At 59.4% G+C, this 57,671-nt stretch carries 48 protein-coding genes, 1 tRNA gene and 1 other RNA gene (1 of these 50 running past the window's edge); 26 read left to right on the top strand and 24 right to left on the bottom strand.

The features are described from left to right. Window positions 1-171, bottom strand: partial view of a trigger factor gene (gene tig / locus GH659_RS11890; protein WP_153111627.1) — the beginning only. Its footprint begins 1,152 nt before the window's first position; 171 of the gene's 1,323 nt are visible here — the first part of the coding sequence; its start codon is at window positions 169-171; the stop codon falls past the left edge of the window. Between the two features lie 63 nt (window positions 172-234). Continuing rightward, window positions 235-319, bottom strand: a tRNA-Leu gene (locus GH659_RS11885). A 129-nt stretch (window positions 320-448) separates the two neighbouring features. Here GH659_RS11885 and hpnC point away from each other — a divergent pair. From hpnC to GH659_RS11870, 3 genes are read left to right on the top strand one after another with little or no spacing between them, the layout of a single operon-like run. Then, a complete protein-coding gene (gene hpnC, locus GH659_RS11880) occupies window positions 449-1,258 on the top strand; it encodes a squalene synthase HpnC (RefSeq protein ID WP_153111626.1) in 810 nt (269 codons plus the stop codon). Window positions 1,259-1,290: 32 nt separating this feature from the next. Further along, window positions 1,291-2,124, top strand: a complete 834-nt coding sequence (gene hpnD / locus GH659_RS11875; RefSeq protein ID WP_153111625.1) for a presqualene diphosphate synthase HpnD — start codon at window positions 1,291-1,293, stop codon at window positions 2,122-2,124. A gap of 9 nt (window positions 2,125-2,133) precedes the next feature. Then, window positions 2,134-2,646 (top strand): nucleoside 2-deoxyribosyltransferase, encoded by a 513-nt coding sequence (locus GH659_RS11870; protein WP_153111624.1) that lies wholly within the window; start codon window positions 2,134-2,136, stop codon window positions 2,644-2,646. Window positions 2,647-2,749: 103 nt separating this feature from the next. Here GH659_RS11870 and GH659_RS11865 read toward each other — a convergent pair whose 3' ends face one another. The 4 genes from GH659_RS11865 to GH659_RS11850 all read right to left on the bottom strand — a co-directional run bounded on the left by GH659_RS11865 (window position 2,750) and on the right by GH659_RS11850 (window position 10,366). Then, the gene (locus GH659_RS11865) at window positions 2,750-4,615 is read right to left on the bottom strand and encodes an aspartate ammonia-lyase (protein ID WP_211364223.1); all 1,866 of its coding nucleotides are present in this window, start codon (window positions 4,613-4,615) and stop codon (window positions 2,750-2,752) included. A 71-nt stretch (window positions 4,616-4,686) separates the two neighbouring features. After that, window positions 4,687-6,366, bottom strand: a complete 1,680-nt coding sequence (gene aspT, locus GH659_RS11860; protein ID WP_153111623.1) for an aspartate-alanine antiporter — start codon at window positions 6,364-6,366, stop codon at window positions 4,687-4,689. Window positions 6,367-6,472: 106 nt separating this feature from the next. Then, entirely contained in the window at window positions 6,473-8,161 is a 1,689-nt protein-coding gene (locus GH659_RS11855) for a mechanosensitive ion channel family protein (protein WP_153111622.1), read from the bottom strand. A gap of 117 nt (window positions 8,162-8,278) precedes the next feature. Then, complete coding sequence (locus GH659_RS11850) at window positions 8,279-10,366, bottom strand: AAA family ATPase (RefSeq protein WP_153111621.1); 2,088 nt, start codon at window positions 10,364-10,366, stop codon at window positions 8,279-8,281. 476 nt (window positions 10,367-10,842) lie between these two features. On the opposite strand from GH659_RS11850, the gene GH659_RS11845 reads away from it, so the two are divergent. Then, window positions 10,843-11,022, top strand: coding sequence for a hypothetical protein (locus tag GH659_RS11845; protein ID WP_153111620.1), 180 nt, complete (start codon window positions 10,843-10,845; stop codon window positions 11,020-11,022). 229 nt (window positions 11,023-11,251) lie between these two features. Here the strand turns inward: GH659_RS11845 and GH659_RS11840 are convergent, their stop codons facing one another. Further along, a complete protein-coding gene (locus GH659_RS11840) occupies window positions 11,252-11,578 on the bottom strand; it encodes a DUF3135 domain-containing protein (protein WP_153111619.1) in 327 nt (108 codons plus the stop codon). A 141-nt stretch (window positions 11,579-11,719) separates the two neighbouring features. Continuing rightward, window positions 11,720-12,040 (bottom strand): hypothetical protein, encoded by a 321-nt coding sequence (locus GH659_RS11835; RefSeq protein WP_153111618.1) that lies wholly within the window; start codon window positions 12,038-12,040, stop codon window positions 11,720-11,722. Between the two features lie 213 nt (window positions 12,041-12,253). Here GH659_RS11835 and GH659_RS11830 point away from each other — a divergent pair, with 213 nt between their 5' ends. The 4 genes from GH659_RS11830 (at window position 12,254) to GH659_RS11815 (ending at window position 14,207) form a co-directional block, all read left to right on the top strand. After that, window positions 12,254-12,532: an HU family DNA-binding protein gene (locus GH659_RS11830; protein WP_153111617.1), complete on the top strand. Its 279-nt coding sequence runs from the start codon at window positions 12,254-12,256 to the stop codon at window positions 12,530-12,532. A gap of 78 nt (window positions 12,533-12,610) precedes the next feature. Next, window positions 12,611-13,138, top strand: a complete 528-nt coding sequence (locus GH659_RS11825; RefSeq protein ID WP_153111616.1) for an alpha/beta hydrolase — start codon at window positions 12,611-12,613, stop codon at window positions 13,136-13,138. Window positions 13,139-13,218: 80 nt separating this feature from the next. Next, window positions 13,219-13,635, top strand: coding sequence for a hypothetical protein (locus GH659_RS11820; protein ID WP_153111615.1), 417 nt, complete (start codon window positions 13,219-13,221; stop codon window positions 13,633-13,635). Between the two features lie 2 nt (window positions 13,636-13,637). After that, a complete protein-coding gene (locus tag GH659_RS11815) occupies window positions 13,638-14,207 on the top strand; it encodes a recombinase family protein (RefSeq protein ID WP_153111614.1) in 570 nt (189 codons plus the stop codon). A gap of 13 nt (window positions 14,208-14,220) precedes the next feature. Here GH659_RS11815 and GH659_RS11810 read toward each other — a convergent pair whose 3' ends face one another. Both GH659_RS11810 and GH659_RS11805 read right to left on the bottom strand, forming a co-directional pair. Then, on the bottom strand, window positions 14,221-15,390 hold the full coding sequence (locus GH659_RS11810) for a MalY/PatB family protein (protein ID WP_153111613.1): 1,170 nt from the start codon (window positions 15,388-15,390) through the stop codon (window positions 14,221-14,223). Window positions 15,391-15,417: 27 nt separating this feature from the next. Beyond that, window positions 15,418-16,650, bottom strand: coding sequence for a cystathionine gamma-synthase family protein (locus tag GH659_RS11805; RefSeq protein ID WP_153111612.1), 1,233 nt, complete (start codon window positions 16,648-16,650; stop codon window positions 15,418-15,420). A gap of 274 nt (window positions 16,651-16,924) precedes the next feature. Between GH659_RS11805 and GH659_RS11800 the strand changes: the two genes are divergently transcribed. After that, entirely contained in the window at window positions 16,925-17,437 is a 513-nt protein-coding gene (locus tag GH659_RS11800; RefSeq protein WP_153111611.1) for an acyl-CoA thioesterase, read from the top strand. Between the two features lie 102 nt (window positions 17,438-17,539). On the opposite strand, the gene GH659_RS11795 is transcribed toward GH659_RS11800, so the two are convergent. Genes GH659_RS11795 through GH659_RS11785 form a run of 3 tightly spaced genes read right to left on the bottom strand, consistent with a single transcriptional unit; the run spans window position 17,540 to window position 23,185 of the window. After that, window positions 17,540-18,913, bottom strand: coding sequence for an efflux transporter outer membrane subunit (locus tag GH659_RS11795; protein WP_153111610.1), 1,374 nt, complete (start codon window positions 18,911-18,913; stop codon window positions 17,540-17,542). After that, window positions 18,913-22,071 carry an efflux RND transporter permease subunit gene (locus GH659_RS11790; RefSeq protein ID WP_153111609.1) on the bottom strand — a complete coding sequence of 1,053 codons (3,159 nt, stop codon included), beginning with the start codon at window positions 22,069-22,071 and terminating at the stop codon, window positions 18,913-18,915. The genes GH659_RS11795 and GH659_RS11790 overlap by 1 nt, the downstream gene beginning before the upstream one ends. Before the next feature lie 10 nt (window positions 22,072-22,081). After that, window positions 22,082-23,185 (bottom strand): efflux RND transporter periplasmic adaptor subunit, encoded by a 1,104-nt coding sequence (locus GH659_RS11785; protein WP_281349751.1) that lies wholly within the window; start codon window positions 23,183-23,185, stop codon window positions 22,082-22,084. A gap of 757 nt (window positions 23,186-23,942) precedes the next feature. Between GH659_RS11785 and GH659_RS11780 the strand changes: the two genes are divergently transcribed. Then, window positions 23,943-25,265 carry a 3'-5' exonuclease gene (locus tag GH659_RS11780; protein WP_153111607.1) on the top strand — a complete coding sequence of 441 codons (1,323 nt, stop codon included), beginning with the start codon at window positions 23,943-23,945 and terminating at the stop codon, window positions 25,263-25,265. A 191-nt stretch (window positions 25,266-25,456) separates the two neighbouring features. Here the strand turns inward: GH659_RS11780 and GH659_RS11775 are convergent, their stop codons facing one another. The 5 genes from GH659_RS11775 to GH659_RS11755 form a co-directional block, all read right to left on the bottom strand. Then, entirely contained in the window at window positions 25,457-25,819 is a 363-nt protein-coding gene (locus GH659_RS11775) for a sulfite exporter TauE/SafE family protein (RefSeq protein WP_153111606.1), read from the bottom strand. Window positions 25,820-25,873: 54 nt separating this feature from the next. Then, window positions 25,874-26,092: a YgaP family membrane protein gene (locus GH659_RS11770; RefSeq protein ID WP_153111605.1), complete on the bottom strand. Its 219-nt coding sequence runs from the start codon at window positions 26,090-26,092 to the stop codon at window positions 25,874-25,876. Between the two features lie 14 nt (window positions 26,093-26,106). After that, on the bottom strand, window positions 26,107-29,349 hold the full coding sequence (locus GH659_RS11765) for an efflux RND transporter permease subunit (RefSeq protein WP_153111604.1): 3,243 nt from the start codon (window positions 29,347-29,349) through the stop codon (window positions 26,107-26,109). Next, window positions 29,346-30,407, bottom strand: coding sequence for an efflux RND transporter periplasmic adaptor subunit (locus GH659_RS11760; protein WP_153111603.1), 1,062 nt, complete (start codon window positions 30,405-30,407; stop codon window positions 29,346-29,348). The genes GH659_RS11765 and GH659_RS11760 overlap by 4 nt, the downstream gene beginning before the upstream one ends. Window positions 30,408-30,483: 76 nt before the next feature. After that, window positions 30,484-32,148: an FAD-dependent oxidoreductase gene (locus GH659_RS11755; protein ID WP_153111602.1), complete on the bottom strand. Its 1,665-nt coding sequence runs from the start codon at window positions 32,146-32,148 to the stop codon at window positions 30,484-30,486. Window positions 32,149-32,270: 122 nt separating this feature from the next. On the opposite strand from GH659_RS11755, the gene GH659_RS11750 reads away from it, so the two are divergent. The 5 genes from GH659_RS11750 to GH659_RS11730 all read left to right on the top strand — a co-directional run bounded on the left by GH659_RS11750 (window position 32,271) and on the right by GH659_RS11730 (window position 35,070). Continuing rightward, window positions 32,271-32,597, top strand: coding sequence for an ArsR/SmtB family transcription factor (locus GH659_RS11750; protein WP_170285884.1), 327 nt, complete (start codon window positions 32,271-32,273; stop codon window positions 32,595-32,597). Between the two features lie 3 nt (window positions 32,598-32,600). Beyond that, complete coding sequence (locus GH659_RS11745) at window positions 32,601-33,035, top strand: YeeE/YedE family protein (RefSeq protein WP_153111601.1); 435 nt, start codon at window positions 32,601-32,603, stop codon at window positions 33,033-33,035. Window positions 33,036-33,045: 10 nt separating this feature from the next. Next, on the top strand, window positions 33,046-33,465 hold the full coding sequence (locus GH659_RS11740; protein ID WP_153111600.1) for a DUF6691 family protein: 420 nt from the start codon (window positions 33,046-33,048) through the stop codon (window positions 33,463-33,465). A 31-nt stretch (window positions 33,466-33,496) separates the two neighbouring features. Further along, window positions 33,497-33,822, top strand: a transfer-messenger RNA (tmRNA) gene (gene ssrA, locus GH659_RS11735). A gap of 168 nt (window positions 33,823-33,990) precedes the next feature. Then, the gene (locus tag GH659_RS11730) at window positions 33,991-35,070 is read left to right on the top strand and encodes an FtsZ/tubulin family protein (protein WP_153111599.1); all 1,080 of its coding nucleotides are present in this window, start codon (window positions 33,991-33,993) and stop codon (window positions 35,068-35,070) included. Window positions 35,071-35,094: 24 nt separating this feature from the next. On the opposite strand, the gene GH659_RS11725 is transcribed toward GH659_RS11730, so the two are convergent. Beyond that, a complete protein-coding gene (locus GH659_RS11725) occupies window positions 35,095-35,601 on the bottom strand; it encodes a Sir2 family NAD-dependent protein deacetylase (protein WP_153111598.1) in 507 nt (168 codons plus the stop codon). A 203-nt stretch (window positions 35,602-35,804) separates the two neighbouring features. Here GH659_RS11725 and GH659_RS11720 point away from each other — a divergent pair, with 203 nt between their 5' ends. Both GH659_RS11720 and GH659_RS11715 read left to right on the top strand, forming a co-directional pair. Then, a complete protein-coding gene (locus tag GH659_RS11720; RefSeq protein ID WP_170285883.1) occupies window positions 35,805-36,788 on the top strand; it encodes an ADP-ribosylglycohydrolase family protein in 984 nt (327 codons plus the stop codon). A 107-nt stretch (window positions 36,789-36,895) separates the two neighbouring features. Beyond that, on the top strand, window positions 36,896-37,801 hold the full coding sequence (locus tag GH659_RS11715; RefSeq protein ID WP_153111596.1) for a 5'-nucleotidase: 906 nt from the start codon (window positions 36,896-36,898) through the stop codon (window positions 37,799-37,801). A 166-nt stretch (window positions 37,802-37,967) separates the two neighbouring features. Here GH659_RS11715 and GH659_RS11710 read toward each other — a convergent pair whose 3' ends face one another. The 4 genes from GH659_RS11710 to GH659_RS14810 all read right to left on the bottom strand — a co-directional run bounded on the left by GH659_RS11710 (window position 37,968) and on the right by GH659_RS14810 (window position 40,388). Then, window positions 37,968-38,765: a hypothetical protein gene (locus GH659_RS11710; protein WP_153111595.1), complete on the bottom strand. Its 798-nt coding sequence runs from the start codon at window positions 38,763-38,765 to the stop codon at window positions 37,968-37,970. 127 nt (window positions 38,766-38,892) lie between these two features. Next, a complete protein-coding gene (locus GH659_RS11705; protein WP_153111594.1) occupies window positions 38,893-39,705 on the bottom strand; it encodes an SIR2 family NAD-dependent protein deacylase in 813 nt (270 codons plus the stop codon). Between the two features lie 26 nt (window positions 39,706-39,731). Then, complete coding sequence (locus tag GH659_RS11700; protein ID WP_170285882.1) at window positions 39,732-39,980, bottom strand: hypothetical protein; 249 nt, start codon at window positions 39,978-39,980, stop codon at window positions 39,732-39,734. 15 nt (window positions 39,981-39,995) lie between these two features. After that, the gene (locus GH659_RS14810; RefSeq protein ID WP_170285881.1) at window positions 39,996-40,388 is read right to left on the bottom strand and encodes a hypothetical protein; all 393 of its coding nucleotides are present in this window, start codon (window positions 40,386-40,388) and stop codon (window positions 39,996-39,998) included. A gap of 207 nt (window positions 40,389-40,595) precedes the next feature. Between GH659_RS14810 and GH659_RS11690 the strand changes: the two genes are divergently transcribed. The 4 genes from GH659_RS11690 to GH659_RS11675 all read left to right on the top strand — a co-directional run bounded on the left by GH659_RS11690 (window position 40,596) and on the right by GH659_RS11675 (window position 45,469). Then, window positions 40,596-42,845, top strand: a complete 2,250-nt coding sequence (locus tag GH659_RS11690) for an AAA family ATPase (RefSeq protein WP_170285880.1) — start codon at window positions 40,596-40,598, stop codon at window positions 42,843-42,845. A 17-nt stretch (window positions 42,846-42,862) separates the two neighbouring features. Beyond that, window positions 42,863-43,429: a cyclin-dependent kinase inhibitor 3 family protein gene (locus GH659_RS11685; protein WP_170285879.1), complete on the top strand. Its 567-nt coding sequence runs from the start codon at window positions 42,863-42,865 to the stop codon at window positions 43,427-43,429. A 104-nt stretch (window positions 43,430-43,533) separates the two neighbouring features. Continuing rightward, window positions 43,534-44,550 (top strand): helix-turn-helix transcriptional regulator, encoded by a 1,017-nt coding sequence (locus GH659_RS11680; RefSeq protein ID WP_170285878.1) that lies wholly within the window; start codon window positions 43,534-43,536, stop codon window positions 44,548-44,550. Window positions 44,551-44,767: 217 nt separating this feature from the next. Beyond that, window positions 44,768-45,469, top strand: coding sequence for a hypothetical protein (locus tag GH659_RS11675; protein WP_153111589.1), 702 nt, complete (start codon window positions 44,768-44,770; stop codon window positions 45,467-45,469). Window positions 45,470-45,548: 79 nt separating this feature from the next. On the opposite strand, the gene GH659_RS11670 is transcribed toward GH659_RS11675, so the two are convergent. Then, entirely contained in the window at window positions 45,549-46,073 is a 525-nt protein-coding gene (locus GH659_RS11670; RefSeq protein ID WP_153111588.1) for a hypothetical protein, read from the bottom strand. Between the two features lie 169 nt (window positions 46,074-46,242). Between GH659_RS11670 and GH659_RS11665 the strand changes: the two genes are divergently transcribed. The 5 genes from GH659_RS11665 (at window position 46,243) to GH659_RS11645 (ending at window position 57,417) form a co-directional block, all read left to right on the top strand. Continuing rightward, window positions 46,243-46,692 (top strand): hypothetical protein, encoded by a 450-nt coding sequence (locus GH659_RS11665; protein ID WP_153111587.1) that lies wholly within the window; start codon window positions 46,243-46,245, stop codon window positions 46,690-46,692. An 84-nt stretch (window positions 46,693-46,776) separates the two neighbouring features. After that, window positions 46,777-50,292, top strand: coding sequence for an exodeoxyribonuclease V subunit gamma (gene recC, locus GH659_RS11660; protein WP_211364222.1), 3,516 nt, complete (start codon window positions 46,777-46,779; stop codon window positions 50,290-50,292). 14 nt (window positions 50,293-50,306) lie between these two features. Next, entirely contained in the window at window positions 50,307-54,005 is a 3,699-nt protein-coding gene (gene recB / locus GH659_RS11655; RefSeq protein ID WP_153111585.1) for an exodeoxyribonuclease V subunit beta, read from the top strand. A gap of 20 nt (window positions 54,006-54,025) precedes the next feature. Then, complete coding sequence (recD, locus tag GH659_RS11650; protein ID WP_211364221.1) at window positions 54,026-56,074, top strand: exodeoxyribonuclease V subunit alpha; 2,049 nt, start codon at window positions 54,026-54,028, stop codon at window positions 56,072-56,074. A 431-nt stretch (window positions 56,075-56,505) separates the two neighbouring features. After that, complete coding sequence (locus GH659_RS11645; protein ID WP_153111584.1) at window positions 56,506-57,417, top strand: ParB/RepB/Spo0J family partition protein; 912 nt, start codon at window positions 56,506-56,508, stop codon at window positions 57,415-57,417. The last annotated feature ends 254 nt before the right edge of the window (window positions 57,418-57,671 follow it).

Below are 57,671 nucleotides of genomic sequence, written 5' to 3'. Positions count from 1 at the left end.
GGCCGGCACTTTCCCTTGACGGAAGCCCGGCATTTTCGCCGTTTTGCCGATGCGCTTCAGGCGCTGTTCGATTTCCTTGTCGAGTTCGGCGATGGCCACCGTGAGGTCCAGACGACGCTCAAGGGCATTGGGCTGCGGCGCAGTTTCGGTGGTTGTGGCGTTCGTTTCCATTAAATTCCTCAAAGTCTTGTAAATACTGGCTGAGAACAGGATGCTCTGATGGCCGGGAAAGTCTGGTGCGAAAGAAGGGACTCGAACCCTTACGCCTTGCGGCGCTGGAACCTAAATCCAGTGCGTCTACCAATTCCGCCACTCTCGCGCTCAATCGGGCATTCTAACCGAGATCGCCCTATACTGTCAGCCGTGAGTTTCAGAATCGCCCCCAAACGCAGCCTCGCAGGCCTTGCCCTGCTTGACCTGCCGTAAAGCCTTAATCCTCTGTTGCCCGATGCCCGTCGATCACTACGAAAACTTCCCTGTTGCTTCAATTCTACTGCCCAAACATCTGCGCGAACCGATCGAAGCCATCTACCGTTTTGCCCGTAGCGCCGATGACATTGCCGACGAGGGTGATGCCAGCGACGACGAACGCCTGAAGGAGTTGGCCGTCCACAAATCGGAACTTGATCGCATCGAACGTGGCGAACCGCCCCATGGCATCCAGTTTCGCCTACTCGCTCAGGTCATTGCGCGCTGGAAGCTGCCGATTCAACTCTTTCGCGATCTGCTCGATGCTTTCGCTCAGGATGTCGTCAAGAAGCGCTACGCCGATTACCCGGAGCTTCTTGACTACTGCCGCCGCTCCGCAAACCCGGTCGGTCGCCTGCTTCTGCATCTCTTCGATCGGGCAAGTGACGAGAATTTGCGCCGCTCCGACAGTATTTGCTCGGCACTGCAACTGATCAATTTCTGGCAGGATATCGGCATCGATTGGCAAAAGGGGCGTGTTTATCTCCCCCAGGACGAACTCGTACGCTTCGGCGTCAGCGAAAACTCGATCGAAGCACAGCGCTGCACTCCGGAATGGACAGCCTTGCTCGACTTCCAAATAGAACGCTCGCGACAACTGATGCTCGACGGCGCTCCGCTGGTGCGAGAATTGCCCGGACGTATGGGCTGGGAAATTCGCCTGACGGTTCAAGGGGGACTGCGCATCCTCGACAAAATTCAGCGGGATCGAGGAGATATTTTCCGCCATCGTCCGTTATTGCAGCCGATCGATTGGTTGCGCATGGGCAGCCGCGCGCTGTTTATGTAAGAATCGCGGCCATTCCGACCGAGAAGCAGCGCATGACCCCTGAAGAATATTGCCAGCAAAAGGCCGCCGCGAGCGGCTCCAGTTTCTATTACAGCTTTCTTTTCCTCCCTCCGAACCGGCGGCGCGCCATCACGGCGCTTTATGCGTTTTGCCGAGAAGTGGACGACGTCGTCGACGAATGCGACGACCCGCAACTCGCCGCCGCCAAGCTGGCCGGGTGGCGAGCCGAACTCGACCACATGTACGAAGGCCAGCCGGGGCACCCGGTCACGAAAGCCATTCAACCGTTGCTGGGTGAATTCAACATTCCGAAGGAGCAACTGCTCGAAATCATCGACGGCATGGAGATGGATCTTCAGCAGTCGCGCTACCTCGACTTCAAGGCGCTCTCGCTCTACTGCTACCGTGTCGCCAGTGTCGTGGGCTTGCTGGCCGCGGAAATCTTCGGGTTTACCGACCGCCAGACGTTGAAGTATGCGCACGACCTCGGCATGGCGTTCCAACTGACCAACATCATCCGTGACGTGGGTGAAGATGCACGGCGCGGACGCGTGTATCTGCCAATGGACGAGTTGAAGCGCTTCGGCGTCACCGTTTCCGACATCCTCAACGCCCGCCAAACGGACAATTTCCGGGCGCTCATGGAATTTCAGATCGCACGTGCGGAACAGTATTACGCGCAAGCCATGAGCCAGCTCCCCACGGCGGATCGAAAATCGCAACGCCCCGGACTGGTCATGGCAGCTATCTACCGCACGCTGCTCGAAGAGATCAAGCGTGACGGCTGCAAAGTCCTCACCCAACGCACTTCGTTGACGCCGCTGCGCAAGCTCTGGCTTGCCTGGATTACGTGGGTCAGAGGGTAATTCTTCGGTATGAAAGCCGTCTATCTCGCCGGCCCCGACGTTTTCCATAAGGAAGCTCCGGTACTGGCCGAAAAGCACAAGGCGCTCTGCCGATTGTATGGATTCGAGCCTCACCACCCCTTTGATCAGCCGATCCCCACGGCAGGCAACATCTTCCAAACGAACATCGACCTGATCCGACGCGCAGACGCCGTAGTCGCCAATCTCAATCCTTTTCGCGGCACGGAAGTCGATTCCGGCACCGCGTTCGAAGTCGGGTTCGCCATCGCACTCGGCAAGCCCGTCGTTGGCTACATCGGCAAGGCGGAAACCCAGATGCAGCGTATTCAGCGCCTGTACGGAGAAATCACTTATTTTGAAGGCGAAGGCCTCTGGCGCGATCGCGAGGGAAACATGGTCGAAGATCTCGGCCACCCCGTGAATCTGATGCTCGCCGAGTCCTGCACGATTGTCATTGGCGACCTGGAAGATGCCTTGGCCAAGCTGTGCGGACTTGGCCTGACTGATTCGATGATTATTTGAACCGCCCTCCTTTCCCGAGGAATCGGGGAAAAGGAACACGGAAACGGAAAGGCCAACCGCGAACGGTTGGCCAGCCAGCTGAGAGCCGGGATCCCCGATGCGACTATATTTTGCGCGGCTGAGTCATTTTCTCCGGCGTCAGGATGTCATCGAGCGCTTCCTTGCTGAGCCATCCCTTCTGCAAAACGAGGTCGTAGACACTGCCGTTCGTCGCCAAAGCCTCCTTGGCAATCGCTACCGACTTCTCGTAACCGAGGATCGGATTTAGCGCCGTCACGAGTCCAATGCTGTTCTGCACATATTCACGGCAACGCTCGGCATTGGCCTCGATGCCGGCAACGCAGCGGCTATTGAGGACGATGGCCGCGTTCTTGAGAATCATCAATCCATGCAGCAGACAGTAAGCGATGATCGGCTCGGCCATGTTCAGTTCCAGCTCGCTCGCCTCGGAGGCCATGGCAACGGTCACGTCGTAGCCGATGACGGTGAAACAGACCTGACTTACCATTTCGGGAATCACCGGATTGACCTTTCCCGGCATGATGGACGATCCGGGCTGCATCGCCGGCAACCTGATCTCGTACAGACCGCAACGCGGACCTGAAGAAAGCCAGCGCAAATCGTTACATATCTTCGAGAGCTGCACGGCCGAGCGCTTCATGTTGCCGGACATCTGAGCAAACACGCCCGAATCCTGCGTTGCCTCGACCAGGTTTTCTGCCTTGCGCAGCTTGAGGCCACTGATCGCCGAAAGTTCCTGGGTAACCAGATCGGCATATCCGGGCGGACTGTTGATGCCGGTGCCAATCGCCGTCGCACCCATGTTGATTTCGAGCAACTCGTCGGCAGCTGTCCGCATGCTCTTCATGGCGCCGGCGATCATCACAGCATAGGCGCCGAATTCCTGCCCGAGAGTCATCGGGACGGCATCCTGATTCTCCGTCCGCCCCATCTTGAGGATCTGGGCAAACTCCCGTTCCTTGGCCTCCAGCGCCGCCTTCAGCTCGCCCAGAGCTCCCAGCGTGTCCTGCAGCGAAAAATAGACGGCAAGCTTGATGGCCGTCGGATAGGCATCGTTGGTGGACTGGGAGCAGTTAACATCGTCATTGGGGTGAAGGTGCTTGTACTCCCCTTTCGCGAGCCCCATCAGCTCCAGCGCACGGTTGGCGATAACCTCGTTGGCATTCATGTTGGTCGATGTGCCGGCTCCGCCCTGAATCATGTCCACCACGAAGTGGTCGTGAAGCTTGCCGGCGAGAATTTCGTCACAGGCCGCAGCAATGGCCTCCATCTTTTCTTCCGCCAGCACACCCAGCTTGCCGTTGGCGAGGGCTGCCGCCTTTTTCACCATCGCCAGGGCATCGACAAAGTGGGCGAAATTCTTCAACGGCATGCCTGAGATGGGGAAGTTCTCCATGCCACGCAAGGTCTGGACCCCGTAATAGGCAAAAAGTGGTACATCCCGGTCGCCGAGAAGGTCGTGTTCGCGGCGCACGGCCGTGAGCAGCGCATCGGGGCTGGCCTTGCCGGCCAGCTGATCGGCGGCATACCGCAAGCGCTCGCTCTGCCGCTGGGCGCCCCGGGCGACCACACGGTAAAAGACCTCCGGCCGGCTCTTCCGAAGCTCCTCCCATACTTCACGCGAAATCTGCCAAACGCTCGCCCCGCCGCGGGTAAATGCGCTGGTCGAATGCGGCGCGTCATCCATCGCCGCGCCTTCGGAAATCATCGCGCCCTGCGCGAGCGTGGAGAGATGTGTCGCTGAACCATGCAGACCGCGCACGATGGCCACTTCGCCTTCCTCGACAAACCCGACCCAGCGGCGTGGCGTCGATTCGTGGAACAGATATTCGCCGGGCGCATAACGCTTCCGCTCGCCCTTCGCGGCAATTGCACGAAGATCATCTTCCGAGATACCCAAAGACTCGGCGGCATTGCTGATGATGGTATCGAGAACCGACATGTTCATATCCTTTCCTGATTACGCGCCAACGACAAATGTAGGAAACCGGGCTGCGCGGCCAATGCACCAAAGTCCCGTCAAGTCATAAAGGCCACGATGACCGGCCCCCATGCGGTCAACAGAATGTTTCCCACGGCATATGGAACCGTGTAACCGAGAACGGGGAGCTTGCTCTGCGATTCGTCCTGCAACGCCTTCAAACCCGCTGTCAGCGTTCCGGCCCCCGTGCACACGCCCAGCAGGATGACGGGATTCATTCGCAGGACGTAGCGCCCGACCAGCAAGCCGATGATGTGCGGCACTACCGCAACGATGATGGCAACGAATACGAGACCAATGCCCGTCTGCTTCACGCCGGCAACAAAGGTCGGCCCAGCCCCGAGACCAACGATCCCGATAAACGTACACAGCCCCACCGTATCGAAGACCCAAAGCGCCGCTTCCGGGATACGCCCGAAGGTTGGACGAATGGAACGCAACCAGCCGAACACCAAACCCATAACGAGTGCGCCACCACTGGCGGTGAGAGTAATCAGAACGCCCCCGATCGTCACCGAAAGCAAACCGACCAGCCCGCCCAGCACGATCCCCACACCGACAAAGACCATATCCGTGGCTTCGGATACAGGATCGGCATAACCGATGGCCTGCGCCGCCCGTTCGACATTGCGCCGTTCGCCGGTAATCTGGAGCAAGTCGCCCCGAAACACCTGGGTACCGGCTACAAACGGAATTTCCTGACCGGCGCGGACAAGTTTGACCAACGCCACCCCTCGCCCGTGACGCTCCGCGAGTTCGAGGAGCGTCGCTCCCACCAGCGCCTTGTTGGTAAGCACCACGTCAAGGTTGGCCAGATGGAACTCCAACAGCCCGCGATCTTCCACTTCCGGCCCGATTTTCGCCCCAACCTCAAGGATGGCATTACGACGGGCGGTCACGGCAAGGATGTCACCTTCCCGCAGCACGGTATCGGCTTCCGTATCGAGCAATTCATCACCGCGCCGGATACGCTCTACGAAGAAGCGCACCCCCGGCAAGGAAGCCTCGAACTGACCGGCGGTTTGTCCGGCGATTCCCGGCTGGGTGACTTGGAAAGCGCGCAGATCCCATTCACGGTAGGAAGAAAGAATGCCCGGCTCAAGCTCTTCCTTGCCCGACATTTCCACGCCCAGTTTTTTGCTCTCGGCGCGCAGGTCAATGCGCATCAGCCGCGGCATCAGGAACGAAAGGAACCAGACGAGGAATGTCGTGCCGACGAGATAGGTCACGGCGTAAGCAACGGGAATGTTGTTCACCAGCCGGAGTTTTTCCGCTTCGGAGATTGGCAACCGGTTGATGGCATCACCGGCGGTCCCGATTACCGTCGACTCGGTAAACGCACCGGCCAGCATCCCGGCCGCTGTTCCCGCGTCATATTTCATGATCTTGGCTGCGACGACAGCCGTGATGAGCGACGAGACGCAAATAATCACCGTCAGCAGCAGCTGAGGGAGAGCATCTTTTTTGAGTCCACGGAAGAACTGCGGTCCAACCTTGTAGCCAGTAGCAAAGAGAAAGAGATTAAAGAAAACCGTCTTGACGGTCGGCGAAACGATAATCTCCATTTGCCCGATGATCACCCCGGCCAACAACGTCCCCACAACGGTGCCGAGCGAGAAATTGCCGAATCTGAGGCGGCCGATGAAAAAACCCAGCGCCAGCGTAAGGAAAATGGCCAGCTCCGGGTATTGGCGGAATATTGCCACGAGGTTTGTCATGATGATCTCCGGCGTAATAACCACTTTCAATATAGCGAGCCGCTTTACCCTTACAACATCGCTTCTCCGCCGACCTGTTGCGCAAAGGAATGATCCACCGCGCCGTTTAGTTCTCCGGCGACCGGGCCGGAGCGGTATACCACCGCTCCGGAGGGACAACCTTCGGCTGCTCTGGATCGCCCTCGTAGGATGGAGTCATTATCTGGACGCCATACTCATTGAATAGATCGAGGATATTGCGGTGCAACTCCGTATAGAGGCGGAACATTTCCCTCGGATCGGCGCAGTAGGCATTGATCTCGTAAGTGACGTTGAACTCGCCGAGCGCAGTCTGCCGAACGAAAGGCGGCGGATCCCGAAGCAGGTCGGGCGTACGTGCGACAGCTTCCAACAGCATCGCCTCCACCTGGCGCCAGGGAGTCCCGTAGCCAATCCCCACCGTGGTATGAAGGATCAATCCCCGCGTACGAGCCAAAGTGCTGAAATTGACAACCTCACTGTTGAGAATTGTCGAGTTGGGAATCGCCACCAACTCGTTCTTCGGCGTACGCAGATGGGTCACCATCAGGTGCACCTGTTCCACATCGCCCAGATAACTGCCGATGCTGACCCGATCGCCGGCTTTGAAGACGCGGCGATAGGTCATCGTATAACCGGCGATCAGATTACCTATCACCGAGGACGAACCGAGCGAGAAAATGACGCCGATAAAGATCGATACCCCCTTGAAGGCTTCCGATTGCGAACCAGGAATATACGGATAGGCCACGATCACCCCAAGAGCGATCAGCAGGAGCCTAATCAACCGGTAGGTGGGCATGGCCCACTCCGGATCGAATGACGCCATGACGACCGTACCGTCGCGGATGTTGTCGAAAAAGTGGCGGACCAGTTTCAGCGTGTAGCGAAGGAGGAAGAAAAGAACTGCCAAAAACGCCAGCTTGGGAACCGCCTGAAGAAATCCAAGGCCCAGCGTACGCAACGGATTCAGCAGCAGTTCGATCAGGTCGCCGGCCAGCCCGCGCGTCCAGGGAAACAACACGAGGACGCTGCTCAAGTAAAGATAAACAGCCGTCAGTACCACGACGACCCACAACAAAGAGATCGCGCCATTCAGCACCCCCCAAAGCTGCTGGGCCCTGACAACCCTGAACGTCTGGAACTGGACATCGTGGATTCTCTGCCGCAGACGTTGCTCAAGGAATGCGCGTGCCTTGCGAAACAGCCGCGCTCCGGCCAAAAAAATCAACGCGAGGACAAAGGTCGAACCAAGGGCGACCAGCGCGTTGCGCTGCAACGTGGCGGGCGTTCGATCATGGCGCCAGTTGTCAACCGCATCGCCGACCCGAGTCAGAAAGAGCGAGGCCAGAATGTGCCGTTCAATATTCTCCAGACGGGCATCCGCATCGGTGAGGCCCATTACCATGTGGCTCCCGGCCATTAGCACACTGAGGCCGGGCCGCGACTCATCGATACGCAGAGCCTCCCGTGAAAAGCCCGGATCGGCGGCCAGTGCAGAAATTCGGTCAGCGATAACCTGTGCCCGCTTTTCGGCGGGCAATGCCGAAACGCCGCGCACCTTGAACAGGACGACGCCGTCGATCACGACCGGGGCGCTGTCCACCGCTTCCAGCCCCGCCCCATCATCTGACCTGACAGCAGAACTCTGCGCCGGAAGGTCAGGGGGAGTCGCTGTGGGAGCCTCCTGCGCTCCCGCCACCTCGGCGACAAGCAATAACAGCAATGCCGCCGCCAGCAAGAGGATCAACTTCAGGAAGGACGATCGATTCGTCATGGCGCACCTTTCTTATCAATGGCACTCGCGAACCGCTCTGGAACGGTGGAAAAACCTACCTCCACTTACGATCCAGTCGTGCCCTGCAGTCTCAGTCTAGCCAGCGGAGCACGGCGTTCAAGCATTGGGCGACTCAAAACGCCTGATCTCGGCCAATGCCTCATGCAGGTTCATTTCGCCGGCGTCGAGGAGTTTGTCGACCAGATGCTCGGTCAGCGGCTTGAACTCGGCCAGGGTGGCTTTCGTTTCCGCATACAACCGCTCGCTCTGCGCTTCCATCAGGCTGCGCGTTTCCTCGTCCAGCGAACGGCTTCGCGCACCTTGGCCCTCACCGCCCAGCGCGCCGAAATTCAGGCGGGTCTTGCGGTACATGCCCATTTCGCCAACGGCGTGATGCAGCAGTTGCGTCACGCGGGTAATGTCGTTGTAGGCGCCGTTGGTCGTCCCGTCCTCGCCGAAGAAAAGTTCCTCGTTGGCCATTCCGCCGAGCAACACGCGTACGTCGTGCTCGATGTCGCCCTTGGTCTTGAGCAGATTGACGCCCTGCTTGTGGAAGACGAAGCCCAGCGCATTGCTGCGCGGATTGGCCTTGAGCGAAATCTTGATCGTCTTCATGTGGGCCAGGATCAGTTCCCAATTGTCGTTGGTCCGCTGACGTTCATGCGCGAGATCGACGAGGAAATGCCCCCACTCGTGCACCGCAATGATCCGCCGGTCCCGCTCGCGCTCGTCCGTCGTGCTCGTGTTGACGTTGCCCACCAGCACCCGCTCCGCCGCCTGCATCAGGATGTCGGCGCCAATCATCCCGCCGGCCTGCACGGCCATGATGCCCGCCTGATTGATGATCGTTTCAAGATCCGCCGGACTCCTGCCCTCGGTCACGTCGACCAGATGTCCGAGATCGAGATCGGCAAGCACCTTCCCGGCCCGCTGGCTCAGGTAATGGCCGATGATGGCGAGTCGTTCCTCGCGGTTGGGCATGCGGAAGTCGACCTTCATCTGGAAGCGCCGCAGCATGGCCTCGTCCATCTGCATCGTTTCGCTGTTGAAGTTGCTGGCCACGATCCAGATGATCTCGGCTTCGTCCCGGCTACGCACGCCGTCCAGCACGGAAAGGAGCGTGTTCGCCGTATCGTCGTCGAATTTCCGACGACCGCCGCGCTTCATGAAAAGGTCCTGCGCCTCATCCAGGAACACGATGCAACGCCGGCGCCGCTTGGCCATGGCGACGATCCGGCCGAGCGTGCCTGAACCACCGGCGACGTAACCGGTTTCAAGGTCGGTCGCCGAATGAAAGAGGATGGGAAGCCCGAGTTCCTTGGCGAGATAACTGGCCAGCTTGGTTTTGCCGGTACCGGCCGGTCCGCTGAACATCACGTTGAACGGTCTGCGGACGCCATACTCCGCATACTCGGCCCGACGCTGATACAAATCCTTGATCTGCGCCACTTCGGCTTTGATGTCATCCATGCCGACAAGGTCGTCAATGGAGCCTTGCACCTGCGACGGCTCAATGAATTTGAGCGATTTGAACTGTCCTTTGAACTGGGAGTAGAGAAAAATCAGCAGGCCGAGCATCAACGCCGACGAAAGCAAGGCACTTAATCCCGCCTTCCAGTTCGCCTGCTCGAGATGCGGACGAGCGCTGGCAAAGCGATAGTCCAAACGCTCGAATACCTCCAACTGGCTGGCGCTCAGCTCACCGCGCGGAATGAAATCGAGCTTCTGCCCCCACGGCGCACTAACGGCCCGGTCGGTAAAGATCTTTGTCTCCATGTCGCTGGGGTAAAAGGCATATTGGTTGCCCTGCGACTCGACCAGAATGATGCGCTCGGCAACGTTCCACATCAGCGGCTCGTAGATCACGTTGATGCGCTCGATCGGGTTGTTTTCGAGAAAGACGAGCAGCGAACCGGTCCCGAAGACCACGGGGAGCGTATCGTTGAATTTCCATACTCCCTCCCCCGACTTCCCGGCAACGTCCATCGCCTTCACCTGCTCGGCCAGGGCTTCCCTCTTTTGCATGAGGGCGAACGTGTAGATGCCCGTTGCCGGAGCAAGCAATGCCATCACCACCACCATCAGCCTGATGGTCGTCGATTGGATCGCGAACCAATCCTGCAAGCGGCCGCTGGCTTTCTTTAGAGTGGGCCACAAACGCCTTGCGGCCGTTTTCCCGTTGCTGGGTTTAGGCAAATCCGCCATTGCCGTTTCTCCTTTTTTGGGCACTCGCCGTGTTCGACCGTTAAAACCGGCATCACCGTCGTTCGTTCCAAGCGGCGACAGACGGCCACGACAAGCTTGACCGGGTGTTACGGAAAAAACGCCCGACCCTTTCACATTAATTCACGTCTTGTATTTCCGCCCGACAAAATTCGGAACACGCCGCGACTACGGCCGAATGCGCTCAGCCATGAGCAACGGGAGGCCTCCCAAAGCCCCCATCTGAAGACATTCAATATCGACATAACCGATTGATTAAAAGCCTCTTTCAGAATATCGCGCCCGTTGGGAACACAGCGCCGCCGTGGGCGGTCTTAAGTTCCGGGAACATCATCCGTAATTCCTGCCATGAACGGCAGCAACAATAATCTCCCTCACGGGCGATTCTTCCCCGGCACTGAATTCCAGCAGCGGGAAGTTGCACCGCTCTGACGTAGCAGAAGGAGGCACGCAAGCGCATGAAAATGAAACATTTAACTTTCGATGAAGCAAGTGAAATCCTCGATGAGGCAACCTACTTGCAGCCGGCCATAAAAAATGGCGAGAAAGCTATTCACTTCGGCATTGATAGAGAAGGACGTGAGTTCATCCTGATCATTTCCGGTGTATTGGGCGAGGGGAAGCTTGGCTTCTTTTGAGTCAACAGACCCTTGAGTGACAAGGAGGCGAGTTTTTGAGCGGCAGTAGTTTTTCCTGCTCTTCAACATCGCTGCCGACCAGTAGTCATTCAACGGAAAAAGCGAACCACCAAGGCACCAAGCACACCAAGAGAGCACCAAGTTAACACCCTGTTTTCTTGGTGAATCTTTGTGCTCGTGGTGTCTTGGCGGTGAGGCATTTAGTCATGCGCTTCAACATGACGTACGATTAGGCACACGGTGGGTTTTCGGGCGGCAACTCGCTGTTCCGCCTGATTTTGCCCATTTGATCTCTCAGCGCCTGCAACTCGTTGCCGAGGACATCCAGTTCCTCGCAAAGCATTCTTGCGATAACCACAAGCGCCGCTTGGGGAGTCTCGGCCTCGACCCGCGCTGCGTCGATCCGACGCTGCAGCATTTCGCCCAGCACTCGTTGTCGTCCGGACGTGCCGAGAAACTCCCCTATCGCCTTCCGGCGGCGGATTTCGAACGCTTCGGGATCAACCCGGGCCAGGAAGGCCCATTCCTCAAAGATAAAATCGCTTTCATTTTTCATCTTGCCTCCCGCGGCACAAACGCCCACCTATTCGGGACATCGATGAAACAAAAGCCATTCGCAATGGATTTTCCGCCAACAAGGGAAGATCCCAAGCCCTGATGCCCCGGAGACCTTCCCTTTTTCGGCGAAGCCGCACATCTACGCGGCTACGCTCCTTCTGTACCCACCCTGCAATGCCTCAAGCCACCTCGTCAATTCGGCTACCGAAACCTTCGATTGAGCGGCGTCAATATATCCACGTACATCGGCAGAGCACATATGCATCTCCCGAACGACAAACGCGGACAACTCACCTTTCTCAATTGCCTCCTTGATCAGCCTTAAAGCATCGAAGTGGAAGACGTCAATTTCGCTTGCTGCGATATAAGACGCCTCTCGTAAATCAATGCGTTCCATCGAACGAAGCAAAGCTGCGCAATCGCGCGCATATTGTCTGGCTTGTTGAGTTGGGGTAACCATAGTCCTCCTTTTTAAGTTGTCCTTAACCGGAAACCGCACACTCCTTGAGTCGGATTCATCTGTTATTCCCCATCCTTCACTTTCAAGATAGACCGTGCCCTGTCGGAAAACAAAGCCACCTCGGGCGCAAATGGCCTCGTTCGATTGGCCGCCAAGACGAATTTTCGGTATGCTTCGCCCCCCAACAAATCTACCTATTCCGAGGAATGCACTATGAACAAATCAGAACTGATTGATGCCATCGCCGGCAAGGCAGAAATCTCGAAGGCCGATGCGACCAAGGCGCTTGACGCGTTTCTCGATACGATCGTCGAAACCGTTGCCGCTGGCGACGCGGTCAATCTGATCGGCTTTGGCGCGTTCAAAACGTCCGAGCGCGCGGCTCGCCAGGGCAAGAACCCGAAGACCGGTGAAAAGCTCGAAATCCCGGCCGCAACCGTGCCCAAGTTTGCCGTTGGCGCCGGCTTCAAAGCCGCCGTTGCCAAGAAGTAAAAAGGTTTCAGCTAACGTCCCTCGGGGAATTCCCCGAGGCGACATGCCCCCAAGCAGCACCGACTTTCATCCCCTCCCATGACCACGAAGCCCCTCGTCCTATTCGCCCACGGCAAGGAATCCGGCCCGTGGGGCACCAAAATCCAGCATCTGGCTCGTATCGCCGAGCACCACGGATGCGCGGTCCTGAGTCCCGAATACGGTGACCTGCCCGATGCCGACGAACGGGTAAAACGTTTGCTGGCGACGGAGCTTCCAGCTCACGGCCAGTTGATCATGGTCGGCTCCAGCATGGGCGGCTACATCTCCACCGTCGCCTCGACCACGCTAAAACCGGCAGGGCTCTTTCTCATGGCACCGGCGTTCTATTACCCGGGGTCCGCCGAGCAAAATCCGGTGTCCGGGGCCGGCCACACCTGTGTCGTTTTTGGCTGGCACGATGAAATCATTCCGGTCGAACACGGCATCCGTTTTGCCAAGACAATGAGTGCCGAACTGCACGTATTTGATGGCGATCACCGGCTCATCGGCGTCCTGCCCGAGATCGGGGAAATCTTCGATCGTTTCCTGACTCGGATTCTCACCGCCAACGCACCCGAGTGTTGAAATAGGGTCTAACAATCAATTTCTTGACACACCATCGAATTAGCCAAAAAATACGGCTTTTTTTTGTTGGAGTAGACGGAATGAGTGCAGCCTATTTCGCCCTGATCGGCACAAGCAACGAGAACGGTGCCGAAGTCCGTTGGACAACGACGGTCTATAAATCCGAAAGCGACATCATCGCGCTGGCCGAGGAAGAGTGCGAGCGCTCCGGCGAGGATCTTGAATTCATCGCCGGCTTCGAATTGCTCGGCCTCAATAAACGCGGCGGCCGCAGCTGCGACCAGTTCATCTGGTCGCGGGACTGGATGCCGGGAGAGAAACTCAAAACCTCGCTCATAAAACTGAATGACGATGGACGCGCCCACTGGACTTACAACCACACGAAACAGGAAGAAGTTCAGGAATTCCTGACCAAAGCCGAAGCGCTCGGTCTGGGCGAAAATGCCCGCGCGCTGGTCGCCGAGTATTCTCCCAATTTCGCCCCCTCGGTAGCCTGACCATGAGCGGCCGGCACATCGGTTACATCCGCGCCTGTGTCGGCCAAACCGCCCCGCAATTGGATGGCGTACCGCTCAACCGGGTATTTGACGAAACGTTAAACGCCAAGAGCCTGCATGACCGCCCGGTGTTGCGGGCGTGCATCGACTACCTGCTCTCCGGCGACGTGCTGCATGTGGATTCGATGGATCGGCTGGCCGGAAATCTCGCCGACTTGTCCATGACCGTGGAAACGCTGACCGCCAAGGGGGTGACGATTCGCTTCCACAAGGAGGAGCTGGTTTTTGGCGCCGAACAAACACCGATGGGGAAGCTACACATCCGGATGCTGGAGGCGCTAGCCGGGTTCGAGCGGGCCTTGGTCCGCGAACGCCAGCGCGCGGGCATCGAAGAAGCCAGGAAGAAAGGCGTCTATTCCGGACGCAAGCCCACCCTCACCCCGACCCGCGCCCGTGAGCTTTGCCAGCGGGCCGCAGCCGGCGAGCCGAAGGCGCAACTGGCACGCGAGTTCGGCATCAGTCGCGAAGCCGTTTATAAGTACCTGGCACGCGGCATGGCCGACAACTCCTGAACTGCGATGATTGTCACAAGCGTTGGATCGCTGTGGTGATTCTCACCAGCGCCTTTTCAAGCGTCGCCTGCGGACACCCGAAATTGAGCCGCACGAACTGATGGCTATCCGGGCCGAAATCGGCGCCGGGTGACAAGCCAACGCCGGCCTCCTCAAAAAATCGTTGTGGATGATCGATGCCGTGCTGATTGCACAGCTCGCTTGCGTCTATCCAGCCAAGGTAGGTTGCCTCGACGTGCGTCATCTTCAGGCCGGGCAAGCGGGCCACGGTCGCTTCCAGCCGATCACGATTGCCGCGTAGCGTGGCGAGCAGCCCGGAACGCCATTCGGCGCAATCGCGGTAAGCAGCTTCGGCGGCGACCATGCCCAGAGTATTGGGGCAGGAAGGCACGATGCCCTGCATCACCGTCCGGAAGGCGCGCCGGAGTGAAGCGTCGGGAATGATCGCAAAGGCCGTGGCCAAACCCGGCAAGTTGTAGGTCTTGGACGGGGCCATCAAGGTGATGCTGCGCCGCTCGATTTCCGGCGACAGAGTGGCAAATGGCCGATGCTTCAGGCCGGCATCGAGCAGCAAACCGCAGTGAATCTCATCCGAGCAGACGATCAGGTCGTGACGCTCCATGTGCGCGGCAAGCGCTTGCAACTCATCGTCACGCCACACACGGCCGACCGGGTTATGCGGGTGACAGAGGAGGAACAGGCGACCATCGGGATGATCGGCCAACGTCGATGACAGCCGGTCGAAGTCCCACCCCCAGCGACCATTTTGCCGAGCCAGCGGAATCCCGACGGTACGCCGCCCTGAATTGCGTGGCGCGCTCATGAACGGCGGATAGATCGGCGTCGCCGTGAACACCGCGCTATCGGGCTCACCCACCGCCCGGCAGGCGATATTCAGCCCCGGCACCAGTCCCGGCAGCCACACCAGCCAGTCGGCTTCGATCGGCCAGTCGTACTCACTGGCGAGATGGTCGACGATGCATCCGACCTGCGACGACGATGGCACGTTGTAGGTCATCATGCCGTGGTCGAGACGTTGCCGCAGCGCGGCGAGGACTGGCGGCGGCGCGGCAAAGTCCATGTCGGCCACCCACATCGGCAGCACGTCCCGCCCGGCGTACTTATGCCACTTCATCGAATCGGCCAGCGCGCTGGGGAAATGCTCAAAGTCGGAAGTTGTCATCGTCGGCCGTTCCAAATGCAATAAGCGTCAGTCCGCCAGCGCCGCAGTGAAATCGGCGATCAAGTCCTCGATATCCTCGATCCCGGTCGAAATGCGGATGAGCGATTCGGCGATACCCAAGCTTGCGCGCCGTTCCGCCCCCATTTCGAAATAGATCGTCGGTGCCACGGGAATCGCCAGCGTGCGGTTGTCACCAAGGTTGGTCGACGAAATCACGATTTCCAGCTTGCCGAGCGCCGCGATGCAATCGATGCCGTCGATCAGTTCAAACGACAGGATGCCGCTGTTGCCGCAGAACAGCGACTTGGCGCGTTCGTACTGCGGATGATCCGACAGGCCCGGGTAGTAGACGCGCTTGACCTTCGGATGCGCGGCGAGGAATTCGGCCAGCCGTTGCGCGTTGGAACAGGTGCGCTGCATGCGCAGTGCCAGCGTCTCGGCGCCGATCGCCAGATGGTGCGCGGCTTCCGGGCCAAGCGTGGCCCCCGCGTCGCGCAAGCCCTTCTTGCGGATCTGCACGACGCCCCACGTCTTGGTTTCGCCTTTCTTGTAGTGATCGTAGATGTTCGGGTACGTCGACCAGTCGAACAGCCCGGTATCGGTCACCGCGCCGCCGAGCGCGTTGCCGTGGCCGCCGATGTACTTGGTCAGCGAATTGATGACGAGGCTGGCACAGACGCGCTTGGGCTGGAACAGGAAAGGCGTCGTGATGGTGTTATCGACAACATAGAGGACATTGCGCGCCTGACAGACGGCGCCGATGCCGGCCAGATCGGCCACCTGCGTACGCGGGTTGGCGATCGTTTCAACGAAAACCACGCGGGTATTCGGCTTCAGCGCGGCTTCGACGTTGGCCGCCTCGGTCGGATCGACAAAGGTGACTTCGATGCCGAACTGGGCGAAGGTCTCAAACAGGCTGGTGGTATTGCCGAACAGGAAGCTGCTGGCAACCATGTGGTCACCGGCGCGCAACAAGGCAAACAGCGTCGTCGAGATCGCCGCCATGCCGCTGCTGAAGGAGATCGTCGCGAGACCGTCCTCCATCCGCGTGATTTTGTCCTCCAGCGCGGCGGAGGTCGGCGAGCCTTGGCGCCCATAGACGAATCCGGCCTTTTCTCCCTGAAAGACTTTGACGAGTTCATTGGCGTCGGCATAACAGAACGCCGCCGAGTTGTGGATCGGCTTGTGCGTCGCGCCATGCTCAATCGGCTTCGAACGGTCGCTATGCAGCGTGGCAGTGGTAAATCCAGGTTTTTTCATGTTTTTCGCGCCTCAAAGAAGTCCGTGCGTCTGCAGATTTCAAGCACCGAAAGCGGCGGCCCGACTGAACTGGATCGCACAACGATCCCCACACGGGGAAAAGTCGCCATTTTACGCGTACCGCTTATACGAAATCAGACCGTTTCGGCATTTTGTTATGCGCGTCAGAAATATATGGCGTTTCTCCCAGCCGCTCGTCAAACCGCGCCGGCGCTGGAGGTTCGCTCCGTGAAGTTCGCTATACTCGGCGCTCCCACTAACCGCGAGGTGCCTCATGCAACTACCCAAACACAAACTGGCCATGACCGTCCTGATGACCCCGGACATGGCCAATTTTTCCGGCAACGTTCACGGCGGCGCGATTCTCAAGCTGCTCGACCAGGTCGCCTATGCCTGCGCAACGCGTTACTCGAATCGTTATGTCGTCACGATGTCCGTCGACCAGGTCGTGTTCCGCGAACCGATCCACGTTGGAGAGCTGGTGACCTTCCTGGCCTCCGTCAATTACACCGGCAATACGTCAATGGAAATCGGGATCAAGGTGCTGACTGAAGACATCCGCACGCAGGTCATCCGACACGCCAACAGCTGCTTCTTCACGATGGTCGCCGTCGGCGACGATCGCAAGCCGGCCACCGTCCCTCCGCTCAAGCCGGAGACCGAGGACGAGATTCGGCGTCACCGCGCCGCCGAAGTACGCCGGGGATTGCGGCGCGAATTCGAAACGCGGCTGCGCGCCCTGCAATCGGCCCCCACCACGGCTTTCTCCACTGGCCAATATATTTGATCACCAGCCCAACGACCGGCTGTAAACCTGCAAAAAAGGGCAATCCGACGATTGCCCTTTTGTCTTTACAACACAACAGACTGCGCGATATCGCCGCCGGAATCACTCCCCGCCCAGCACCTTGAACAGCGTCATCCGGTTCGTCTGCTCGGAGAGCTGCAGACTGATCAGACTTTTCTGCGCCGTGTAGAGCGAACGCTGCGAATCGAGCACGTTGAGGTAACTATCGGCACCGGAGCGGTAGCGTTCCGTGGACAGGCGCAAGCTGGTGGCATAGGCATCGACCTCGGCCTTTTGCGCCTCCATGCGCTCGTTCAGCGTGCTGCGCTCGGCGAGCGCGTCGGCGACTTCGCGGAACGCCGTCTGCACCGTTTTCTCGTAGGTGGCAACCTGGATGTCGCGGCTGGTTTCGGCCACCGATAACGAGGCCCGGAGCGCGCCGGCATTGAAGATCGGCAGCGTCAACGTCGGCGCAAACGCCCACGCGCGCGTGCCCGCATCGAACAGTTGATTCAGGCTGGAACTCGCGCTGCCGGCGCTGCCGGTCAGCGTGATCGACGGGAAGAAAGCCGCCCGCGCCGCGCCGATATCGGCATGGGAAGCGATCAGCGAATGCTCGGCGGCCACGATGTCCGGACGCTGCAACAGCTGCTCGGACGACAAACCCGCCGGCACCTCGAGCAGCGCCAAGGCGCTTTGGCCGACGCTGTTCGTCGCTGCCGGCCGCAGGTCGTCGGGAACAACCGTCCCGGCCAGCAGGTTCAGCGCATTGCGCGCCTGTTCGACCAGACTCGTATAGTTCGCCACATCGCCGCGCGCCGCTTCCGTCGTCGCCTGCGCCTGTGCGACGGCCAGCCGCGAGACGCCGCCCAGCGCCAGTTGCTTGCGCGTCAGCTCAAGCGTCTTCGTGCGGCTCTCCAGCGTTTCCTGCGCCAGCTTCAGCAGATCCTGGGTGGCAGCCAACGTAAGCCACGCGCTGGTAACTTCCGCGATCAGGCTGGTGCGCACGCTGCGTTGCGTCGCCTCGGTCGTCAGGAAGCTCTGCAGCGCCGATTCCGATAGATTCGACAAGCGGCCGAAGAAATCGAGCTCGTAGGACGTGATGCCGAGCCCGGCACTGTACTTGCGGTTGATCGCGCCCTCGTAGCGACTCGACGAGCCGCCAACGGTCGCATTGATCGCCGGATACAGCGCCGCATCCTGAATTTGATACTGCGCCCGCGCCTTTTCGATATTCAGCGCCGCGATGCGCAGATCGCGGTTGTTGGCGAGCGCCAGCTCGACGGTTTTCCGCAGGCGATCCTCGGTGACGACGCGCTGCCAGTCGAGTCCTTCCACGGTCTGCGCCGAAACGGATTTTCCGTCGATGGTCGCCGGCACGGGCATGTGCGGCCGGGCATAATCGGGCGCCAGATTGGCGCAACCGGCGAGAAGAGTGAAGCAAATCAACGGTGTAACGATGGCAAGCGGGCGCATCAAGCATCTCCTTCCGCGTTGGCGACGACGAGGCCCGCCGCCTCTGACGGCTGACGCCGCCGCTCAAACAGCCGGCAAACGAGGACAAAGAACAGCGGCACGAAGATCAGCCCGAGCACTGTCGCCGTCGCCATGCCACCGAGCACGCCGGTGCCGATGGCGCGGCGGCTGGCCGAACCGGCGCCGCTGCTGAAGGCGAGCGGCAGCACACCGAACATGAAAGCCAGCGAGGTCATCAGGATCGGGCGCAAGCGCAAGCGCACGGCTTCCAGCGTCGCCTCGACCAGCGTCTTGCCCTGCTCGCGCAGCGCCTTGGCGAATTCGACGATCAGGATGGCGTTCTTCGCCGACAGGCCGACCGTGGTCAGCAAGCCGATCTGGAAATAGACGTCGTTTTCCAGCCCGGCCAGCCAGGTCGCCAGCACCGCGCCGATGATGCCGAGCGGCACGACAAGCAGGACGGAGAACGGGATCGTCCAGCTCTCATAAAGCGCCGCGAGACAGAGAAAGACGAAGAGGATCGAGATCGCGTACAGCGCGGGGGCCTGCGAACCGGCCAGACGCTCCTGGTACGACTGCCCGGCCCATTCGTAGCTGATGCCGGATGGCAGCTGCTTGATGATCTCCTCGACCGCCGCCATCGCATCGCCGGAGCTGACGCCTTCCGCCGGCGAGCCGACGATCTCGTAGGACGACATGCCGCTGTAGCGTTCCAGCTTCGGCGAGCCATAGGTCCAGTCGGTTTTCGAGAAGGTCGAGAACGGCACCATTTCGCCGGCGCTGTTGCGCACATGCCAACGTGCCAGGTCGTCCGGCTTCATGCGGAAGTCGGCGTCGCCCTGCACATACACCTTCTTGACGCGCGACTTGTTCAGGAAGTCATTGACGTAAGTGCCGCCGAGCGCCGTAGATAGAGTGCTGTTGATGTCGCTCGTTGCCAGTTTCATCGCCGAGGCTTTGCGATCGTCGATGGCCACCGAGAATTCGGCGACGTCGTCGAGACCGCTGGCGCGCACCTGCGTCAATCGCTTGTCCTGACGCGCCAATTGCAGGAATTGATCCCTCGCCTTGACCATCGCCTCGTGGCCGTTGCCGGCGAGATCCTGCAATTCGACGGTGAAACCGGCGTTCGAGCCGAGGCCGCGCACGGCCGGGGGAAGCAGGACGAACAGGCGGGCGTCGCGCAGGCCGCTCATCGCGCCGGTCATTTCGCGCGCCAGCGAGGCGGCATCGTGGCCCTTGCCCTTGCGCTCGCTCCAGTCCTTCAGCTTGATGAAGGCGTTGGCCGAGGCCTGGTCGCCGCTCAGACCGACGAGCGCGATGTAGTCCTTGACGTCGGGATGCTTCGAAAGGTAGTCCTCGAACTGGCGCAACACGGCGTCGGTGCGCGTGAAGGTCGCGCCGGCAGGCATCTGGACCACCGCCATCAGCATGCCCTGATCCTCATCGGGCAGGAAGGACGTTGGCAGGCGCATGAACGACACGGCCAGCACGCCGAGAATCAGCGCGTAGATGGCCATGAAGCGCTTGCCGCGCTGCAGGATGCCGGCGACGCTGCTCTGGTAACGGTCGCTGCCGCGCACGAAGGCATGGTTGAAGGCGGCGAAGAAACGTTGCGCCGGGCCATGCGGCTTGGCGTCTTCGTGATGATCGACGTCGGAGAGGCGCAACAGCGACGCGCACAGCGCCGGGGTCAGCGTCATCGCCACCAGCACCGAAAGCAGCATCGAAGACACGATGGTGATCGAAAATTGCCGGTAGATGACGCCGGTCGAACCGCCAAAGAAGGCCATCGGGATGAACACCGCCGAGAGGACGAGCGCGATGCCGATCAGGGCGCCGGTGATTTCATTCATCGATTCACGCGTCGCCTCGCGCGCCGACAGGCCGCGGTCGGTCATCAGCCGCTCGACGTTCTCCACGACGACGATGGCGTCGTCGACGAGCAGGCCGATCGCCAGCACCATGCCGAACATGGTTAGCGTGTTGATCGAGTAGCCGAACGCCGCCAACACGCCGAAGGTGCCGAGCAGCACCACCGGCACGGCAATCGCCGGAATCAGGGTGGCGCGCAGGTTCTGCATGAACAGGTACATGATGGCGACGACAAGGATCATCGCCTCGACCAGCGTGATCACCACTTCCTCGATCGAGATTTTGACGAACGGCGTCGTGTCGTAGCCGATGTCGGCTTTCATCTGATCCGGAAAGAACGGCTGCAATTCGGCAATCTTGGCTTTCACCGCCTCGGCGACGCCGAGCGCGTTGGCGCCGGTGGCCAGCTTAACGCCCATGGCGGCCGACGGCTTGCCGTCGAAACGCGTCTGGATCGTGTAGCTTTCGCTGCCCAGTTCGACGCGGGCCACGTCGGCCAGGCGGACGATGGTGCCGTCGCTGGCCGACTTAACGACGACGTTGTTGAATTCATCGACGGTGCGCAACTTGCTGCGCGCGGAAATCGTCGCGTTGAGCATTTGCCCCGCCTTGGCCGGCAGCGCGCCGAGCTGGCCGGCGGAGACCTGCGTGTTCTGCGCAGCCAGCGCCGCCGTGATGTCGGACGGCATCAGCGCGTATTTCTCCAGCTTGCCGGGGTCGAGCCAGACCCGCATCGCGTAGCCGGAACCGAACGCCTGCACCTCGCCGACGCCGTCGATGCGGCTGATCACATCGACAAGGCTGGACGACATGTAATCGCCGATATCGGTCGCGGTGACCGCCGGATTGTCCGAGGTCAGCGTCACGATCATCAGGAAGTCGGTGCCCGACTTGGTCACCGTCACGCCCTGGTCCTGCACGGCCTGCGGCAACTGCGACAAGGCTTGCTGCACCTTGTTCTGCACCTGCATCTGCGCCACGTCGGGGTTGGTGCCGGCGGTGAAGGCGAGCGTCACGCGCGCGCTGCCGTTCGAGCTGCTGGAGGATGCCATCGACTGCAGGTGGTCGAGTCCCTTCATCTTCTGCTCGATGACCTGCGTCACCGAATCCTCGACCGTCTTCGCCGAGGCGCCGGTATAGGTGGCAGAAACGGACACCTGGGTCGGCGCGATGTCCGGGTACTGCTCCAGCGCCAGTTGGTGAATCGACAGGGCGCCGGCCAGCATGATGACGATGGCGATGACCCAGGCGAAGATCGGGCGGTCAATAAAAAAACGGGCCATTGTTTTCCCCTTACCCGGCCGTTGCGTTCTTCGCCGCCGGCTTTTCGCCTGTCGCCGGCGCCGCCTTGGCATCGGCCGCCACGGCATTGACCGTCTGCCCCGGACGGACCTTGGCCGATCCCTCGACGATGACCTTGTCACCGGCCGCCAGCCCGCTCGTCACCCGCCAGCGATGATCGACCGCCTCCGCTACCGTAACGCTGCGTTGTTCGACCTTGCCTTCCGGCAACACCACGAGCGCCGTCGCCCGCCCGGCGTTGTCGCGGCCGATGCCTTGCTGCGGCACCAGCAACGCCTGCGGATCGGTGGCCTGCTCAAGCCTGGCGCGCACGTACATGCCCGGCATCAGCAGGCGTTCGGGATTGGGCACGAGCGCCCGGAGCGTTACCGCGCCCGTCGTCGTGTTGACCGTGACGCCGCTGAACTGCAGCTTGCCTTCATGCGTGTAGGTGCTGCCGTCTTCCAGTTGCAGCTGGATGCGCACCTCGTTGTCGCCGGCGCCCTTCAATTTGCCGCTGGCCAGCGCCTGCCGCAACTGCAGGACTTCGGCGCTCGACTGGGGAATATCCACATAGATCGGATCGAGCTGCTGCACGGTTGTCAGCGCCGTATCCTGATTGGCCGTCACCAGCGCGCCGGGCGTGACCGACGAGGTCTCGATGCGGCCGTTGATCGGCGACGTGATGCGTGTATGTTCGAGGTTGATGCGGGCCGTTTCCAGCGCCGCCCTGGCCGCGGCCAGATCGGCCTCCGCCTGTTGCAGGCTGGCCTGCGCGTCCTCGTGATCCTGTTTGCTGATCGCTTCGATGGCGAGCAGTTCGGCCTGCCGTTGCGCCTTCAACCGCGCGGCGTTCAGCGTCGCCTCGGCGCGCGCCACGCTGGCTTTGGCGCTGGCGTAGGCCGCCTGATAACTGGCCGGGTCGATCTGATACAGAAGGTCGCCGGCTTTCACCATCGCGCCCTCGATAAACGAGCGCTTCTGGACGATGCCGCCGACCTGCGGCCGGATCTGCGCGACCATGTAGGCGGAGGTGCGGCCGGACAACTCGGTGGTCAGCGTCAACGGCTGGGCAGCAAGCGTCACGACGCCCACCTCGGGCGCTTTGCCGCCCATGTTCGGAGCCGACTGGCTCTCGCTACACCCGGCGATGAAGGCGCTGCTTATCACAAGGCCAAATGTGGCAACCAACCCAATCCGAAAAGAACGGGCCGATTCAAAAACCTGAAAATGTCTCACTACAAACTCCTCGGAAAACATATGCCGTAAGTCGAAGACACTCGGTAACGCGTCTCCGCCACTCGCCCGCAATCGCGCTCCAATCGGGGCATTCAAAACCGCTGAAAACCGTCAACGGTACGGTTGGTTATATTTTCCGGGGAAATCGATGCTAAACGGTTTCAGCAGAGCAATAACTGATTGCAAACTGTTTCAACACAGCCGCGATCTCGTAATGACGGGCATCCGGATTATTGCAGGGATGGACGCAAGTCAGATTTGGATTGGTATGCGGGTTAAAAAGAGAGTGTGGGGTGGAATTCGGCTACAACCGGACTACCCCCTTTTCAAAAAATCTGATGTACAAGGGGACACTCCGCTCTGAAAGCTGCCTGACCGTCGATACGTGCTATTCGGTCAAAGGCGACCTTAGACCTTTGGTTCTGTTCGATCGGCAATTTATTGGCCACGTACTCTTCTGCTGTAAAACGCGTCGAACGTCAGCTACTCAATCCCGCGAACGCAGTGCGTTAAGACTTCATTGCAATGTCATTCGACCACTGCCAAACTACCGCTATTCCAAAAAATAAAGGGTTTCGTGTCTTACATTCTGATAGTCCTGGCTGCACTCTTAGGCCTTGCTGCGGCATGGGTCATGTTTCAGAAAAAGCCCGCGCAAACGGAGCCAGAGCCAGCAGTTAGCCTACTTGGCGAAACACCTAAGAAATATGCACTTTTCCTCGATCTCGAAACGACAGGCCTCGATCCTGAGAACGACAGGATTACCGAAATTTGCGTGTTGCGCGCGGTTTTTGGGGAGAGCGTCCATGATGGACTGGGTACCCTGATTAATCCTGGCCGGCCAATCCCGCAGCGGGTAGCCGAGTTAACCGGGATTACTGACGAAATGGTGACAGACAAGCCGGGAGAGGAAGTCCTTCACAAGTTTTTCGACTATATCGGCGCCGATCATGTGCATGCCTACAACGCCGATTTCGACATGGGCTTTCTGCGAGCAGCCGCAAAGCGCCTGGGACGATCATTCAACAATGAATCCCGTTGTGTGCTTGAACTGCTGCGCGAGAAGCATCCGAATCTTCGCTCGTATAAGCTGGAAGACGCCTGCGCCGCGTTCGGCATCAACCCCGACGGCAAGGCGCATAGGGCGCAAGGGGACACAATCCGGGCGATTGCTCTATGGGATGCAGTGAGAACAAAAAAGCAGCCTGACGCCGGGTATCTGCGCCATTTCTACGTCGACAACGGCGACGATGACGAAGAATGCGAGGTTTACGGCCATTTCAACATGGCCGGAGAGTGCTTTTACGTACGAACTGTACGCGTGGGGCAATCAGCAATCCCCGACAAGGATCCGATTTGGACGTTCTACACAGAGCAAATGCTGGCTGGGAAATATGATCTTCGCCTGCTGGATGATGAACTTACCTATAAAAAAGCACGAGCCTTCAAAGAAAAACTACTCAAAAAGCACGCTAAAACTGTACTCAATCGCGCTAACCCATGGCGGAAACACAACGCAAAAACGCAGGAGAAATATCGAGCGCTAAAAGACCAAATTGATTCCCTGATTAACTCCGGGAAGCTGGTCGAAAAAGTCAATCCGGATGATGCACTGGAGGCCTACCGACAGGCGCTCAAGTTGGGGGAAGAGCAGTTGGATCTGCTACTGGAAAACAGCTTGTTTGGAGAGGTTGATCGAGCTTACGGAAAAATTCATCGCTGTAATCCGCTAGTGAAAGCTGTGGATCGGATAACGATGGTTTTATGCCGGAACAAGCGACACGACGAGGCGGTCGCCACAGCCAATGATCTATTTAATCGTTACCCAGGCACAAATTCGCTATCCGGGGCGGAGAAAATCCGTAACCGCATTTCAAAGAGGCTGGGAAAGGGTAGCTCTCGGCAACAGGACTGGATACATACTGACGGCCATAACCGTTCATCGAGAATTGCATGAATAGCAGAGACCATTGAGGCATGCTTCCGATCACATGTAGCAGCCAGACTGGGCGACTGCTTTCCTGGGACACCGGCCGTTAAACCAACTCTGCCTCGAACGGCCGGAATAGGTCGTATCCGCCTTTTCTCTAATCCACTCCCCAAGGCTATCCTCCGTGCAAACATGGCCCTGCATTGGAGGCCGCGCACCTACTTCGTCAGAAAAAGCGTGTAGAAACCCAAGCCGACCAGAAAGATTCCAAACACTGTGCGCATCAGATGCGGCGGCAGATTGTTGGCCAGCGTGGCGCCGAGCCATGCGCCGATGAATACCGTGACGGCGAGCAGGATGGCGGCATGCCAGTCGATGTTGCCGGCGCGGTAGTAGGCAAATACGGCGGCCGCGCCGATGGGCGGCAAAAGCACAGCCAGACTGGTGCCGATGGCGCGATGGACGGGGAAGTCGAGCAAGTACATCAATCCGGGAACGATCAAAATCCCGCCGCCGATGCCGAAAATTCCGGAGCTGATGCCTGCGGCCAGGCCGATAAGGACGAGAAGCGCGAACCTCATTCCATACCCTCGGCCCGATGAAATATCGCCAACGACTCGGGAAGCGGCGAATTCTCAGTCATGCACGCCTCCCTGCCGAACGCCGAGCGCGACCAGAATCTTCTCCATCAGGCACCAGCGCGTGACACCGCTTTGCAGCAGGTTGGCACCGACAAACGCGGTGAGGGCAAGGAACCATTCGCTGACGAAGACTGGACTGGCGGGAATGGCCAGGGCGAGCGAAACGAGAATGAACGTACCGGCAATGATGCAGATCAGGCGTTCGGTCGTCATTTGATGCACTCCTTTCAGGCGTCGCTTGGCTCGAAGCGCTTCCGGTTGAGGACGTAATAGAGCAGCGGAATCACGACGAGCGTGAGCAGCGTGGATACGGCGATGCCGAACAGCAGCGACACCGCCAGTCCGTTGAAAATCGGGTCGTCAAGGATGAAAAGCGCCCCCATCATGGCGGCCAGCGCGGTCAGGCCGATCGGTTGCGCGCGCACGCCGGCGGAACGGATGACCGCCTCGCGGAACGGCACGCCCTCGTCCACCTGCAGGTTGATGAAATCGACGAGCAGGATCGAGTTGCGCACGATGATGCCGGCCAGCGCAATCATGCCGATCATCGACGTCGCGGTGAATTGCGCGCCGAGCAGCGCGTGCCCGGGCATGACGCCGACAAGGGTGAGCGGAATCGGCGCCATGATGACGAGCGGCGTCAGATAGCTCCTGAACTGCGCGACGACCAGCAGATAAATCAGCACCAGCCCGACGGCGTAGGCGGCGCCCATGTCGCGGAACGTCTCGTAGGTAATCTGCCATTCGCCGTCCCACTTGAGCGCGTAGCCGCTCCACGCATCGGCGGGCTGGCGGATAAACGTCTGGCCGAGCCTGCCGCCCTCTTTCAGAATTAGGTCGTTGAGCTTGGCGCGGATGGCAAACATGCCGTAGAGCGGACTGTCCAGATCGCCGGCCATGTCGCCGAGCACGTAGGTCACCGGCATCAAATCCTTGTGGAAGAAAACCCGGTCGCGCTCGCCGGAGACGACGTCGACGAGATCGGCGAGCGGCACGGTGCGTCCGTCGGCCGTTTTCACCGGCAGCTTGAGCAGGGTCCGCACATCGGAAAGCTTCGCCGACGGCAACTGCAAGCGCACGGGAACGGCGTACTTGCTTTGCTCGTCATGCAGAAACGCCGCATCGCTGCCCTGCCCCGCCGCATAAAGCGTCTGCGCGATCTGCGACTGGCTCACGCCGAGCTGTGCGGCCTTGCCCTGCAGCACGCGCAGGGTCAGCTGCGGCGACGCGGCGGTGTCGGTCGTATCGGTATCGACGATGTGGGCCGTGCCTTCAAACGCGGCCAGCACCTGCCGCGCTACGCTGCGCCGCCCAACCTCATCCGGGCCGTAAACTTCGGCGACGATGGGGCTGAGCACCGGCGGTCCCGGCGGCACCTCGACGACCTTGACGCGCGCCCCGTGGACGGCCGCGACTTTCTGCAGCGCCGGGCGCACGGCCAGCGCGATCTCATGGCTCTGCCGGTCGCGCTGGTGCTTGTCGACCAGATTGACCTGAATATCGCCCAGTTCGCTCGAAGCGCGCAGGTAATACTGGCGCACCAGACCGTTGAAATTGATCGGACTCGCGGCCCCGGCATAGGCCTGATAGTCCGTCACCTCCGGCACCTTCGCCAATTCCGCCCCCATGTCGCGCAGCACCGCCGCGGTCGTTTCGAGCGGCGTGCCGGGCGGCATGTCGACGACCACCTGAAACTCGCTTTTGTTGTCGAACGGCAGCATTTTCAGCACCACCCCTTTCAGCAGCGGCAACGCCAGCGAAATGGCGATGGCCGCGCCGACGCCGAGCCAGAGCTTGCGCCGCGCCCGATGGCCGCGCTCCGAATCGAGGAAGGGGCCGAGCACGCGCCGCGCCAGCTTCATCAGGCGGCCTGCATCACCTTCGCCGTGTGTCTCGACTTCCTGATGTTCAACCAGCCACTTGTTGGCAAGCCAGGGCGTCACGACAAACGCGACCGCCAGCGAAATCAGCATGCCCATGCTCGAATTGATCGGGATGGGGCTCATGTACGGTCCCATGAGGCCGGTCACGAAAGCCATGGGGAGCAATGCCGCGATCACCGTCAGCGTCGCCAGGATGGTCGGCCCGCCGACTTCATCCACGGCCGGCGGGATGATTTCCCACAATGGCTTGGCCGGTTCGAGCGCCCGGTGTCGGTGGATGTTCTCGACGACGACGATGGCGTCGTCCACGAGGATGCCGATCGAAAAAATCAGCGCGAACAACGACACGCGGTTGAGCGTGAAGCCCCATGACCAGCTCGCAAACAGTGTCGCGGCCAGCGTGAGGATAACGGCCGCACCAACGATAGCCGCCTCGCGCCGACCGAGCGCCAGCCAGACCAGCGCGATGACCGAGGCCGTGGCAAAAATCAGCTTTTGAATCAGCTTTGAGGCCTTCTCGTCGGCGGTTTTCCCGTAATCGCGCGTTACCGACAGCTCGACATTGGCCGGTATCAACTGGTTGTGCAGCGCCGTAACGCGCCGGATGACGGCCTCCGCCACATCGACGGCGTTCTCGCCCGGCTTCTTCGTTACCTGCACGGTGACGGCCGGGAATTCGCCGCCCTTCTCGCCGCCCTTCTCGTCCCCCTCGCCCGCCACGCCGTGCCAGACGTAGCGGTTCGGCATCGGCGGCCCGGCTTCCACCGTCGCCACGTCCGAAAGGTAAACGACGCGGCCATCGCGCGTGCCGACGACCACCTCGCCGACATCCTTCGCATCATTGAGGAAGTCACCGACATTGACGCGGAGCAGGCGGTTGTCCGCCGCCAGTTCGCCGCCCGGCAACACCAGGTTGCGCGCCTGCAGGCTCTGGGTGAGTTCGCCCACCGACAACCCCAGGGCCGCCAGCCGCTCGGCATCGAGATGCACGTTGACGGCATTGCCCGGCCCGCCGATCGTCGTCACTTCGCGCGTTCCCTTGACGCGTTTGAGTTCCGCCTCCAGGGCGTGGGCCACCCGCTCAAGCTCGAACGCCGACATGGCGGTATCCTTCGTCCACAGCGTCAGCGCGACGATCGGCACGTCGTCGATGCCCTTCGGTTTCACGATGGGCGCCATCACCCCCAGTCCGGCGGGCAGCCAGTCGCTGTTGCTGTCGAGCGTGTCGTAGAGGCGAACGAGCGCTTCGGTACGCGGCACGCCCACCTTGTACTGGACGGTCAGGATGGCCATTCCGGGCCGGGAAACGGAAAAGACGTGCTCGATGTCGGCAATCTGGTCGAGCACTTGTTCGGCCGGACCGGCGACCAGCCGTTCGACGTCGGCGCTCGACGCACCGGGGAACGGAATCAACACATTGGCCATCGTCACGTTGATCTGCGGCTCTTCCTCGCGCGGCGTGATGAAGGCGGCGAAAATCCCGAGCAGAAAGAGGACAAGCGCCAGCAACGGCGTGATCGCGTTGCGCTGGAAAAGCGCCGTGATGCGGCCGGAAAGGCCAAGCCGGGGCGTGGAATCGTCGTTCATCGGGATTCCCGGCCCGCCGCACGCGCGGCCTCCGTCGCGCTCTCGATTCCGGCCTTGACCGGTTCGAGCGCAACGTGCTCCCCGGCCTTGAGCCCGGACAGAATCTCGACGCGCCCTTCGCGCATCGCTTCGCCGAGCCGCACCTGCCGTTGCTGGAAGCGGCCATCGGCGGTCTTTACATAGACGGCGGTCAATTCGCCGCGCCTGAGCACCGCCGCCGCAGGAATCGACAGGCGATGCACCGACTCGACCGCTGGCAGTGCAAAGCGGGTCCGGGCAAACTGCCCCGGCACGGCAGCCACGCCGGTCGGCAAATCGACGCGAATTTCGGTCGTACGCGTACCGGGATCGGCGGCCGGCAGAACGGTCGTCTGCGCACCGGTAACGACCTTGCCGGACAGTTCGATTTCAGGCGGCGTCGTGGATAGTCTGGCCCGCAGGCGGGCCATCTCCGTATCGGGCACGTAGGAGACAGCGCGCAATTTGCCGGGTTCGAACAGGGTAAGGAGCGGCTTGCCGGGCGTTGCCATATCGCCGACATCGACACTGGTCGACGCCACATAGCCATCATAGGGCGCCGTCACCACCGCATGGCTGCGCGTGGTGCTCGCCGCCTCGGCATTGGCGCGCAGCGAACTCACCCGCGCCCGCGACGCATTGACCGCGTTTTCCGCCTGATCGAGCGCTGCAGCGCTGACAAAATTTCTTTTCGCCAGTTCCTGCGCGCGCTTCAAATCCAGCTCGGCGCGCGCCAGATTCGCCTGCGCTTCGCTGGTCGCCGCCCGTGCCGACGCTTCGGACGAGACGAGTTCCCGGTCATCGATGCGAACGATGACCTGCCCGGCCTTCACCGCGTCGCCGGCGCGCACCGCCAGTTGCAGGACCCGTCCGGAAACCTGCGCCGAAACGACGCTTTGGCGGATCGCCTGGAGAGTGGAATCGGCCACATAGACATCAGCGGCCGGCGTTTGCGTGACCGGGGCGGTGAGAATTTCCCCCGCTGCGAGAGCAGCCGTGCCGATCCCTGCCAGCAGGAGAAACAGATGTCGGATGTTCATCGCACAGCCCCCTTGCAACAGCACTCCCTGAAAAAACTCTAGTTTAGAACAGTCGAGCGTTCCAGCACATGGGCGATCAGGACGTCGGTATTTTGGCCGGCGTGCGCGGGTCGATGTTCGCCTTGATGCCGCCGCTGAAGCTCTTCACGTCGAATCCGTGCTGCGCCAGAACGCGCGCCGCGAAGTAGCTCATCTTGCCGAAAGCGCAGACGGTCACGACCGGCCGTTTTTTGTCGAGCTTGTCCAGACTGGCGCGCAAGTTCGGGAAGGGAATATTGACGACATCGCCCGGCACAGGAAAAGCCTCGGCCAGCGGCGCGCCACGCACATCCACGACCTGCACCACCGGATCGTTCGGCAGTTCGGTCACATGAGCCACCAGCCCATCGCGACGATTGCAGGCGGCAAAGCCGGCGAGGTTGATGACGTCCTTCGCCGAACCGAACGGCGGCGCGTAAGCCAGCTCCAGATGGCACAGATCCTCGACCGTCATGCCAGCGACAATGGCGGTCGACAAAACGTCGAGCCGCTTGTCGATGCCTTCATAACCGCTGGCCTGCGCGCCGAGCAGCCGCCCCGTTTCCGGCGCCCAGAGAATCTTGAGCGTTATCGGCTTGGCGCCGGGGTAATACGACGCATGGTGGTTGTCGTTGACCGTCACCGTCGCAAAGGGAATGCCCGCCGCACGCAGGCGCTTTTCGCTCCAGCCGGTGATGCCGGCAACGGCTTCGAAGGCGCGCACGATGCCGGTGCCGACCGAGCCGGGGTAAGGACGCGCCTTCTCGCGCAGGAAGATGTGATCGGCGGCAACCCGCCCCTGACGATTGGCCGGTCCGCCCATCGGCACCGCCGTTTTGCTTTCGAGCACGCGGTCGAGCGTTTCGACGGCGTCGCCGGCGGCGTAGATATCCGGGTCGGACGTGCGCTGGAATTCGTCGACGACGATATGGCCGCGCGGCCCCAGATCGAGGCCGGCCGCCTTCGCCAGTTCGCTGTCCGGTTTGACGCCGATCGACAGGATGACGAGATCGGCGTCAAGCGCCTTGCCGGAAGCGAGATGGCAGCGCACATGCGTTTCCGCGCTCTCGAAGTGGGCGATGCCGTCGCCGAGATGCAGGCCGACGTCGTTATGGCGCAGTTCGCTCTCCAGCAACGCCGCCATCGGCGCATCAAGCGGCGGAATGACCTGCGGCTGCAGTTCGACGAGCTGCACGGTAAGCCCCTTTCGATGCAGTTGCTCGGTCATCTCAAGGCCGATGAAACCCGCCCCGATGACGACGGCGCGCATCCCAGATTCGGAAGCGGCGACGATGCGATCCATGTCCTGCAGGTTGCGCAAGGTGAAGATGCGCGGATCGTCGATCCCCGGCAGATTGGGGCGCAACGGCGAGGCGCCGGGGGCGAGCATCAGCTTGTCGTAGGAGAGCCATTCGCTCGTACCGGTCAGCAGGTGGCGCACTTCGACGCGCTTGTTGGCGCGATCGATGCCGACCGCCTCGGTGCGGGTGCGCACGTCGAGGTTGAGCAACCCCTTGAGCGATTCCGGCGTCTGCACGGCGAGTACATCGCGCGCCGGAATCTCGCCGCCGATGTGGTACGGCAAACCGCAGTTGGCAAAAGAAACGTCCGGACCGCGTTCGAGGATCGTAATGCGCGCCGATTCATCAAGGCGCCGTGCGCGTGCCGCGAACGACGCTCCAGCGGCCACTCCGCCGATCACCACAATGTTCATCTGTTCCATGCTTGCTTACTCCGCGAATGATCATTTTCTATCGCCCCCCAAACGGGGCACCCGAACAATATATTGACACACATTATATTCGTCAATATAGTGTTTCCAACACAACGCTGAGCGCAACAACCATGGACATCAATCAATCATCACCCAGCATCGCCTTGATGCGCGCCGCGGCCACCGAGGCCACAGCGCTGCTATTTGCGCTGGCCAACGAGAACCGCTTGCTACTGCTCTGCCAACTCAGCCGAGGTGAAACATCGGTGAGCGAACTGGAAGAATTGCTGGACATTCATCAGCCAACGCTTTCCCAGCAACTGTCCGTGCTGCGCACCGAGGGGCTGGTCAATACGCGCCGCGACGGCAAGCGAATTTATTACTCGGTCACCGACCCGAAAGTACTGGCCATACTCAACACCCTTTATGACCTTTTCTGCCCGATCAAGGAGCGTTAATTCATGACCATCGACTGGAATCAATTCACGCCGCTCAGCGCCTTGTTAGGCGGTCTGCTGATCGGCCTCGCCGTCACCCTGATGCTGCTGTTCAAAGGCCGTATCGCCGGTATCAGCGGCATCGTTGGCGGTTTGCTGCAACGTCCGCAAAACGGCGACCTGGCTTGGCGTGCAACCTTCATCCTTGGCCTGCTGCTCGCCCCGGTGCTGTATGGCCTGTTCGCCCCACTGCCGGGAAGCCGCATCGAGGCCGATACGGTGTCGCTCGTGCTGGCCGGATTGCTCGTCGGCTTCGGCACCCGTCTTGGTTCGGGATGCACCAGCGGTCACGGCGTTTGCGGAATCTCCCGCCTTTCGCCGCGCTCGCTGGTCGCGACGGCGACTTTCATGCTCACCGGCTTCACCACCGTCTTTGCCATTCGCCACCTGTTTGCTTGAGGATTGCCCGATGAATATTCTGATTTCGTTCGCCGTTGGTTTGATTTTTGGCCTCGGCCTGATCGTTTCCGGCATGAGCGACCCGGCCAAGGTGCTCGCCTTCCTCGACCTCGCCGGCCGTTGGGATCCGTCTCTCATGATGGTCATGGCCGGCGCAATTGGCTTGGGCTTCTTCGCCTTCCGCTTCGGCCGCCTCCGCAAAACCTCGCTGCTCGGCAGGCCGATGCAAATACCCACCCTCCGGAACATCGATAAGCGGCTAGTCGCCGGAAGCGCTCTCTTCGGTATCGGCTGGGGCATCGCCGGTATCTGCCCGGGACCAGCGCTCGTGCTCGTCGGCTCCGGCGCAAGTAAAGGCGTCATCTTCACTCTGGCGCTGATCGCCGGCATGTCGCTGTTCGAGTTGACGCTGAAACAACATAGACAGTAACGTCACTATGAACTTCATGCAGTTTCTTTGAACTTTTTCCGCGTCTTGACTATCTCATGCAACGGTTCATAATTGAACCATGGTTGTAATTCCGGCAATCTGGAGGCGTTCTGGACGCGGGTTCGATTCCCGCCACCTCCACCTAAGCGTATCGGAGTGCTCTTAGGTGGGGGTGTATCTGGTTTCGACAGGGCGGACAAAGGTGCGCAGGCAACTCGTCAGGCGATCGACGTTAATGAAGCAAATCTCTAAACGCCAACGATGAGCGTTTCGCACTGGCCGCTTAAGGCCTATGCCGAGGCTGCTTGAGCCTTGTTACCAAAGAAAAGCCGGTGGGGACTTCGGTCCCCACCGTCACATCTGCCGGGCAGACAGCATGCTGTCTGCCGTTGTTCTGTACTGTGCCGTTAAGCATTTTTTGTCACGAAATACAGCATTACCTCATGCTGAGTTAAAAATGCCATACGACATATGATGTCGGAGCGGAATGTCAAACTATCACCAATCTTTTGATTGGACGCTGCCATGGATCGGCGTGATTTTTTGTTTTCCCTGACGGCGAGCGCATTAAGCGCTTCCGCACCTGTGATCGGTCTTGCCAAGACAGTGGCAAATACGGCGCCCCAAAAGCCATTTTTTTCCCAGCGCGAAGAAAGACTTTCACAAGTAACGCCCCCTCTTGCAGAAATAGGTGATCACGATTTACTTCGGGTCGTCGTTGTCGCGATTGGCGGGGCGGGTGGCGATATCACAGCGCGACTCCGGCCGGCTGTTTCATACCCTTTCGAGACGGTGGCTGTCGATACCGACTTGATCGGACTCAATCGTGTGCCAGCACAACGACGCATCCTATTGGGATCGGGGGGACAAGAACAGCTCTCGCCAAACGATGTTCGCCTACTCGCAAAATCGAAGGCGCCAGAAATCACATCAGCTCTTGCCGGCGCCGATATCGTTTTGATTATTTCCAGTCTCGGCGGTGGGGCCGGAACGGGGGCTGCGCCCGTTGTCGCCGCGATTGCCCATGATCTGGGCGCGCTCACCGTGGGCGTTCCCGTTTTGCCGTTCCCGTTTGAAGGGCTCAGGCGCAACCAGATTGCGGCAGCTGGCTTGAATGCATTGGCACGACGAGCCGACATTGTCGTGCCCATATCGAATGCCGACTTGCTGCACTCTCTTCCGGCGGGAGCTCCGTTTTCCGACGTGTTTGCCCAGTCACAGACGGCAATCGAGAACGTCTATTGGGGTATTGCCGGCGTTACAGCGCTACAAGGACTTGTCAGCGTCGATCTTGAAGATATCCGCACGACGCTCGCGGGCACTACAACCGGTATTGGCTGGGGGCATTCGCAAGGCACCAGCCGCACGCGTGAGGCGACCCAATCGGCAATGCAGCATCCGCTCCTCGGCATTGATCGGCTGAAAGCAGCCCGCGGCATTCAGGTTTCCATCAGGGCGGAAAGAACCTCCCTGAAAATACGGGAAATCAATGACGTGATGACGGCGTTGCGCGCAGAGGCGCAACCCGATGCCATGATTATTTTTGGCGCCAATTACCATGAAGCATCGCCCGACATGCTTGAGGTCAGCATCCTGGCGGCCTGAAAGCTTTCAACAACAAGAATCTGATTAATAACCTGTAAGTCCCCCTAACCGAGAAGCTTCATGCGCTCGATAATGCCCTGTAACCCCTCGGACGCTCCCACCGGCAGGTAATAGGTCACGACGGACGGTGCTGCCGTGCAGTTCGATCACATTATTGCTCCCCGCCTTCCGGTGCAGCCCATCCACGTTCTGGGTCAAAACGACAATCTCCGGAATCATTGACTCCAACTCGGAAATTGCCAGATGCCCGGGGTTGGGTTGCGCATTGCGGCAATGACGCATGATCTCGGCAATATATTTCCACGACACCTCTGGCCAACAGGCGAGGACATACCCGGAAAGCGCCTCTTCGATGCGGATGCCGTCCTCTGTTTCGCCGCTGTCGTACAACCCGGTCACGCCGCGATAGGTTGGCAATCCCGAATCCACCGAAATCCCGGCCCCCGTGATGAACAGTACGCGACGCGCTCGCGCGAGGAGGCGTGCAATCTCCGTCAATGCGGAACCAATGCTCTCTGCCGTAAATGTCATGTCGGATACCTTTCCCTATTTAGACTGGCCTGGTTCATCAGCCGCTTCACAGAAAATTATCCGGACGAGTGCGCCACAATACGTCGCGGAGAAACCGGTGCCGATGGTGTAAAACGGGATCGAGCATCCACGCTTTGCTGCGACATAACTCGCCGCACACGTCCGTTACGATGAGTGCAAATTCGGCATCGGAAAGGCTTTGCATGCACAACAATTTTTCTTCGCTACGAATGCGCGACACGGCGGAAGGCGCCATCATGGGCGCGCTGATCGGCGATGCGGCGGGCGCTACGCTTGAATTTCTTGGACACAAACCTTCGGCCAACGAGGTCCGCGCTGCGCTGTGCATGTCGGGCGGCGGCGTTTGGCAAACAGCGCCCGGCCAGATCACCGACGATGGCGAGCTGATCCTGGCCCTGTGTCATGCCCTGCGCGATCGCGACCTTTATCCGCCCACCAGGGCCGCACGGTTTTATCGTCGCTGGTACTTAAGCCGACCGTTCGATATCGGCGGCGCTACCTCGGCCGCGTTGTGCGAAGGCGATCTTGACGATCACGAACTGGCCGAGCTCGTCAGCAATAACGCCCTTGCCTCCAATGCGAACTCAAAAGCCAACGGCAGCTTGATGCGCATCGCACCGTTGGGCGTGTGGTCACACCGCCTCGATATCGAAAGCACGGTGAACGCCGCCCGAAGCGACGCCCGATTAACCCACCCGAACCCATCCTGCCAGTGGGCAAATGCAGCTTATGTCATCGCGATCCGCCATTTGATGCTTAACCATGGCGACCATCGCGGCGCATTTGCGGCAGCTCATGGCGTGCTGGATGCTGTTGAGGCAAGGGAAGTTCGCGCCTGGCTGCAAGAAGCCGAACGGGGCGATCTCCCAGCGTTCTACCCAAGCGCCGGTTTTGTGCGCATCGCCTTCACTCATGCTTTTCATCATTTGCTCAACAAAACGAGCTATTACGAGGCGCTGGCGATCATTCTCTCGGGAGGTGGCGACACCGACACCAACGCCTGCATTGTCGGTGGGCTGCTGGGAGCCTTGCATGGCGCACAGGGAATTCCCGAACTGATGCGCTCGGCGCTGCTCAATTGCGATGTGAAAAAGGGGCAATTACGGCCCGAGTGGCTCCAGACCCGATACGTCGATCCGCTGATCGGAGGTTTGATCCCGGCTTGAGCACCCGCCCCGCGTCACGTTGTGTCGCATAAAACAAGATGAGCGCTGGAATACAAACGCATCTGCCGATATGCTTCATGCAATTCACCTGTTACGTCTGACATCCCATGCCTGCCACTCTGGACAATCAACTCGTCGTCGCCCTCTCATCCCGTGCGCTGTTCGATTTCGAGGAGGAGAACGAGGTTTTCGAATCGCAGGATGACGCCGCGTATATGCAGCTGCAACTCGACCGGCTGGAAGTTGCCGCAAAGCCAGGGGTTGCCTACCCGTTGGTGAAAAAATTGCTCTCATTGAACACGGAAGATCAGCGGCGCGTGGAAGTCATCATCGTCTCCCGAAATGACCCTGTCTCCGGCCTGCGGGTCTTCCGATCGGCCGAGAGCCATCACCTCGATCTGACGCGAGGCGTTTTTACCCGTGGCAAACCCGCCTACCGTTACCTCAACCCGCTGGGCGCCCACCTGTTTCTCTCGGCGCACGAGGATGACGTCAGAAATGCGTTGACGGCTGGCTTCCCCGCCGCTCGCGTATTCGCACAATCAATGCTGGAAGCCGACCGCCACCCCCATGAAATCCGCATTGCATTCGACGGCGACGCGGTTCTGTTCTCGGATGAAGCCGAACGCGTATTTCAGAAGGACGGCCTATCCGCTTTCACCGAACATGAACGCGCCAAAGCCTTTCAGCCGCTTCCGCCCGGCCCGTTCAAACCGCTACTGGATGCCTTGCACAAACTGCAGTCCGAAACCTCGGCGGAAAACGCCGTCAGGATTCGCACGGCGCTGGTCACGGCACGCAGTTGGCCGGCACATGAACGGGCCATCCGCACCCTGATGGGCTGGAACATCAGTATCGACGAAGCCATGTTCCTTGGCGGATTGGAAAAAGGCCCGTTTCTGAAAGAATTCGAACCCGACTTCTTCTTTGACGACCAGACCCGGCATTGCCAGTCGGCGGCGCAAGCCGGGCCGGTCGGTCATGTTGTTAGCGGTGTAGCGAATGAAACATAAAGCTCCAATTGCCAGAGAGGAGCCTGTCAGATTTGTATCTGTCATGCCGTGCGCTCAGATAATCCAAGCTCAAGTCGGCGAATTGGACGTCAGCCCCCCCGGTAGCTAGCCTTCTTAAAACATCGCAATTCCAAGGAGCTGCTCACATCCTTTTTTGGTTACATGCTCAGCTCTGGAATATCTGCTGAAGCCGCCGAATTCGAGCGGAAATGCGGGGCAAATGCAGACGAATAGTCGGGTTAGGGCCGGTTTTGTCGGCGTCAGCCAGAATGCCGCGAAGGTAATTTGAAACAGAGAAGATACTCACCTGCGTGAATTCTCCGCTTTTACATTCTTTTAAATTACCAATTTTGTCTTTATCCACATCCACGGAGAAGAAGGGCGAACTCGACTTTGTATCTTTCGGAGATACAGCCTCCCAGAGGCAGAGTAATGGTTGAGGTTTTAGATTTAGCTCTTGGATTTTTTTGGGGATATTCATTTCCAATAGAACCTTTTTGACCCCACTTTGCAGAAATTCTTTTTCTTTGGAATCGTAGTAATGGTTAAAAATTTTTTTTTGCTCAACCAAAGCATCGTCACAGGAACCACCGATTGGCATTTTTCTGTTTTTGCTGCCAATTCCATGAAAAGACCACGACTTGATTTCAACCTGATAGAGCTTCTCCCCTACCTGCAACCAGCCATCAAGTTGATAGCCCTTACGCTCTCCAGTCGTACAAGGAGTTCGTTTTCCGTTATCGGTTATGAGAGTCGCCAATTTACCAATACCTTCAAAGTATTGTTTCATGCAGGCGAAGGCAAATTCTTCTCCAATTACTCCTTTAATGGAACTCGAATCTTGTTGAGCTCCAGCATCTACATCGAAGAAATGAATCAACTGTTTAATATCGACAGTAAGGTAATCGTCGTCATTGCATTTTTTTGCGTTCATATTGAAGGCTGTCTTTGAATCAATTTCCATCGTCTTCCCTTGTGTCCTTATGCTTTACCTTTAGCGTACCTGAGAACTGTTGATGAACAACAGACTTTTTGCGGTCCATAATAACTTTCCCCCACCTGATATATGAGAACCTCTACAATCTGCGAAGTCATAACAACTTCCATATCGCCACCAGCGCATCCTTCGCCCCCATCGGCAAACTCACCCCCGTTTCCGAACGTACTTCCGGATGCCGCGGGTTGATGCGAATCACCGGAACACGTTGCGCTTCACTCGTGCGGCGGATTGACGGGATATCGATCCCGGCGCCGAGTTCGATGACCACCATTTTCTTCGGCAGGTCGGACCAAACCCGCCAGTTGCCGCGCTGCAGATCGTGGCGGAGGGGCTGCCAGTGCCAGTCGTCGAACATCAGGACGTTGGGCCGGGCCAGGCAGCCGCAATGCAGGCATGTGGGCAGTTGGCCGGTCCATTCGCACTTTTCCTCGTCAATTTTCGGGGTCAGGTAGTCGGCTGGCCAAACGGTTTCCCGGCAGGGGTCCATACATTGCAGATGGTGAATCGAGCCGTGAATCTCGAGGATTCGCGAGGCGTCAAAGCCGGCTTTCTGAAATTGCCCGTCCACGTTGCTGGTGATGACAAAGCAGCCGAGCCGCATGCGCGCCGCGATGTCACGCAGTATCTGGAAACCTTCGTGCGGCACGGTTTTGCGGTACAGCGCCAGACGATGGCCGTAGAAGCCCCATGCCTGTTTTGGATCGGCGAGGAAGGCGTGGGGGTTGGCGATGGAGGAAAACTCCACGCGGCTCGCCGCCAAGGCCGGATACGCTTTCCAGAAACCCTCGTTGCCACGGAAGTCCGGCAGGCCCGAGTCGACGCCCATTCCGGCGCCGGCGGTAATCAACAACGCATCGGCGTTTTTAATCAAGGCAGCCGCCTGTGCGATTTCCTGTTCGTACATTCTTCCACCCCTCTCCTTGAAATCGTTTAATCCCACCATGTCATTCGGTGCCACGCGCTGCTGTTCATGTCTTTTTCCATTTTCACAAACTCAAGAAAACGGAGCCAAACCTCTGCGGAGCGGCCATCACGCGAGACGGGGTAAAGGGCTTGCCCGAGTTCCGCCTCCAATTTTGCGATTCTCCGCTCGCGTTTCTCATCAGTCTTTTTTGCCATCATGGTCTCCTCTATCGGGTGAGTTGATCCGGAATTACGGATACCCTTGGCCGCCGTCATGGGTGCCGTAACCGGTTAAAAGCCTTCCGCCCATTTTTCCCAAAACCCGGGTTCGTCGTGATGGGCGTTTCTCATGGCGTCTGATAGCGGCACAAGATAGAAAACCACTTTCGGATCGCGCATCGTTCCGTCCGGCTTCTCGAGATAGTCCCGCACCTGCAGATACATGGGATCGGTATCGTCATACGGCACATCGACGTAAATCTGCCCTTCGTAACTCCGCATGCAGCACTCGTCGGCGAATGGCCCGCACTCCTCCCACGCGATCTGATGCTCGGTCAGCCATTGGCAGACACGCTGCCGCCGTGGATTTTTTCGCCAATCGGCTTTCGAGCGGAAGGCGATGAACAGGACATCGCGTTTCTTCTCGCGGGCGATGGCGTCAATGAATTTCAGCAGCCGTGGCATGTTCTGATTCCTCCTCAGGCAGGCATCGTGGTGTATGGATTACCCATGAAGCCGCATTATCCGCACTCATGCGACATCTTATGTCGTGCGCGATTATGGAGGGCAGAAATCGGAATCGAAAAGCCACTCGCGCTGCAATCCTCATCGCGACATATTCTGACTCACGCTACAACTATCCTTCTCCCTGTAATCTTTTGGGAGACTGATATGGACATCAAAATTGAGTTGGATAGCCCCCGGCAAGGGAGCACGGCAGAAGGTAAAAGCACCCTCCGCCCAACCGTTTACGCGCTAAAAATCGCCCTGAGTCACCCGGACGTTCTCGCCAAGTGCATGGAAGAGAGCGAGGCGCTGCTTCGCCTCCTCGGCAAGACCATGAAATGGCCACGGAAAATCACGGCGGCCATCGTAAAAGCCATTCAGGCGGAAGATGATGACGAGACTTCACCACGGTCTTACGGCGACAAACCGCTGTCGGTATTGCTGAAGTGTCGTAGCACGTGGCGCACGTATCAAAATGTCGTTTCCCGCCTCTTTAACGAGGATCAGAAACCGATTTCCGATGCGCTAGCCGATCATTTTTCAAGCCTGACGGCCAAAGATTCTGCGAATACTCCGCGCAATCCGAACATCACCCTTTTGGGAAGCCTTGTCGGCTTGAGCCCGCTCGAAAAGCGTCTCCTTGATTTTGCCGAGCACAGGAACGCCGAGCCCTTCCGGTCGTTTCTTCGATCCATTGATAACCTCGACGCGCGCGAAGCCTATTCCCTGCTGGCTGCCGCCATTGATGCGCCTATAGAGAGCGTCTGCAAAGCATTGCGGGCCGATGCGCCGCTGCGCGCCTTCGGGCTGATTGATTTCGATCGCTCACCGAGCGACATGGAGGATGTAATCCGTCTTGCCGATACGGGGGAAAGCTTCCTCGGCGAAACGTTTTCGAAGGCAGAAGACATGTTGCGCGTTGTGCTCCATCCAAGCGCGGCATCGTCGCTGACGCTGGAAGACTACCCGCATCTGACCCGCGAATTTGAGTGGCTGGTCTCGTATTTGCGCAACGCCAGCCAAGGCCAGATCAAGGGCACCAATGTGCTGTTTTACGGCACTCCCGGCACCGGCAAATCGGAGTTTGCCCGACTGATCGCTCAACACGCCGGCCTGACCGCATTTGACGTGAAATCGGCGGATGACGACGGCGATTCGATTGCCGGCAAAACACGCCTGACGCACTTTTCCTTGTCGCAACGCTTCCTGACCGAGCGAGAACGTTCGCTGGTCATCTTCGATGAAGTGGAAGATGTATTTCCGGACAGAGGTTTCAGCTTCCTCTCGCTGCTTGGCGGAAAGGCCTCCGGCGGCGGCGACCAATCCAAGGCTTGGATCAACAACCAGCTCGAAAGCTCGCCAGTGCCGGCGATCTGGATCTGCAACTCGATCAAGGCGGTCGATGACGCGTTTCTTCGCCGTTTTTCCTTCCACATCGAATTCCGTACGCCGCCCAAGACGGTCCGAGAACGCGTCGTGCGTCGCTGCCTGGGCGAAATCCCCGTCAGCCATGAACTCGTCAGCAAACTGGCCTCCGATGATCGCCTCAGTCCGGCGCAAATCAATCTGGCCAGCCGGTTTGCCAGCCTCTGCCAATCGACGCCGGGTTCCTTCGATGAAACCGCCCTGGCGGAAGCCATCAAGGCCAGCCAGCACGCCATGGGACGACCGGCGACGACAACGCAACTCCAGTCCAGGGGCGATACGTGCCAGCTGGGATTCTTGAATCTGGATACGGACATCCCGCTGGAGAAGATCGAACAATCGCTCTGCCGCCGGCCATCGGCGACGCTCTGTTTTTATGGCGCTCCCGGTGCGGGGAAAACGTCTTTGGCCCACCGTCTGGCTGATAAAATCGGCCGACCGCTCATGATCAAACGGGCCTCGGATCTGCTCGGCATGTACGTCGGCGAATCCGAGAAAAACATCGCCCGCATGTTCGCCGAAGCGAGCCGCGACGGTGCGGTTCTGTTGCTGGATGAAGCCGACAGTTTCCTGCGCAGTCGCCAGCACGCCAATCAATCGTGGGAGGTGACGCAGGTCAACGAGTTGCTGCAGCAGATGGAATCGTTCGACGGCGTATTCATTTGCACGACCAACCTGATGGACGACGTTGATGAGGCTGCGCTGCGCCGCTTTACCTTCAAACTGCGTTTCAACGCACTCGATACGGCACAGCGTGAAGCGATGTTTATCGACACGGTGCTCGATGGCGCCGCGCACCTCCTGTCTGCGCCCGTTCGTACGGGGCTGCAGCGGCTCGGCGCGCTCACGCCGGGGGATTTTGCGACAGTCAGGCGCCAGGAGACACTGATTGGCGAACGCTATTCGCCGGAAGATTTTCTGCAGTGCCTTGTGCGCGAATGTGCGATCAAGCAAAGCCAGCCGGCAAAAACCTTTGGATTTATTGGATAAGACACATGACAACTCACATGACACATTTTTCATCCAGCGCTCGCACCAGCGACAGCGCCCCGCTGCGCATCGACACCCTTCATCTCCCCAACGGCTGGGGCAACATCGGCATGTCCTTCTGCCCCGGCAAGAAACAATCTGACGCGCTGACCGGCGCGTGGGACAGGGATCTCGACAAGGATCTCGTCCGAATCCGCGACTGGGGTGCGTCGATGGTCGTTTCACTCATAGAGGAACACGAATTTTCCCATTTGCAGGTGACGGCGCTCCCCGAACGGGTCAAAGCCCACCAAATGAACTGGCGCCACCTGCCGATTCCGGACAGGCAACCGCCGGGGGCCGCGTTTCACGATCTTTGGCCAACGCTGGGCCGGGAGATGATCGACTTGCTGAGCCAAGGGGAACACCTCTTCATTCATTGCATGGGCGGACTCGGGCGCACAGGAACGCTTGCCGGATGCCTGCTGATCGAAGCGGGTTTCGCGCCGGAAGCCGCCATTAACGCCGTGCGCACGGCGCGCCGGAACACCATCGAAACGCTGGAGCAGGAAGATTACGTCAGAAATTACCGGGCATGGTTCTGAAGCCGGGCAATGGCGGGCGCCCTGAGTTCATTGCGACGCAATCCGTCGCAATGCGATGACGCGTAGTAACATTCGGAGAAACCATGCCAAACGGAAAATCAATCATGCCAAAAGCCGCCAATCATCTGGCTCAAGCCCGCCAATGGGACATGCTGTGCAAATTGCCCAACCGCGCCCCCGGCATTAGCGCCAAGGAGCTCACCGAACGGCTGAAAAACGACGGATTCGACGTCACCAAGCGCACGGTCGAGCGTGACCTGATCAGCCTGTCGACGATTTTCGGCATCTCCTGCAACGACAAGGGCACGCCGTATGGCTGGTACTGGACGAAAGGCGAGCCCGCCAATCTCCCGGGCATCAGCGTCAGCGACGCCGTTTCGATGAGCATCGTGGAAGAACTGCTTCGCCCACTGCTGCCGGCCGCCGTCCTCGACTCGATGGAACCGCGCTTCAAGCAGGCCAAGAACAAGCTCGACGAGCTGGAAGATGACAACACCGCCGCCCGCTGGGTCCACAAGGTGCGCTACGTTTCTCCGACGCTGCCGTTACTCCCGCCCAAAGTGGACGAAAACGTCCTGTTCGCCACGCAGGAAGCCCTGCTTGCCGACCGGCAACTCCTTGTGCACTACCAGAAAAACGGAAAAGAGCCGCAGGAAATGCGCCTGCATCCGCTGGCGCTGGTGCAGCGCGGGCCGGCGACCTACCTCGTCGCCACCGCGTTTGATTACGAAGACGTCCGGCTGTATGCCATGCACCGGATCGTCGACGCCCAACGCCTCGAAGAGGCTGTCGTGCCGCCGCCAGGATTCTCGCTCGACGACTACGTTGCCTCCGGCGCCCTGCACTTTGGCAAGGGGGAAACGATAAAACTGGTCGCCTCAATTGCTAAAGCGGTCTCGGAGATCCTGACCGAAACACCTCTTTCGGCGGATCAACGACTGATCGCCGAAGACGACAAAATTCGCCTTGAAGCAACCGTCGCCGACACCTGGCAGTTGCATTGGTGGATTCTGTCGCACGGGGCCGATATCGTGATTGAAGAGCCCGCCAGCCTGCGCGATCAAGTGGCGAAAACGCTTGTCGAGGCAGCAAAGCAGTATCAATCCATTGAGATTCCATGACGTCAGCTCAGTCCGGCAAAAAAACGTCTACCGGAAGCCCGATTCCTTGGGAGCGCATCTACGGAATAGCAAAAACATCTACTGCCACGTTCGCCACTTACAAAACATCTACAAGCCCGCAGCACCCCGCTAGTCGATGCAATCCTTCACTGAGCCATTCAGTTGGATTTGCAATCTCCAGTGGTATTTTATTTCTTACAACAGACGGAGGATTTTCATGCATTACGTTCATTTTTCCAAACCAGCGCTTGTTCAATCTTTAATGAACGGCTTTGAAGCGTTTGTCGTAAAACACGGAAACAAAAAGCGCCATGCGATAGAGTTCTACGGCTTGTTGTTTGGCCATACAGAAGAGACGTCAAGAACGGTTCATCACCATGTTGATTTCGTATCAATAGACAGTTCTGCTGACATGAATGGGGGATGGGTGCAGAACAACGAGGATGCAACATTTTTAAAGGAACAGTTTGCATACGGGGCTGGCTATGATTTTTTAGGGTCAATTCACACACATCCGTATCTATCTCAAGAGATGACACTCCCCGAAGCAAGAACTAGCGGCTCACATTTTTCCGATAGCGATTTGCAAAACTTCCATGAACAGTTTTCTGAGGATTCTTTTTTCGGACGGCCGTTTTCAGTACATGCTGTACTTGCAATCCGGAACAAAGATGACGAATCTGAAAGGCAAAGAATCGAGCGAGATGGCTATTTGGAGCCTAATATCTTTGAGTTTTCACTCGCCAACTGCAAGTGCTTCCTAAAAGCACAAGTGTTTTCATGTAAGAACGGTGTTCTGAAACGAGAAGATACGTCGCTCAAGAGCGACTACCTCGAAAAATTCGGATACTTAGAGGGAAGTTTTGGATCTGTCAAACTCGTGGATGGCAAGCAACGCATTGTGGAACATGTAGCCTAATCGGATAGGCTTCCTGGCGGAACTATTCGCATATCCGCGGATAGTTCCGCCAATTACCGGACAACCGAACAACAAAAAATCACGCGCGAACTTTCGTTAGACATTGCTGACGGGACAAAATCCCCAGTACCTCGCCATCGCCAATGAAATGCTGTTGGACGCGGATCAAATGTGTTTCAACATTGTCGATCCAAAACTCGACCAGAGAGATGAGCGTGTTATAGGTAGCCTCGTCAGGTAGCGAATCATCGTCTTCATCCCAGCAGTCCCACTCCGGTTTTCCCGTGATGATCTCGTCAAGCAGGTCATAAAGGTCATCGTCGGCGCTTAATCGCCCGAGCGATACGTCTTCATTGCCGTCTTCGATCTCCTCCGTAATGTCGCCGAGAAAATCTTCTGCCCGTGCAAGCCACTGAACGACGCTTGCGAGGCACGCGGGCGGTGTCTGGCCAATGTGCTGGCATGCACAATTGATCCACGCGTCGGCTTCGCCGATAACCATCAGCAAAGCCTGCGTTTGCCGAAATGGATAATCTTCGGCCAGATCATCGGCGGTATCCATGGACAGGCCGGTGTCCACTATCAGGTAGCGGGAAGTCATCATGAAATCTCCTATTTTGTTGGTTTCCGGAGGGCATCAGGAATTGGTTGCATGATCTGGGTAACGATCATTGCGATGAACAATTGAAGCATGTTGCTCTCCTAGGGGGGAACGGTGCAGGTGGCACGCATAGCTTTCGATTGTAGAGAAAGCCAGCGACAGAGTGTGTCGCATGATGTTGTTCGACGCAAAGCAGGAATGCGACACAACCTGTCGCAGCACTCATGCAAACTTCGTCCGTACCTTTGACGGAGACCCGCATGAAAAACAGAATGTCCGTGCGTCGTGCGCTGCTTGTATCCTTTGTTGTCAGGATCTTGTTTTTTCCCGCTCGTCAGCGCATTACGCGGAAAAGCTAAGCGCTTTGTGTCCCGAACAGGATTTCGAGATTCAGCTGGTATTGGCCGCGTTTGATGTGGATGTGGTGTCTGAACTGCAGCGATTGGGACGGCGGCAGATTCCGTCCATCCTGCTCCCCAAGATGATGAATTGGCTGCAACGCGAAAGCGCGCTGTCCGAAGAGGAGGCGCGATGGTCAGTGCATAGCTGGGCGATGGCGTTGGGGTTGATAGAATTCGCCGAGGAGCCGATTCCCGCGCCCGAGGTTCCCCATTGTCTTTAACCCTTCCGTTCCTGCGGACGGATCAGGGATAAAGGATAAATCGCGATGCCATGCCACCAACGACAACAACAAGGAGTCGCCGCTTTGACTGAACACGCACTTGCCCCCGGTTTCATGGTCATCCATGGCAATCAGCCTGAATTGCTCCGGCAACTGCTGGTGCATTGGTATAAAGCGCACCCGCTCACTCCGCTTGAAGATGAAATCGTTCTGGTGCAAAGCAACGGCATCGCGCAATGGCTGAAGCTTGCGCTGGCGGCGAATGCTTCCGCGGCGGTCGATAGCGGCTGCGGGATTGCCGCGTCGCTCGACATGCTCCTGCCTTCGCGGTTTATCTGGCAGGTGTATCGGGCGGTGCTTGGTGGCGATGCGGTTCCCGAAGCCTCGCCGTTCGACAAGCCCCTCCTGCTCTGGCGCCTGATGCGGCTTCTGCCCAACCTGATCGGCCAACCGGGTTACGAGCCGCTCGCCCGTTTCCTGCAGGACGATGGCGATCTCAGAAAGCGTTACCAGCTCGCGGAAAAAATCGCCGACCTGTTCGACCAGTACCAGGTCTATCGGGCGGATTGGCTCGATGCCTGGGCGAACCGGCACGACGTGCTGCTCAACGGGCGCGGCGAGTCACGGCCGCTCGATCCGGCGCAATGCTGGCAGGCGATGCTCTGGCGTGCGCTGCTTGAAGATGTCGGCGAGGCGGCCCAGACCAGCCGCGCCGCCGTCCATCAACGTTTTCTCTCCGCCGCCAGTGCATTGCAGGAGCACCCGCACGGCCTGCCGCGCCGTGTTTCGGTTTTCGGACTGTCTTCCCTTCCGAAGCAGTCGCTGGAGGTGCTGTTGGCCATCTCGCGATTTACTCAGGTTCTCCTCTGCGTGCATAACCCCTGCGAGCACTATTGGGCCAATCTGCTTTCGGAAAAAGATCTGGCACGACGCACGTCCGAGCGGCATTCCCGCAAAAAGGGCACCCCGGAGATCATGGAAGAAAGCGATCTTCACCTGCATGCGCACCCGCTGTTGGCGTCGTGGGGCAAGCAGGGACGCGATTACATCGCGCTGCTCGATGAACTCGATGCGCCGGACTCCTACCGGTCGCTGTTCGCCGAAGTTGGCGAGCGGATCGACGTCTTCGAGAGTCATGGCGGCGCTACTTTGCTCAACCAGTTGCAGGACGATATCCGCCTCCTGCGCTCGGCGCATGAATCGCGTGAGACTTGGCCGGCCGTCGATCCCGCCAGTGATCACTCCATCCGTTTCCATGTCGCCCACAGCGCGCAGCGCGAAATGGAAATCCTGCACGACCAGCTTCTCGCCGCCTTCGATGCCGACGAGACGCTACGGCCGCGCGATGTGATCGTGATGGTTCCGGACGTCAATGAATACGCGCCCCATATCGAAGCGGTATTTGGCCAGATCGATACGTCCGACCGGCGCTATATCCCGTTCTCGATTGCCGACCAGATCCGGCGCCACCAGGCACCGATCGCTTTCGCCCTAGAATTTCTGCTCGGCGTGCCCGAATCGCGGCTGGCGGTCAGCGACATTCTCGACCTGCTCGACGTGCCGGCCGTCCGCCAGCGGCTGGGCATTGAGGCGGACGACCTGCCGCTGCTTCACCAATGGATTGACCAGACCCGCATTCGCTGGGGGCTGGATGGCCAGCATCGCGAGCAGTTCATCCAGCAACGCTACGAGCAGAACACGTGGATGCACGGCCTCAAACGGATGCTGCTCGGCTACGCCGTCGGCAGCGACCCGACCGGCCGGGAAGACGACGACTGGCACGATATCGAGCCGCACGGCGAAGTCTCCGGCCTCGATGCCGCCCTCGTCGGCCCGCTCTCGCGATTGCTGATCCAGCTGGAGCAGCTGGTGCGGACGTTTGCGACGCCGGCCACGCCGGAAGCATGGAATGACCGTTTGCAGCAGTTGCTGCAGGACTTCTTCCTGAGCGATGCCCCGGAAGACACGCTGCTCCTCCGCAAGCTGCAATCGAGTCTGCAATACTGGGTTGAAGCCTGCGCGGCGGCGGGTTTGCACGACGAAATCCCGCTCGCCGTCATTCGCGAACACTGGCTGTCGCAGATTGATGAAGCCAGCCTTGCCCAGCGTTTCATGGCCGGCAAGCTGACCTTCGCCACCCTGATGCCCATGCGCGCCATACCGTTCAAGATGGTCTGCCTGCTCGGCATGAACGATGGCGAATTTCCCCGCTCCCGCCCGCCGGTCGACTTCGACCTGATGGCCCGCGACATCCGCCCCGGCGACCGTTCGCGCCGGGACGACGACCGCTATCTGTTTCTCGAAGCGCTGCTTTCGGCGCGCGAACGCTTGCACATCAGCTGGGTCGGCCGGAGCATTCAGGACAATACCGAACGGCCGCCGTCGGTGCTGGTCAGCCAACTGCGCGACCATCTCGAAGCCTGCTGGCGAGTGGCAGCGGCCGATTCGCAACAGAAGCTGCTGCCGGCGCTGACCGTCGAACACCGGCTACAGGCCTTCAGCCAGGACTATTTCCGTCAGGACACGGCCGCCTCGCCGCTGTTTACCTATGCCCGGGAATGGGAACGCAAGGCAAGCGCCGATACGCCACCCGTCGCCGCCGAAACGCCGCTGGCGGCGCCCGTCTTCGACGCGCCCATCACGCTCGGTCAGCTCGGCGGCTTCCTCAAGGACCCGGTAAAGACGTTCTACCGGGAGCGCCTCCGGGTCGCTTACGAAATCGACGACCTGACCAGCGAGGATAACGAGCCGTTCGATCTGGACGGACTCGAGCGCTGGGCGTTGCAGGATCAGTTGATTCAGGCGCGTCTGGATGCCTTGCTGGCTAGCCGCGATGAAGCCGACGCCGTCCAGCGGCAGCTCGCGCGCATTCGCCGGCGCGGCGAATTGCCCTTGGGCGAGATGGCCGACTTGTTCGAAGGCGTTCTCCTCGAACCGCTCGACGAGATGTTCGCGCTTTATGAAGAGACGCAGGCATCCTGGCCGACTCCGCTGGAGGATTTGTCCTTCGACTATTCGTATGAGGCCGACGGTCAGCCGCTGACGGTTCAGGGCCGGATCGGCCAGTTCTTCGGCGCCGGCGAAAACTGCTGCCGCATCGAACTCAACACGAGCAACTTCATCGAGAAAAATAAATACCGGCGCGAAAAGCTGCTTTCCGCCTGGGTGTTGCATCTGGCCTCGCACCTCGCCGACCGGCCGATCACGACGTTCATCGTCAGCAAGAATGGACTGGTGGCAATCAACCCGCTTGACCCGGAAGCGGCTAAAAAGCACTTCCACGCCCTTGTCGAGAGCTACGTTGCCGGCCTGCGCTCGCCGCTGCCGCTTGCCCCCAAAACCGGCTTCGCCTGGCTGGAAAAGCAGGGGACGCCCTTCGAAGGCGCGCTGGCCGATTGCCAACAGAAAGCCGTCAAAAATGCCCGTGAAAAATACGAAGACGGCTACAACTATCAGGGCGAATGCAGCCAGAACGACTATCTGAAGCGCTGTTACCCGACCTTCGAAGCGTTCTGGTCGACCGGCCAATTCACTCACTACTGCGAGGTTCTCTACGCGCCGTTGATGGCTTGCGTCGGGAAGAACAGCGAATCGGAATAAAGGAGCGTACGACCATGCATACCATTCACTCGCTTGATCCCCTCGCCTTCCCGCTCCACGGGAGCCATCTGATCGAAGCCAGCGCCGGCACGGGCAAGACGTTCACGATTGCGATGCTCTATGTCCGGCTGGTGCTCGGGCATGGCAATGACCATTCATTCTCCGGTGGCCGTTCGCTGACGCCGCCAGAAATCCTCGTCGTGACCTTCACCGAGGCCGCCACCAAGGAACTCCGCGACCGGATTCGGGCGCGGCTGGCCGAAGCCGCCAGCTACTTTCGCGCCGCACCGGACGATGGCGAACTCAACGCCGACCCATTGCTGCGAGCGCTGCGCGCCGACTATCCGGAGCAGGAATGGCCGCTTTGTGCGCGCAAGCTGGAACTGGCGGCCGAATGGATGGATGAAGCGGCCGTCTCGACGATCCACGGCTGGTGCAATCGCATGCTGCGCGAACACGCGTTCGACAGCCAAAGCCTGTTCACCCAGAATCTTGAGACGGACCAGACCGATCTGCGCGCCGAAGTAGTCCGCGATTACTGGCGGATATTTTTCTACCCGCTGGCGTTGAAAGAGCTTGCCTGCGTCGCCTCCTACTGGAAATCGCCGGACGACCTCGGAAAAGCCCTCAAATCCTTGCTCGGACATGCCGGGCGCCTGCCGGTCGTCGATGATCCAGCCCCCCTTCTCCGCACGAGTCTGGCCGAGAAAGAGGCCATTCTCGAAAGCCTCAAGGCGCCGTGGCGGACATGGGCCGATGAGCTTCAGGCGATCTTCGATGACGAAAAGAAAAACGGAAACATCAACGGAAAAGTCCTGAAGCAAAATTACTACACCGGCTGGTTCAACAAGCTCCGCAACTGGGCCAACTCGGATGACGAAACTGTGGACATTGGCACCGGCTGGGAACGCCTGACGGCGGAAGGCTTGGCCGCCGCCTGGAAGACGACCCCACCCACGCATCCGGCCTTCGATGCGTTACCGGAAATCAAGGCCGCGCTGGCCAACCTCCCCAACCCACAGGCGGACTTGCTGGCGCATGCCGCATGCTGGGTCGCGCAGGAATTTGCCGCCGCCCAGAAACGTCGCGCCCAGATCGGCTTCAACGACCTGCTGACCGAGCTGGAAGCAGCGCTCAACGGGCCTTACGGCGACCGTCTCGCCGAGATCATTCGGGCGCAATTTCCGGTCGCGCTCATCGACGAGTTTCAAGACACCGACCCCGTCCAGTACCGGATTTTCGAGCGGGTCTATGAAATTTCCGCGAATCGCGACGACAGCGGCCTCATCCTGATCGGCGACCCCAAGCAGGCGATCTATGCCTTCCGCGGCGCTGACATTTATACCTACCTGAAGGCGCGGACGGCAGTGGATGGCCGGCTGTACACGCTCGACACCAATTACCGTTCGACGCAGGCGATGGTGGAAGCGGCCAACCATTGCTTCATCCGGATCGAAACGGAGGAATCATCGGCAGGCGCTTTCCTGTTCCGTCGCGGCGAAGAAAATCCGGTGCCGTTTCAGGCCGTCAACGCCAATGGCCGCAAGGACGATTTCCTGCTCGGTGGCCAGACACTTCCGGCCATGAGCCTGACCGTCGCGCCCACAGACAAGGCGCTGTCGAAGGAGCGCTATATCGACCGGATGTCCGAAATCTGCGCGACACAAATGGTCGATTGGCTCAACGACCCGTCGGCGGGCTTTGCCGGCAGGGAAAGCGACTTCCTGGCGATCAAACCGGGCGACATGGCGGTGCTCGTCAATAACGGGAATGAAGCAAAAGCGATCCGACAGGCGCTCGCCCGCCGTGGCGTGCGTTCCGTCTATCTTTCCGACAAGGACACGGTTTATGCCACCCCGCAGGCCGACGAGGTGTATCGCTGGCTCGCCGCCTGCGCCGAGCCGGATAACGACCGTCTGCTTCGCGCAGCCCTGTCGACTGCCTCGCTTGGCCTCTCCTTCGCGGCGCTCGATGAACTCAATGTCGATGAAGAAGCCTGGGAAGCCCGCGTCGTCCAGTTCAAGGGCTATCGGGAAATGTGGCAGAAGCAGGGCGTCCTGCCCGTGATCCGCCGGATTCTGCGCGATTTCGGCGGCAATGACCGGTTGCTCAGCATGGACAACCTCGAACCCGACGCCAGCGGGCAAAGCGGCGAGCGCATCCTGACCGACTTGCTGCATCTCGCCGAGCTCCTGCAGCAGGCGAGCTTCACGCTCGAAGGCGAACACGCGCTGATTCGCTTCCTGGCCGAACAGATCGCCGAACCGGGTAACGAGGGGGCTGGTGACGGCAAGAAACTGCGGCTCGAAAGTGACGCCGATCTCGTCAAGGTCGTCACCATCCACAAGTCCAAGGGGCTGGAATACCCGCTGGTTTTCCTGCCCTTTATCTGCGCCACGCGCCTGACCAAGGACAGCGATGTCCCGTTGAAGTGGCACGACGAGGCGGGGAAACTTCAGATCTCGCTCAAGGCAACGCCGGACATCCTCGCCAGCGCGGAACGCGATCGCCTGGGCGAGGACTTGCGCAAGCTCTATGTCGCACTAACCCGGGCCCGCTATCTCACCTGGCTGGGGCTGGCTCCCGTCAATGGTTGCGAACCGGGCGCCATTGGCCATCTGTTCGGTTTGGACGGAGTGGGCGCCGACCAGTACCTGACGGCGATCCAGTCTTTCGCCGAGGGACAGCCGAGTTTGTCCGTCACCGAAGTCGCGGATGAAATGCCGGTTCATCTCACAAAGTACGTTGCGGCGACAGCAACCACGGAGCCGGGCACGGCGCGCCGACCAAACCGCGCCGCCAGGGAAAACTGGTGGATCAGCAGCTATTCGGCGCTGCCGGTTGAGGGGCACGCCATTCCCGAAGCCGCCGCACTCGACGACACGCCAGAGGCGCAAAACCTGCTTGAGGAACAGCGTTCGGTTCCGGTTCCGGTTCCGGTTCCGCTTCCCCTCGCCGCGCCTTCCGCTGACCAGAAAACCAGCGCGCCAATGCACCGCTTTCCGAAAGGCGCGGAAGCCGGCACATTCCTGCACGACCTGATGGAATGGGCCGCCAACAAAGGATTTCCAACGGTGCTCGATGACGCCGTCGAAGTACGGGACATGGTTGCCCGGCGCTGCAAGGTTCGCCGCTGGGAGGCTTGGGTCGATCCGCTTGTCGATTGGATGGGGCAAATGCTATCGACGCCGCTGCCGATCGGGGGCGAAAGCATTTGCCTCAATTCGCTGCACGTCACGAAGGCCGAAATGGAATTCTGGTTCGAGGCGAAGCAGGTCGATCTTGGCGAACTCGATGCGGCGATCATCGAACACACGCTGGATCGCCGGCCACGTCCACGACTGACGCCCGAACAGCTGAACGGCATGTTGAAGGGGTTTATGGACCTCGTTTTTCTGCACGAGGGCCGCTATTTCGTGGCCGACTACAAGTCGAACTGGCTCGGCACGACGGATGCCGATTACACGCCATCGGCCATGGATGAAGCCATTCGCGCGCATCGCTACGACCTCCAGTATGCGATCTACCTCCTCGCGCTGCATCGGCTCCTGAAATCCCGCCTGCCCGATTACGACTACGACCGTCATGTCGGAGGAGCCGCTTATCTGTTCGTGCGCGGTCTGGGAGCACCAAGTGCCGGTGTCCATTACGAACGCCCACCAAAAGCGTTGATTGAAAGCCTCGATGCCCTGTTTGCCGGAGAAACTGCATGAATTCGCGCATGAATTCCCCAATGACCGATTCCAAAGAAATGCTGGCGTTGCTCGAACAATGGGTAGAGCGCGGCTGGTTGCGTGAAGTCGACCTCGCCCTCGTCCGGTTTTTTATTGCGGAAGTGCCGGAGACGCCCCCGGCTCTGATGCTCGCGACGGCGCTAGTCAGTCACCAATTAGGCCGGGGTCATGTGTGTCTCGATCTGGAAAACACCCTGCTCGATCCGTATATGGCGTTATCGCTCCCGCCAGAGCAGGAGGATGAACCCAACCCGGATCAGGCGGAAATTCCGCAGCCGTGCGATCTTTTGGCGGGCTGGACGCCATCCGGCTGGATCAGTGCGTTAAACCACCCCGAGCTCGTCAGCGACGGGCAAACCAGAACGCCGCTGGTTCTCGTCGGCCACCGCCTGTATTTGCGCCGCTACTGGCGCTATGAGCGACAGGTCGAACAGCAGATTCAGCAGCGGATTGAAAACAGCGCTGCCATCGCCAGCGAAGTTCCGGAGGCGGAGCTCAAAACCACCCTGAACGCTCTCTTCCCGCCGGCAGACTCGGGCAAGACGGACTGGCAGAAAATCGCCTGCGCCCTGGCCGCCCGTAGCGCCTTCTCCATCATCACGGGCGGGCCGGGAACCGGAAAAACAACGACGGTTGTCCGTCTGCTGGCGTTGCTGCAATCCATCGCCCTGGCCAAAAGCTCATCGGTAGACAACGTCCGCCCGTTGCAGATTCGTCTCGCCGCCCCCACCGGCAAAGCCGCCGCGCGCCTGAAGGAATCAATCTCCGGCGCGATCAGCAAGCTGCCCGGTTTCGTTCAGGAAAATGCAGACCTGAAGGCGAGCATTCCAACGGAAGTCACGACGCTGCATCGGCTGTTGGGAACGCGGCCGGACTCGCGGACATTCCGCCACAACGCCCGTAACCCGCTGCCGCTCGATGTTCTGGTGATCGACGAGGGATCGATGGTCGATCTGGAAATGATGGCGGCGCTGCTTATGGCCTTGCCACCGCATGCTCGCCTCGTTCTGCTGGGTGACAAGGATCAGCTGGCCTCGGTCGAAGCCGGCTCCGTTCTCGGCGAGCTTTGCCGGCGCGCCCGGGCGGGGCATTTCCTGCCGGAAACCGTGCGCTGGATCGAGGCGATGACGGGCGAAACGGTCGAATCCTCACTCTGCGACGACGCGGGATTGCCGCTCGACCAACATGTCGTGATGCTGCGCGAGAGCCGCCGGTTCGATGCCTCAAGCGGCATCGGTCAGTTGGCCGATGCCGTCAACGCCGGAAATACCGACAAAATCCACGAGGTTTTCGCGCACGGCTACGGCGACCTCCGCCGCCACGATTTCCCGACACTGGAAGAAAAAGAACTGGAATCCATCCTTCTCGGGGACGCAGACGATGACGCTTCGCCGCAAGGATTAGCTGGCTTAGCCGGTTACCTGAACATCGTCAGACGCGAGAGGCCGCCGCTAGATGCAGACAAAGCGGCCTTCGATGCCTGGGCAACAAAAGTACTCAATGCACACGGCCGCTTCCAGCTGCTATGCGCCCTGCGCAACGGCCCATTCGGCGTGAAGGGGATGAACCTGCGCATTGAATCGCTGCTGCACAAACGCAAACTAATCCAGCCGGGTGCTTCGTGGTACGAAGGCCGTCCGGTGCTGGTGACCCGCAACGACTACCGGCTGGAATTGATGAACGGCGACATCGGCATCGCGCTTTCCTACCCCGTCCGGAACAAGGCATCCGGCCAGATCGAATGGTCGTCACGCGTCGCCTTCCCCAAAGGCGATGGTTCCGGCGGCATTCACTGGGTACTCCCCAGCCGGCTGCTTTCCACCGAAACGGTTTTTGCGCTGACGGTGCACAAGTCGCAAGGCTCCGAATTCGAACATTGCGCCCTTCTCCTGCCGCCAGTACGCAACCCGATCCTGACCCGGGAGTTGGTCTACACGGGGATCACACGCGGGAAATCCTGGTTCTCGCTGATCTGTATCGGCAACAAGGCCATCGTCGAGGAAGCATCGGCCCGCACCGTGCAGCGTTCGGGTGGATTGTTTGCGTGAAATGCCGCGTGCGCTTACCTGTTTCCCGGCACGATGCCAGAAAAAAAGGCCGACAACCCTTCTGAGGTTACGGCCTTTTTCGTTTTGTCTCTGTCCCGCGAAGGATATCGGTGCTGGGCTTGGGAACGATAGGCGATCCGTCAGGTTTTAGAGTGAAGCAGACATCCCCGCGACCACTCTCAGACGGGGACGAATTCCCACCCTTTGCGGAGTCGTGCCTTATGACGATAAATTTCTCCAGTGCGTGATATGCATGACCTGAAACGATAAGGATCTCGAGCCAAGCCACATGAGATTCCGCACTTCAGAATTCTTTTCCTTGAAAAAGGCGCTAAAACCAAGGAACATGCCGCCCCTTTTTCGCTCCGCACGGCCCGCATTTTTAAGTAACGGCGCCCCGGAGCGAACTGCCTAATTCCGACGGAGCCGCCATGTCCTTCAAAGACGCTACCCCCCACTTCCAGATGCTTAACGTGTCGTTGATCGAGCCGGATCCACAGCAACCGCGCCGGGAGATCGACGAAGCCGGACTGAAGGGGCTCACGCATTCCATCCAGAGAAAAGGCCTCATTCACCCGCTGATCGTCCAACCGGCCAACGCCGCCGGGAAATACACGCTGATCGTCGGCGAAAGACGCTGGCGTGCCGCGGTCATGGCGGGAGAAACAACGGCGCCGGCTTTGATCCACCCCTGCGACCCCGACGAGGCGCTGGAAATACAGGTGTTTGAAAACCTTGGTCTGGGGATGCGTGCACCGATTGAAGCACGCGACATGGCCAATGCCATTCAAACGATTGCCAACCGCTTTGAAACACGGGAATCGGCCGCGGAACACTTTGGACGAAATTCGTCGTGGCTCAACCAGGCGACGGCCGCCGCCAATCTATCGGAAAAAGTTACGGCCCTCCTCGATTCCGGCAAGATTTCCAGCACGGGCGCCGCCGTCCAACTGGAAAAGCTGGCCCAGAAGAACGAGGCCAAGGCCGAGTCGATCATCGACCAGATTGAGCAACTGCCGGAAGGAACAAAGCTCTCCAAGAAGGTGGTGGATAGCGTTCTCTCCGAAGAAGCACCGCGGCGCAAGAAGAAGGAAGAGCAGGTGGAGGCCATTCTCGCGACCACCCCGCCACCGGCACCTGGCGCGCCTATGAGCGGCGAGGAGCAGGTTCCGCCGTGGGAGGACATACCCTCGACGCCCGCTCCCCTCCAACGCCAGGTCAGTCCCAGCAAAGTCGAGCGTGTCGCCAAAATTCTCGGGTTGGACGACAGCAACGAAGCCGAAATTCTGGAACGGCTGATCGATGAATTTCTTGCGCTGAAAGAGGGAAACTCGCCGTTTTAGACCGGATTACGAAGATTTTCCCCGTCTCAATCGAAGTTGGCCGATAGGCAGTTGCCTGCACTCGATCAGATGCGCTGCAGGCAAGCCCGAATCCGCTCAATCGTTTGTTCAACGGGCGCACGGATCGAAACCTCCAGCCCCAAATCGCGGGCAATTGTCACCAGCGGTTGTAAATTGACACAGGCCAGCGATTGAAAGTTGATACACCGAACTGAGAAGATCGGCGGTTTTTGAGGCGCCGGTGATCACGAACG

The organism is Propionivibrio limicola (genome assembly GCF_009469695.1).
GTDB classification, from domain to species: Bacteria; Pseudomonadota; Gammaproteobacteria; order Burkholderiales; family Rhodocyclaceae; genus Propionivibrio; species Propionivibrio limicola.
This window is presented reverse-complemented; position numbering and strand designations above follow the sequence as displayed.

Coding starts and splice junctions, on each gene's coding strand:
- GH659_RS11840 (WP_153111619.1), bottom strand. CDS start 11,578: ATGAAAAATGAAAGCGATTTTATCTTTGAGGAATGGGCCTTCCTGGCC.
- GH659_RS11820 (WP_153111615.1), top strand. CDS start 13,219: ATGAGTGCAGCCTATTTCGCCCTGATCGGCACAAGCAACGAGAACGGT.
- GH659_RS11835 (WP_153111618.1), bottom strand. CDS start 12,040: ATGGTTACCCCAACTCAACAAGCCAGACAATATGCGCGCGATTGCGCA.
- GH659_RS11715 (WP_153111596.1), top strand. CDS start 36,896: ATGCCTGCCACTCTGGACAATCAACTCGTCGTCGCCCTCTCATCCCGT.
- GH659_RS11770 (WP_153111605.1), bottom strand. CDS start 26,092: ATGACGACCGAACGCCTGATCTGCATCATTGCCGGTACGTTCATTCTC.
- GH659_RS11775 (WP_153111606.1), bottom strand. CDS start 25,819: ATGAGGTTCGCGCTTCTCGTCCTTATCGGCCTGGCCGCAGGCATCAGC.
- GH659_RS11790 (WP_153111609.1), bottom strand. CDS start 22,071: ATGGCCCGTTTTTTTATTGACCGCCCGATCTTCGCCTGGGTCATCGCC.
- GH659_RS11765 (WP_153111604.1), bottom strand. CDS start 29,349: ATGAACGACGATTCCACGCCCCGGCTTGGCCTTTCCGGCCGCATCACG.
- GH659_RS11795 (WP_153111610.1), bottom strand. CDS start 18,913: ATGCGCCCGCTTGCCATCGTTACACCGTTGATTTGCTTCACTCTTCTC.
- GH659_RS11675 (WP_153111589.1), top strand. CDS start 44,768: ATGCATTACGTTCATTTTTCCAAACCAGCGCTTGTTCAATCTTTAATG.
- GH659_RS11670 (WP_153111588.1), bottom strand. CDS start 46,073: ATGATGACTTCCCGCTACCTGATAGTGGACACCGGCCTGTCCATGGAT.
- GH659_RS11805 (WP_153111612.1), bottom strand. CDS start 16,650: ATGAAAAAACCTGGATTTACCACTGCCACGCTGCATAGCGACCGTTCG.
- GH659_RS11720 (WP_170285883.1), top strand. CDS start 35,805: ATGCACAACAATTTTTCTTCGCTACGAATGCGCGACACGGCGGAAGGC.
- hpnD (WP_153111625.1), top strand. CDS start 1,291: ATGACCCCTGAAGAATATTGCCAGCAAAAGGCCGCCGCGAGCGGCTCC.
- GH659_RS11865 (WP_211364223.1), bottom strand. CDS start 4,615: ATGAACATGTCGGTTCTCGATACCATCATCAGCAATGCCGCCGAGTCT.
- GH659_RS11855 (WP_153111622.1), bottom strand. CDS start 8,161: ATGACGAATCGATCGTCCTTCCTGAAGTTGATCCTCTTGCTGGCGGCG.
- GH659_RS11845 (WP_153111620.1), top strand. CDS start 10,843: ATGAAAATGAAACATTTAACTTTCGATGAAGCAAGTGAAATCCTCGAT.
- GH659_RS11800 (WP_153111611.1), top strand. CDS start 16,925: ATGCAACTACCCAAACACAAACTGGCCATGACCGTCCTGATGACCCCG.
- GH659_RS11710 (WP_153111595.1), bottom strand. CDS start 38,765: ATGGAAATTGATTCAAAGACAGCCTTCAATATGAACGCAAAAAAATGC.
- GH659_RS11755 (WP_153111602.1), bottom strand. CDS start 32,148: ATGGAACAGATGAACATTGTGGTGATCGGCGGAGTGGCCGCTGGAGCG.
- recD (WP_211364221.1), top strand. CDS start 54,026: ATGACCGATTCCAAAGAAATGCTGGCGTTGCTCGAACAATGGGTAGAG.
- GH659_RS11830 (WP_153111617.1), top strand. CDS start 12,254: ATGAACAAATCAGAACTGATTGATGCCATCGCCGGCAAGGCAGAAATC.
- GH659_RS11815 (WP_153111614.1), top strand. CDS start 13,638: ATGAGCGGCCGGCACATCGGTTACATCCGCGCCTGTGTCGGCCAAACC.
- GH659_RS11810 (WP_153111613.1), bottom strand. CDS start 15,390: ATGACAACTTCCGACTTTGAGCATTTCCCCAGCGCGCTGGCCGATTCG.
- GH659_RS11730 (WP_153111599.1), top strand. CDS start 33,991: ATGGATCGGCGTGATTTTTTGTTTTCCCTGACGGCGAGCGCATTAAGC.
- GH659_RS11690 (WP_170285880.1), top strand. CDS start 40,596: ATGGACATCAAAATTGAGTTGGATAGCCCCCGGCAAGGGAGCACGGCA.
- GH659_RS11825 (WP_153111616.1), top strand. CDS start 12,611: ATGACCACGAAGCCCCTCGTCCTATTCGCCCACGGCAAGGAATCCGGC.
- GH659_RS11700 (WP_170285882.1), bottom strand. CDS start 39,980: ATGACGGCGGCCAAGGGTATCCGTAATTCCGGATCAACTCACCCGATA.
- GH659_RS11850 (WP_153111621.1), bottom strand. CDS start 10,366: ATGGCGGATTTGCCTAAACCCAGCAACGGGAAAACGGCCGCAAGGCGT.
- GH659_RS11725 (WP_153111598.1), bottom strand. CDS start 35,601: ATGACATTTACGGCAGAGAGCATTGGTTCCGCATTGACGGAGATTGCA.
- GH659_RS11745 (WP_153111601.1), top strand. CDS start 32,601: ATGACCATCGACTGGAATCAATTCACGCCGCTCAGCGCCTTGTTAGGC.
- GH659_RS11680 (WP_170285878.1), top strand. CDS start 43,534: ATGCCAAAAGCCGCCAATCATCTGGCTCAAGCCCGCCAATGGGACATG.
- aspT (WP_153111623.1), bottom strand. CDS start 6,366: ATGACAAACCTCGTGGCAATATTCCGCCAATACCCGGAGCTGGCCATT.
- GH659_RS11740 (WP_153111600.1), top strand. CDS start 33,046: ATGAATATTCTGATTTCGTTCGCCGTTGGTTTGATTTTTGGCCTCGGC.
- GH659_RS14810 (WP_170285881.1), bottom strand. CDS start 40,388: ATGCCACGGCTGCTGAAATTCATTGACGCCATCGCCCGCGAGAAGAAA.
- GH659_RS11705 (WP_153111594.1), bottom strand. CDS start 39,705: ATGTACGAACAGGAAATCGCACAGGCGGCTGCCTTGATTAAAAACGCC.
- GH659_RS11780 (WP_153111607.1), top strand. CDS start 23,943: ATGTTTCAGAAAAAGCCCGCGCAAACGGAGCCAGAGCCAGCAGTTAGC.
- GH659_RS11760 (WP_153111603.1), bottom strand. CDS start 30,407: ATGAACATCCGACATCTGTTTCTCCTGCTGGCAGGGATCGGCACGGCT.
- GH659_RS11645 (WP_153111584.1), top strand. CDS start 56,506: ATGTCCTTCAAAGACGCTACCCCCCACTTCCAGATGCTTAACGTGTCG.
- hpnC (WP_153111626.1), top strand. CDS start 449: ATGCCCGTCGATCACTACGAAAACTTCCCTGTTGCTTCAATTCTACTG.
- GH659_RS11750 (WP_170285884.1), top strand. CDS start 32,271: ATGGACATCAATCAATCATCACCCAGCATCGCCTTGATGCGCGCCGCG.
- GH659_RS11785 (WP_281349751.1), bottom strand. CDS start 23,185: ATGGGCGGCAAAGCGCCCGAGGTGGGCGTCGTGACGCTTGCTGCCCAG.
- GH659_RS11685 (WP_170285879.1), top strand. CDS start 42,863: ATGACACATTTTTCATCCAGCGCTCGCACCAGCGACAGCGCCCCGCTG.
- GH659_RS11665 (WP_153111587.1), top strand. CDS start 46,243: ATGATGTTGTTCGACGCAAAGCAGGAATGCGACACAACCTGTCGCAGC.
- GH659_RS11870 (WP_153111624.1), top strand. CDS start 2,134: ATGAAAGCCGTCTATCTCGCCGGCCCCGACGTTTTCCATAAGGAAGCT.
- recB (WP_153111585.1), top strand. CDS start 50,307: ATGCATACCATTCACTCGCTTGATCCCCTCGCCTTCCCGCTCCACGGG.